Source organism: Paenibacillus sp. SYP-B3998, from assembly GCF_010820665.1.
GTDB lineage: Bacteria > Bacillota > Bacilli > Paenibacillales > NBRC-103111 > Paenibacillus_E.
Genome location: NZ_JAAIKC010000014.1, coordinates 1 through 57,671 on the forward strand (window position 1 = coordinate 1; position 57,671 = coordinate 57,671).

At 42.3% G+C, this 57,671-nt stretch carries 38 protein-coding genes (1 of these 38 running past the window's edge); 7 read left to right on the top strand and 31 right to left on the bottom strand.

The features are described from left to right. Positions 1-807: 807 nt before the first annotated feature. The 12 genes from GK047_RS24500 to GK047_RS24560 all read right to left on the bottom strand — a co-directional run bounded on the left by GK047_RS24500 (position 808) and on the right by GK047_RS24560 (position 25,977). Positions 808-966 (bottom strand): hypothetical protein, encoded by a 159-nt coding sequence (locus tag GK047_RS24500; RefSeq protein ID WP_163952720.1) that lies wholly within the window; start codon positions 964-966, stop codon positions 808-810. Continuing rightward, complete coding sequence (locus GK047_RS24505) at positions 947-5,629, bottom strand: golvesin C-terminal-like domain-containing protein (RefSeq protein ID WP_163952722.1); 4,683 nt, start codon at positions 5,627-5,629, stop codon at positions 947-949. Before GK047_RS24505 ends, GK047_RS24500 begins: the two co-directional genes overlap by 20 nt. A gap of 233 nt (positions 5,630-5,862) precedes the next feature. Continuing rightward, entirely contained in the window at positions 5,863-7,074 is a 1,212-nt protein-coding gene (locus tag GK047_RS24510) for an SGNH/GDSL hydrolase family protein (protein ID WP_163952724.1), read from the bottom strand. A 7-nt stretch (positions 7,075-7,081) separates the two neighbouring features. Continuing rightward, the gene (locus GK047_RS24515) at positions 7,082-9,307 is read right to left on the bottom strand and encodes an FAD-dependent oxidoreductase (RefSeq protein ID WP_163952725.1); all 2,226 of its coding nucleotides are present in this window, start codon (positions 9,305-9,307) and stop codon (positions 7,082-7,084) included. Between the two features lie 100 nt (positions 9,308-9,407). Then, the gene (locus GK047_RS24520; protein WP_240344186.1) at positions 9,408-11,033 is read right to left on the bottom strand and encodes a response regulator transcription factor; all 1,626 of its coding nucleotides are present in this window, start codon (positions 11,031-11,033) and stop codon (positions 9,408-9,410) included. After that, complete coding sequence (locus GK047_RS24525) at positions 11,030-12,769, bottom strand: sensor histidine kinase (RefSeq protein ID WP_163952727.1); 1,740 nt, start codon at positions 12,767-12,769, stop codon at positions 11,030-11,032. Before GK047_RS24525 ends, GK047_RS24520 begins: the two co-directional genes overlap by 4 nt. Positions 12,770-12,858: 89 nt before the next feature. After that, positions 12,859-14,445 carry an extracellular solute-binding protein gene (locus GK047_RS24530; RefSeq protein ID WP_163952730.1) on the bottom strand — a complete coding sequence of 529 codons (1,587 nt, stop codon included), beginning with the start codon at positions 14,443-14,445 and terminating at the stop codon, positions 12,859-12,861. A gap of 70 nt (positions 14,446-14,515) precedes the next feature. Continuing rightward, a complete protein-coding gene (locus GK047_RS24535) occupies positions 14,516-15,385 on the bottom strand; it encodes a carbohydrate ABC transporter permease (protein WP_163952732.1) in 870 nt (289 codons plus the stop codon). A gap of 12 nt (positions 15,386-15,397) precedes the next feature. Continuing rightward, on the bottom strand, positions 15,398-16,345 hold the full coding sequence (locus GK047_RS24540; protein ID WP_163952734.1) for an ABC transporter permease: 948 nt from the start codon (positions 16,343-16,345) through the stop codon (positions 15,398-15,400). Between the two features lie 700 nt (positions 16,346-17,045). Next, a complete protein-coding gene (locus GK047_RS29870) occupies positions 17,046-17,132 on the bottom strand; it encodes a DUF4177 domain-containing protein (protein WP_346010387.1) in 87 nt (28 codons plus the stop codon). Between the two features lie 543 nt (positions 17,133-17,675). Further along, complete coding sequence (locus tag GK047_RS24550) at positions 17,676-18,311, bottom strand: hypothetical protein (protein WP_240344189.1); 636 nt, start codon at positions 18,309-18,311, stop codon at positions 17,676-17,678. A 559-nt stretch (positions 18,312-18,870) separates the two neighbouring features. After that, entirely contained in the window at positions 18,871-25,977 is a 7,107-nt protein-coding gene (locus GK047_RS24560; protein WP_163952737.1) for an RCC1 domain-containing protein, read from the bottom strand. A gap of 365 nt (positions 25,978-26,342) precedes the next feature. Here GK047_RS24560 and GK047_RS24565 point away from each other — a divergent pair, with 365 nt between their 5' ends. The 6 genes from GK047_RS24565 to clpP all read left to right on the top strand — a co-directional run bounded on the left by GK047_RS24565 (position 26,343) and on the right by clpP (position 33,623). Beyond that, positions 26,343-31,295 carry a S8 family serine peptidase gene (locus GK047_RS24565; RefSeq protein ID WP_163952739.1) on the top strand — a complete coding sequence of 1,651 codons (4,953 nt, stop codon included), beginning with the start codon at positions 26,343-26,345 and terminating at the stop codon, positions 31,293-31,295. Positions 31,296-31,313: 18 nt separating this feature from the next. After that, positions 31,314-31,631 (top strand): hypothetical protein, encoded by a 318-nt coding sequence (locus GK047_RS24570; protein ID WP_163952741.1) that lies wholly within the window; start codon positions 31,314-31,316, stop codon positions 31,629-31,631. Positions 31,632-31,928: 297 nt separating this feature from the next. Continuing rightward, positions 31,929-32,111 carry a hypothetical protein gene (locus GK047_RS30720; RefSeq protein WP_481856054.1) on the top strand — a complete coding sequence of 61 codons (183 nt, stop codon included), beginning with the start codon at positions 31,929-31,931 and terminating at the stop codon, positions 32,109-32,111. Positions 32,112-32,135: 24 nt separating this feature from the next. Further along, on the top strand, positions 32,136-32,720 hold the full coding sequence (locus tag GK047_RS24580; protein WP_163952743.1) for an ArsR/SmtB family transcription factor: 585 nt from the start codon (positions 32,136-32,138) through the stop codon (positions 32,718-32,720). A gap of 12 nt (positions 32,721-32,732) precedes the next feature. Then, complete coding sequence (locus GK047_RS24585) at positions 32,733-33,014, top strand: hypothetical protein (RefSeq protein ID WP_163952745.1); 282 nt, start codon at positions 32,733-32,735, stop codon at positions 33,012-33,014. Between the two features lie 27 nt (positions 33,015-33,041). Then, complete coding sequence (gene clpP, locus GK047_RS24590; protein WP_163952747.1) at positions 33,042-33,623, top strand: ATP-dependent Clp endopeptidase proteolytic subunit ClpP; 582 nt, start codon at positions 33,042-33,044, stop codon at positions 33,621-33,623. Between the two features lie 97 nt (positions 33,624-33,720). Here the strand turns inward: clpP and GK047_RS24595 are convergent, their stop codons facing one another. The 17 genes from GK047_RS24595 to GK047_RS24665 form a co-directional block, all read right to left on the bottom strand. Continuing rightward, positions 33,721-34,380, bottom strand: coding sequence for a hypothetical protein (locus tag GK047_RS24595; RefSeq protein WP_163952750.1), 660 nt, complete (start codon positions 34,378-34,380; stop codon positions 33,721-33,723). 99 nt (positions 34,381-34,479) lie between these two features. Then, positions 34,480-35,670 carry a M24 family metallopeptidase gene (locus GK047_RS24600; RefSeq protein WP_163952752.1) on the bottom strand — a complete coding sequence of 397 codons (1,191 nt, stop codon included), beginning with the start codon at positions 35,668-35,670 and terminating at the stop codon, positions 34,480-34,482. A 96-nt stretch (positions 35,671-35,766) separates the two neighbouring features. Further along, positions 35,767-36,249, bottom strand: a complete 483-nt coding sequence (locus GK047_RS24605) for a hypothetical protein (RefSeq protein WP_163952755.1) — start codon at positions 36,247-36,249, stop codon at positions 35,767-35,769. A gap of 9 nt (positions 36,250-36,258) precedes the next feature. Then, the gene (locus tag GK047_RS24610) at positions 36,259-36,684 is read right to left on the bottom strand and encodes a hypothetical protein (RefSeq protein WP_163952757.1); all 426 of its coding nucleotides are present in this window, start codon (positions 36,682-36,684) and stop codon (positions 36,259-36,261) included. After that, positions 36,681-36,806, bottom strand: a complete 126-nt coding sequence (locus GK047_RS30225; protein WP_275901710.1) for a hypothetical protein — start codon at positions 36,804-36,806, stop codon at positions 36,681-36,683. The genes GK047_RS24610 and GK047_RS30225 overlap by 4 nt, the downstream gene beginning before the upstream one ends. Positions 36,807-36,843: 37 nt before the next feature. Further along, positions 36,844-36,993 (bottom strand): hypothetical protein, encoded by a 150-nt coding sequence (locus GK047_RS29325; protein ID WP_205516968.1) that lies wholly within the window; start codon positions 36,991-36,993, stop codon positions 36,844-36,846. Between the two features lie 15 nt (positions 36,994-37,008). Beyond that, the gene (locus tag GK047_RS24615) at positions 37,009-37,908 is read right to left on the bottom strand and encodes a hypothetical protein (RefSeq protein WP_163952759.1); all 900 of its coding nucleotides are present in this window, start codon (positions 37,906-37,908) and stop codon (positions 37,009-37,011) included. Positions 37,909-37,919: 11 nt separating this feature from the next. Next, complete coding sequence (locus tag GK047_RS24620; RefSeq protein WP_163952761.1) at positions 37,920-38,834, bottom strand: hypothetical protein; 915 nt, start codon at positions 38,832-38,834, stop codon at positions 37,920-37,922. 22 nt (positions 38,835-38,856) lie between these two features. After that, the gene (locus GK047_RS24625) at positions 38,857-40,371 is read right to left on the bottom strand and encodes an ATPase, T2SS/T4P/T4SS family (RefSeq protein ID WP_346010386.1); all 1,515 of its coding nucleotides are present in this window, start codon (positions 40,369-40,371) and stop codon (positions 38,857-38,859) included. 24 nt (positions 40,372-40,395) lie between these two features. Further along, positions 40,396-41,631: a CpaE/TadZ family protein gene (locus tag GK047_RS24630; RefSeq protein ID WP_163952763.1), complete on the bottom strand. Its 1,236-nt coding sequence runs from the start codon at positions 41,629-41,631 to the stop codon at positions 40,396-40,398. A 14-nt stretch (positions 41,632-41,645) separates the two neighbouring features. Next, positions 41,646-42,350, bottom strand: coding sequence for an SAF domain-containing protein (locus tag GK047_RS24635; protein WP_163952764.1), 705 nt, complete (start codon positions 42,348-42,350; stop codon positions 41,646-41,648). Positions 42,351-42,759: 409 nt separating this feature from the next. After that, on the bottom strand, positions 42,760-42,954 hold the full coding sequence (locus GK047_RS24640; protein ID WP_240344198.1) for a hypothetical protein: 195 nt from the start codon (positions 42,952-42,954) through the stop codon (positions 42,760-42,762). Between the two features lie 402 nt (positions 42,955-43,356). Then, the gene (locus tag GK047_RS24645) at positions 43,357-44,952 is read right to left on the bottom strand and encodes a basic secretory protein-like protein (protein WP_163952766.1); all 1,596 of its coding nucleotides are present in this window, start codon (positions 44,950-44,952) and stop codon (positions 43,357-43,359) included. 411 nt (positions 44,953-45,363) lie between these two features. After that, complete coding sequence (locus tag GK047_RS24650) at positions 45,364-46,338, bottom strand: PfkB family carbohydrate kinase (RefSeq protein ID WP_163952768.1); 975 nt, start codon at positions 46,336-46,338, stop codon at positions 45,364-45,366. 5 nt (positions 46,339-46,343) lie between these two features. Beyond that, positions 46,344-46,940: a TetR/AcrR family transcriptional regulator gene (locus GK047_RS24655; protein ID WP_163952770.1), complete on the bottom strand. Its 597-nt coding sequence runs from the start codon at positions 46,938-46,940 to the stop codon at positions 46,344-46,346. A gap of 24 nt (positions 46,941-46,964) precedes the next feature. After that, complete coding sequence (locus tag GK047_RS24660) at positions 46,965-48,128, bottom strand: YhgE/Pip domain-containing protein (protein WP_163952772.1); 1,164 nt, start codon at positions 48,126-48,128, stop codon at positions 46,965-46,967. Positions 48,129-48,282: 154 nt separating this feature from the next. Further along, entirely contained in the window at positions 48,283-54,636 is a 6,354-nt protein-coding gene (locus tag GK047_RS24665) for an S-layer homology domain-containing protein (protein WP_163952774.1), read from the bottom strand. 230 nt (positions 54,637-54,866) lie between these two features. Here GK047_RS24665 and GK047_RS24670 point away from each other — a divergent pair, with 230 nt between their 5' ends. Then, positions 54,867-55,868: a VanZ family protein gene (locus GK047_RS24670; RefSeq protein WP_163952775.1), complete on the top strand. Its 1,002-nt coding sequence runs from the start codon at positions 54,867-54,869 to the stop codon at positions 55,866-55,868. A 406-nt stretch (positions 55,869-56,274) separates the two neighbouring features. Here the strand turns inward: GK047_RS24670 and GK047_RS24675 are convergent, their stop codons facing one another. After that, complete coding sequence (locus GK047_RS24675; RefSeq protein WP_163952777.1) at positions 56,275-57,411, bottom strand: hypothetical protein; 1,137 nt, start codon at positions 57,409-57,411, stop codon at positions 56,275-56,277. Then, positions 57,408-57,671 carry the 3' portion of a 5-bromo-4-chloroindolyl phosphate hydrolysis family protein gene (locus GK047_RS24680; RefSeq protein WP_163952779.1) on the bottom strand. 333 nt of this gene lie beyond the right edge of the window, so 264 of the gene's 597 nt are visible here — the last part of the coding sequence; the start codon falls outside the window, past its right edge; it ends in the stop codon at positions 57,408-57,410. Before GK047_RS24680 ends, GK047_RS24675 begins: the two co-directional genes overlap by 4 nt.

Genomic DNA, 57,671 nt, shown 5'->3' on the forward strand with positions numbered 1-57,671 from the left:
CAACATTTCTTAGCCGGAAACTGGAGATGATGTTGTCAAAACCGAATAATCCCAGATTTGAAACTGCCACGCCTCGTCTAAATGATAGACTTCTTCCAGTAAAGTTAAAACCCGAGAAAAAAGTAACCCTAACATTTCGATTAAATATTAATCCCATTCCTATCACCCTCCTAATCACCAAGATAGTAATAGTGTATGAATTGGTTAATATATTGGCTTGGACTTATGCTATTAATCTGTCAAAATTCTCCCGGATATCTTATCCCGCCCAATCGCAACGCGGCTTTCAATCCATGTCGGCAGTGCATTACAATATCACCTAAAATATCAATTTCTATACTTCAGAACTTTATTTGTCACTTCAAAACTTTATCGTCTACTTCAAAACTTATTTGTCACCCATTACTACTTGTTGGATTACAAATATGTTTTGAAGTGCAAGAAACCAGCAAACTCAAGGGTTTGCTGGCTTTTTCTGAAAATAAAATCACAAATAAAGTTCTGAAGTGGTTTAATAGCCAAATTGACTGTATTTACAAATTTGTTTTGAAGTACTTCTGACAAATTAATCAAATCGCCTCCCTCTGAGTAATTCAGTAAAGCAATTCGTGCCGTAAAACACATTTTGACAAGCAGAAAAGGGGTTCTGGCGTTAATCATGTTTAAATCATACGAAGACAATTTGAGTATTTGATCATTCGTTCTGCACTGTGAAAAGCGGGTAATATTTCTGTTGTATTTTGAAAGCTTTTTCGGACAAGAAAAATGGTTGCTTTAATATTGCCCTTCTTCGTGCGATGTAACCGTTTAGCGTACGTTAATTTTTCCACACAGCATTCCTCGTATAATTTGCGTCATAGCCAACTGAATATTAACCGTTTTCAACGTTTCCACGTTGCCAGCTATGTCAGTAGAACGGTAGCCCAACGTATCTCGGCCGTCTTGATCAATGCATCGTAACCTCATAATTGCCTTCATGTAAGCCTGTCGCAACACCACGATTATTCGAAAGTGTCGGTTTACCTGGCACCCCGTTCGCAAGCAATGCCGGACTGACGGAATGCCGTTCGAATTTGACTGCATCAGCCCTCGTATAGATCATATCGGCAGGGAGGGTTGGCGGATCTACCGTTGTCTGAGTCTCTCTGGTTAAACGAACATACTCACTGCCGTCTCCTGTAAAGTCGAACGTTCCCAGATTAACCCAACCCGACGAGCCGACTGTCGCGTCGATATACGTGGTCTCGGTAACCGACTGATGCTTCACTTCCACTTTGACATGATTATCGTTTGCCGTTGTGTGGACGAGTTTGTAGATCGAGACCGTATATCTTCCCTCAGGAAACTGAGCCTTCCACGTCGCCGATGATCCTTGAACTGTAGAGTAGCGGGACTTAACACCAATTTTGTAGCCGGCTAAATTGCTTTGGCTCCAAGACCCTTCCGTAGTGTATAACCCGGTCGTATTCGTGCTGTCGACAATAACCGTCAGGTCCTTAATCGTTATAGCCAAAGGCGGTGTTGTTAAGGTCACTCCGTCCATCGTTACAGTGGCCCACACCGTGATATGGTCTGTGGCTCCATCAAGGCTTTGAAGGGTCAACAAACCGCTGCTGTCCACTACAGCCAGATCGGTTCTATCAACAAAATACTGCACATTGGCATGTGCCAGATCACCGATCAGACCGTTATCCAAATAACCGGTTACACTCAATTGAGCAGCTCGAGTCATCTGCAGCTCATCCTGATTCGACAGGATGGCCACCGACTCCAGCAGCGGCATCCGATTCGGATCCACCCACATCATCGCATCGGCAACTACCCGCGACTTATTGGCCTTGTTGGTTAATTCAACATATCCACTATCGCCTGCTGCAAAAGGATAAGCTCCCAGGAACACCCACGTCCCATTGGCCGTTGTCTCATCAACGGTAACCGTCTGTGAACCCCCGCTGTAATAAACGGTAAAGGCGGCATTGGTTGCCCAATTTTCACTCGTGGCGGTTATTTGCGGAAGCTTGTAATACACGCTATAAGTAACACTTTCCGGCAGCTCGGGCCGCCAGACAATCTTGCTAGTCGCTGTACCTGAAATTGATTTGGCATACACATAGTTATCGTAGTAATAGTCATTAGCCGTTGTATCCCGTATCCAGACGCCTTCTGTCTCCGCCTCCGTATTATCCACAATGATGGAGGACCCCTCCTGCCAATCCGGTTGGACCGGCGTAACCGTTACCTGATCAGGCAGATATAGCGTTCGCTTGCGGGTCTGTTTCCCGTTCGATTCCACATAATAAGTGAAGGTTTGGGATAAATCGTTTACCCGTATCGACCATTCCATCGGATAGATCGTATCTGGAACGGTTGTGTACGTGGCCCCGCCGTCCAATGAGTAATGGATCGTCGCTGGTTTCGTTGTTTTGGCCTCTACGTAAGCATCGTAGGACGTTTCGTCGGGCTTGACGATTAGCATGCCTTTAACAGCATCTATTGGACTGTGAACATCGAAAAAATAGCTTGCATCCGATGTATCAGCCGTTCTAACCTGATGCAGTGGTACATCAATGTTAAGTCCTTCCACAATGATTGCTGTCATTCCCTTGCTTGAAACCGTGGCCTGAATGATTCCGCCACTCATGACCGCTTGCTCTGGTGTGCCATTATCGCGAATGATGGTTACGGTATAATCTTGTGCTGGGTCGAACCCAATAAGTTGTGCATTCAATTCGATTGGAGTCTGTACTTCAGCAGTCGATTCGTTGCTTAATCCAATGTAGAACTTATTTCCACTTTCCCCCGTTATCCAGTTCAATTGAGGATTGTTGGTCTGGATAACCCCTTTGGGCATCCAGAGCCAAACGTTCGAATTACCGTAGAATTGACCTGGTTTATTCCCATAGAGGTGATATTTGAACCATAGAAAATTAGTTTCGAAAACAGAAGGGAATGTAATGTTCCCATTCGATTTCAGCGATTGTTCGCTGATCAGATAATCCATCGTTTGCCCGAGCTGCGCTGGCATGTGGTGATAATAGATGGATGTGGCCCCGCTGGGACCTTCCAAAGCAAAATCCGGTTCCAGCTGACTAACGGCGAAGCCCTTATAGTAATAACCTGGATAGCTGGAATAGCGTCCAATGACCGCATTATGAGCGATATCCTGCAGCAGTTTATCGCCTGTGTAGAGCGACAATCTCAGCATGAATGGAGCCTCCTGCGCATTCATCCGATAATAGTTGGTTGTACTTCCCGCTTCAAATGTCAACCCGTTGGGTGAAACAAGCCAACTGTCCGCTTGTACGCCCCCGGCTACATCTTCTGGGAGCTTGCTCCTAGGATAATTGTATTTACCGCTTGCCGGCCAATGGAATGACTCCGCGTAATTATACGTCTCCGGCTGCGGAATCGTAACGGTGCCTCCGGGAACCGGACGAGCAACGAACATGGTAGCGTACTGTTTGGCTTCCTTGTACGCGGCATTCAAGTATTTGGGATCCCTCGTTTCCTCGTAAAGCTCCAAGATTTCCATCCACAGCTTGCTATAATAATAAATAAACTCATTTTTACTCACATTCACGGATTCAGGAGTATCGATATTCTGAGTGATATAGCTGTCGGCTGCATCCTTGGCAGCCTGTAAATACTGCGCATCCCCCGTCATACGATACATCATCAGGGGCTGAATGACAGGTCCGCGATCTTTCTGATCCGGATTGCGCACAAGGTACTCTTGCTGCCCCAGCGCTCGAATTCCAGGCGATGTGCCCATCATCTGATTGACAGCGGCTACGCTTGAAACATCGAATGGCAAGGTTGCCATTTTCCATAACGACGGCACGCCATATACGGGCTTCTGTGTCGGTGACCAACCGATACCATTTCGCGATACACCGTACTGGATGGACGGCAGCGCTCTCGTATCGTAAAGCTGGTCGTCTCCGGTCAAATAGTAAGCTCCCAGAAGAACCGCATTTGATGTTGTTCGAACGCTATCCTCGTTCTCGATGTCAATGAAGCCCTTGGCTCGGTTCCACCACCCGCTGGGCGACGGAACATAATTAACAGAGTCGTCACCCTGAGGCTCAATCTTGAGCAGATCGATCATATTGAACATCGCATCCGTAAGCGACTGTTCAGCGACATTTTCCCGGTAAGCCGAATAACCATATTCACTGCGGAGAATATCCCCGTAGGCCTTATATAGACTGCTGCTTTGAGCGATTAGCCCCATATGAAATTGATACGTGCTTTCCGCAGTCATTTCCGAATAAGTTCCTAGTTGAGGAGCATACAGGATCGGCTGCACGCTGCCTTCGTTGTTGACAAGACTCATGCCCAGCCGTTGTTTGGTAACGCCTCCCGTCGGTTCAAATTCGACCGGAAGCTCTTCCGATGGTACAAATACGCCATACGTCAAAGCGTTCCCCGCGCCGTCATTCTTTTCAACCAGACTCATCGGAGCGCTCAGCTCTCTTAAGCTTGTTGATTCCACCGAACCTACCATTTTGGCATGCGATCTGAAACCATTTAACACTTCATTGATGCCAGAGATTTGCTCTGTGGTGAAAGACTGATAGCCGATCACATAATTGCCATCCCGGCGAGGTGTAAAGGCGAAGGAAACATCTGGTTTGTCCCCAGACAGGGACCAGTTCACTTGTAAATCGTAATCGCTTCCATGCGAAGAATCGGTTAATACCGCCGTGTGGCTATCAGGGAAATTGATCCCGTCGAATGTAATCCAGCGTTTGTTCATCGTATCATAGTAATTGGTACGACTTCCTGCGTTCCCGTCCAACAAGACCCATTGTTCTTCAAGTCTTTCCGCCACATTATTGATTGCTACCCAGTTCCCCGTATCCGTGTCCTTGTAGAACAGATCACGAACGATGGATTTGCCTCCATCCCAAGCAGCTTCATAGAAGGTCGCCTTATAGCTTCCGTTCTCGATGCTGCCTTTTTCCGTATAACTGAGATTCGCCAATGTGCGGCTACGCAGCGGAGGCAACGGTGGAGCCTGCTGACGAATATTCCCTTCGAACTTGACGCTATCTGCCCGCGTAATGATGGTGCCCGTCGTAGGTTGCGTTCGAGTCAGTCTGACAAATTCGGTATCATTACCACTGAAATAATACTCCCCCAAATCAACCCATCCAACAGATGGTCCCGACGAGGGCCTGAGATCCATAAACATGACATCCGTAATCCCATTATGCACAATTTCGATTTTTACATTACTATCTGCTTTATCCGCCCAATTAAGCTTGTTGAACGATATTCTCGCTGTTCCTGCTTCCAATCGCGGATTCCATGTGATGCTTCTTCCCACCGCATCTGTATAGTTGGAACTGGAATTATTATACCCCTTCACTCCTGTACTAGTGCTCCAATAAGGAGCCGAGTATCCGTTATTCTTGTTATCCACATCAGTGGTGACGACACCATCAATCGTGAGGCTCCCGTCATCGATGATAATGGTCTTGAACGGTACAGTCTCCGCACTAGCCGTCCTTATTCCGAATAGGCTTAATGGAACTATTATCGTCATGATGAAAACGATTAAGAAAAACAGCTTCATCTTTATCATACAGCTCACTTCCTTCCCTTGAATTGGTAGCGCTTTCAAATATTCGCAACCTCCTTTATTCACATGATCGCAAAGAAGCAATTATCCGCATCCTACTGGTTAATCTCCCCTTTGTCTTTGATATCATAGCATGTCGCTTAACCGTGAAATTTCTTTAATTTCTTTAATTTCTTATAAGATTTTAAGTAAAAAATAAACCTGCAACGTATTCGTCTGCTCAACAGCAGTCAGATACGTTGCAAGTTTTACATTAGGAATAAAACGACTTTAAACTACACTAATGGCGGCTGTACTAACAACAACTTGCCAAGCTGGATCACTGTTTGATCGTACCAATCCGGATGCTGCCGAACATGCTCAATGCTTCGTTCATTACCGCATACCTCAAACACGGCCGCTTTGTCTGTCTTCTCGGTATCGACTTCGAAGCGAACCGTATGCTTCCCATTCGGGAGCTCCGGCAAGAAAACATACTGATTCCGATTATGATCGTTATGCGGTGTGAATCGATCCACAAGGAAGGGATCCCCGCCGTCCACCGTCACCTTCAATCTGCCGGAATCTGGCCCCCCGATATCGAACAGTCCAATGTGTGTGCCTTCGAACTGCACCGTGATAGCCTCCCCCGGATCGACCGCTCGCCATAGGCCGGAGAACAACCAATCATACTCTCGGGCCAAAGCTGAATCATCGGGAGTCACGTAGGACCATCCAGCCGATAAATGGGCATGACCATCCAGCGGCAGCATAGTCGCGTACTCCCAAGGATTGGCCGGGACCAAATGGGCCTGAGGCAAGTTATGTTCGACTCTTCCCAAGTGACCTTGAAGTTCGCTCATTTTCTCAAACGACCGAGTGATCGTATCTGTGTAAATCTGGTGTCCTTCGGGAATTGTCGGATGGATCGAATCATGCGTAAAAACAATGGCTCCGGGAATGGACTTGTCTGCCCCTGAGGTAAAAATGAGCTTTCCCTCCGACACCAAATGACTGACCGCTACGCCCAGATGAATCGAAGGAATACCGTAATAATCGGCCACTTCCTCTTGCATAAGAGCCCCCTTTTGGTATTCCCCGGACTGAAATAAGGCCACATCCCGCTCCTTCAGCGTATAAATGAACAGGATATCAGTAAACCGGCTCCGCTTACGTATTTGACGGACGATCCCTTCGATCCGCGCCTTGGACTCGGGCACTCCGCCATCGTTGCCGACAAATTCAACAAACACTAGATCAGGCTGATGACGCAGCACATCTCTCTCCAAACGGGCGCAGCCCAAATCCGACCCTGTCCCAGAAATGCCTGCATTCACACAGCGGATATCCGCCTTGGGATATTGCCCACGAAGCCAATCCGCCGTCATGACTCTATATCCTTCAGAACGCGTATTACTGCCGCCAAAATAGACGATTGTCACGGTTTCCCTATTTTCCAACTTCTGAATTACATTAGGTAGCCCTCTTCGAGGGAATAATTCCTTCATCGCGACTTCACCTGACCTCACTTATCGTTGTAGGAGCAAACAATTTTACAGCAAACACTTCATGATAAGGCGAACCGTAAGTTGCGCAGAAATTAATCTGAATTCGGGTTACACCTTCCGCATCCACCTTATGTTTATTCAACGTGAGATAATTGCCACGGATTACGATTTCCCTCTCCGTTCCGTCTTCTAAGGTCAAGATCACATCATAATCTTGGATAAGGGACTCGATCGGATCGTCGAAATGCTCCAAATCCAACTGCGAATTGAAAACAAGATGGATTTCGTCCAGATTTTTGGGGCTTGCAAAAGAGAATTCCAACCATTCCTGTCCTTCTGTACGTTCGGAAATCCAGCCGTTTGGCAGGCCATAGGGCCTGGAGTAGCCGTTGACGAGATTCTCGGGATTATACATATTCTGGGATGGCAGCAGGTCCTTAAAGCAAATGCTTTTATTGAATTTCTTCAGCCTGGATGGCACTTCCGGCCTATAATGGAAGCTGACCGCTCCTGTCATTTTCTCTTCATTGCCGTAAACGGCAAGCTTTGCTGTACCTTCCAGTACGATGTAAATTTTGTCGTCCGCCGGCTTCTTGCAGCCCAAGTCCAGCGTAGTCCAGTCGTCATGACCAGCTGCAATAGCCAAGCGGTAGTCTTTCAACTCGCTGTCTGGAATGTAATTTTCCTTCCGTTCCCCGCCAAACAGCTTCACATGCAGAGTTTCCGAATGCTCGGAAATATTTTTAATTTTAATCCGTACGCTTTCCGCCACGGATGTCTGAATCGGCAAGACCAAACATAACCCTTGCTCCAAAGGAATCGCTTCGGTTGGATGAGGATTGGCATAGCTGCGCTGAGACGAGGCACGAATATTTAATCCGTCAGCGAAGTAAGGATCCAATTCCTCTTGAAGCCCTACAATCGTTTGTCCGTCTCGAAGCAGCAGCGCCTGCAGCTCCCCCATATGAGCCTCGACTATGGCTGCGGGGTCTACCTCATATTTCAAACATAACGAAGCAGCCGTTCCAACCGCCTGCCCCATACAACCGCAGGTAGCCATTACTCTTGTAGAACCGAAAGCAACATGGGTAGCACTTATATTGCGACCAGCGAACATGAGATTAGGAATATTGCGGGAAAATAAACTACGGAACGGAATATTGTACAAGCCAGGCACGAAATTCCATGCTGTAGCCGGCCCCTCATCGTAGATGCCCTTAGCAGCATGTAAATCCATATACCATCCCCCAACGGATACAGCATCTTCGAAATGCGGCTTTGCTGTAAGATCGTTCTGAGACAACATGTGATCCCCTATAAACCGCCTCGACTCCCGCTTTCCCGGAATCGGGCATACATAATCCAAGATGAGATTGTCCACATCATCAAATTCGCCGCTATTTTTGATATAATCCCAAATCCCGTAAACCAATTTCCGCAGCTCCAATGCGATGTCTTCATTGTTTGCGATAACATCCATATGTCCGCCGTATTCCAGCCACCACAATCCGCCGAGCCCGTTGATTTTTCTAGGGAAAGCCCGATGGTTCAAGCCTTTTCTGATACTATCGAAAAAGTCCAGCTTCGTAATATCATACGCAAAGCCAGGCCGCTTGTACGGAACGGAATATTCGACGTCACGGGCTTGAAACAGGATCGTGTCTCCCATGGTGTAATGATCCGCCACTTCGGGAGCCAAGTCTTCCTTGTATTCATGCCTCGCTTCTCTCCCCCATCGGAAGAGCGCACCTGCCTGATATCCGACAACCCCGTCTCCGGAGCAATCGATGTAGGTTCGGCTTTCAAAACGGAATTTCCTTTCGGAAGCCAATTGAAGTCCTTCCACCCATTTAATTCTTCCGTTCTCCATTCCCGTTTCATGCACGCAGGTATTCAAAAATAGAGAAATGTTAGGCTCATCATAGACCATATCCAACAGGACCGTATCCGAGAGCGAGAGCATAAGCTTCTTGTTATATAGCGGATTATAGTGGAAAATCCTCAGTTTGAGTTCTTCCACCAACCCGCCCTCACGCGCATAATAGGATGGACTATTTCCAAGATAGGCCGACCCGTTGATATGAACCCTGACCTCGCTGCTGGCATTCCCCCCAAGAACCGGTCGATCATTAATAAGTGAAACTTGCAGCCCTTGACGTGCGGCAGCAATGGCGGCGCATAGCCCAGCAATACCTCCGCCTACGACGGTTACATCCGCTTTAATAAGCTCCATTGTGATAACCTCCATGATTAGATACATCTATCATGGTAATTCTTTTGAACCCCGTTTTTTTACATGATTTCGCGAAAAATTCATACATTTTTTTGCAACCTTATTTGGATTCATACCGTGTCATTTTTATCCGATATTGCTTGGGTGTATCGCCTGTATATTCTTTAAATAATTTACAAAAATACCCTTCATTTACAATTCCAACTTCCTCACACAATTCCAATAAAGAATAATCCTGAACATTTAACAGCTCGAGAGCCAATTGAATTTTTTTACGGTTGATGTAGCTGATAACGCCTTCGTTCATTGTTTTTTTGAAAAGACTGCTAAAATACGATGGAGCTAAATTCACTTCCTCGGCAATAGCCTCCAACGTTAAACGCTGGTTCAGGTTTTTCTCTATAAACCGCATGGCACTCATGATTTCTGCCCGATGTAAAAGTTGGCCAGCGTGTACATATTCGTATGTGAAGTCGCCAATATACGCTAGCTGTTCCCGAAATGCCATGAACTCGATGGGAAACTCTGCCACATCTGTGGTCAACATGTTCCCCGATTTAAATTTCACAGCAATGTCTCTGTACAAGTCTCGAAGCATAGGTGCCATGATGGACTTATGGATTTTATGATCCGTAACAAATTGGTTTAAATCAGCAAATTCTTTCTCCAGCTCTTCCTTGGAAACCTTTCTTTGCACCCATGCAAGGAAATTAGCCAGTTTCTGCTGAAAATCCACCTTTCTGTCATTACGGTAATGGAACCGATGCGCGGGTGTTTTCACTACTTTCTCTGCATGATAATAGAAATCCTCACTCACATGATTAGCTTCCGAGTAAGCTTGTTTGATGGATTCCCAGCCTCGGTGCGGACCGCCAAAAGCGACGGATACCCTTTGATTCAAATATTGATGCAAATGAGAGACGATCTGACTCCCCAATGTCTGGCAAGCATATTCCGTATCCATCTCACTGCGATTATTTTCCCAGGAAAGAAAGCCAATAAAACGATTATCGGAGAAATCCGTAACTACACCCTTGCCACAATTCATCACCGTTTCTTCGATTACATTCGTAATCGCATATTTCAAGATGTTTTGGTCAACCGCTGAATATTCATGGCGAAAACTTTCATACAGATTCATTTCAACAATAAAGCAGCAATAGTTGGCTTGAAAGAAATGGAACTGCATACGATTGGCGAAATCGGATGCCCGATGAGAAGGGATTTCGCCTCTGATCAGCTCGTTAAAAAATTGCTTACGGACTCTATATTTATTTTCAAGAACGGATACGTTTAAAGATTGAAATTCCTCTTCTTTTTTCTTAACCTCATCCAAAATTCCGGCTGCCTTATCCAAAGCTCGATCCAAATCCGCTTCCCTGAGCGGAACCTTAACAATGTACTCCAATACGTTGGCATGAATAGCTCTCTGAGCGTACTCAAAAGACGAATAGGCAGTCAAAAGAATGTATTGGGTATGGGGCAGCTCCGGCTTTAACTGCTCAATCATAGAAATTCCATCCATTCGTGGCATGACGATATCGGTTATTACGATATCCGGCTTAAGCCGTAAGATCTCCTCGATCCCCTTCTGCCCATTATTCGCTTTGCCCACCAAATGGAATCGCCCTTCCTTATGGGAGAGCTCGCTAAAAAACAGTTCCAATCTTTGGATGATTAGATCTTCATCATCAACGATGAAGCAGGTGTAGTTTCTCACCATCATGCATCTCCTTTAAACATGCCTGCTGGGAATATTGCGCGGACACGGGTTATTTCATTCGGTATGCTAATGATTTGCAGCCCGAACTGTTCTCCGTAGTGAAGTCTTATTCGACCATGAATATTGTTTAACCCAATTCTTTTCCTTTTTAGCTCTAGATCACTCGGTTCTGAATCTAGAATATGCTTTATTCGATCCTTTGGAATACCTTCGCCTTGATCAACGACTTCTATCATGACGATGCCGCCCTGCTCGTATGCATGAATAGTAATCGAACCTTCGATTCCCCCTCCGTTATAGCCATGGAAGATACTATTCTCCACAATGGGCTGCAGCAGCATTCGAAATACGGGGAAATCCATTAATCCATCTTCGATATTCTCAATCAAGTGGAAGTGCCTGTTATAACGGATGTTCTGGATCGCGATATAGTCCGCTACATTTTGCAATTCCTGACGTAGTGAAACCTTCTCCGAAGCATCGGCTATCCCGTATTCCAATATTGAAATGAGAGACCCGATCACCACATCTACTTTCTCTATTTGTCCCAGACGTATAACATTGCTAATAGATCCAAGCGTGTTATACAAAAAATGAGGATTTATTTGCGATTGCAGTACTTGGATCTCCAGCTTCCGCTCAAGTTCATTATGAAGCTCTGCTCGCCGAATCAGTTCCACAATTTGTTGCAGCATACGGTCGAAGGCTCGGGAAAGGTCGCCGAATTCATCATTTCGGTTCATCGTCATTGTCGTTGTCAGACCGCCTTGCTCCACCCGTTTCATTTTTGTTTTGAGCGCATAGAGCGGATTCCTTATATATTTGGCAATAAAAAAGGAAATGAACAGACTTAATAGAAGACCGGCAACCAGAAGCCCAATATAATAGGTTTCCAATCTGGACAACGCAGCTTCCAAACGAGATTCATCGTTGATCGAGATGATGGACCAATTGAATTTCTCTATCGATTTCTTCAAAATGGAGACCGGCATGCCATCCTTGGTATGCAGTTGAAAGCTTGTTCCCGTAGTATCAAGAATTTGTTCCGCCGACATTTCCCCGATTGAAAACGTATGATCTTGAATATTCAGGGGACCTCTATTTTCTGAAAATCCGGCAATAATTTTGCCCGATGTGGTAATCAGGGCCAGATTCATTTGTTCTTTTTTATTAATCTTGAACAAGGTTTCTTCAATGGCATTTAGATCCAAATCTATCGCAATGGCCATAGGAAACGGAGAGCCATTCAGATATCGAACCATCGTAACTGTCCAGCCGGAATACTTGGATTTATAAGGATCACTGACAAAGGTAGTCCGTTTGTTCTTGTCGGCCGCATCAAACAACGGTTTTCTGTCAGATAAGGGTTCATCGAAAATTCGCGTCGGCGTACTTCCGCCTAGAATGGATAAATCACTATTGATCAAGTAAATGTTACTGACGTAATTACTATTGAGCTCATACAGCTCTCTTAATTGCTTTTTAATCACTTCCGTATTGTTAATGTTTGCTTTCACCGATGTTTCGACCGAGAACAAGATCGTTTGGAAAGAGGAAAAATTAACCGTTAAATACTGGTCAACTTTGTCCAATATTTGGTTTGTGTAATAAATACCATTGGTCCTTATTTCCTTTTGGACATAGCGATAGGACAGTTGGCTTATCAAGATGATGCAGCTTAATACAAATGCAAACACGATAAAAAATAGTTTTAAAGGCAAGCTGATTCTTCTTCGCATCGGTCATCTTCCTTTTAAATCTGTATTAAACTAAGAATAGCATAGGACAACAAAGAGAGGGGCTATTTATCGCCTCTCTCTTTGTTTATTTACTTGATTAGGCCATCTTCTTTAAATTGCTTGATTGCTGTATCCTTATATTTCTGCATGTCAAACTTGGTATCCAAGGTTTTGAGGAAATTATCCCAGTTGGTAAGAGGGTCTTTGCCCGTCATAAATTTGACTAAGCTTTCATTAATGAAACGTGTGCGGTCAGCTGCCAAGGTATCGCTCGGGTCTGCAGTCAATAAATTTCCGGGCAAAGTAAGTCCCACATATTTCTGATTGTTCGTGAAAGCTTCTGCCGTCTTCGGATTCTGGAAGTTGAAGTACTCGGCATCATCGCCACGGCGCGGCATTCTATAATGATCAACCCATAGATACTTTTCTTTCATTTCCTTCGATAACTCAGAGGTTTTATTTTTGACCTTGCCATCCACGATATCCCAATGAATCCCTTTGATACCGTATGCGAAATTCGGATAGGCTTCCTTGTCCGTAAAGAGATATTCCAGCATAGACAAGATCCGAATGATTTTGTCCTTGCCCGCTTTCTTGGAAATGGCCCATGAATTGCCTTGGAACGATTTTCTCTCCACGATTTGATCGCCGTAAGGCCCTTTCATTGGAGGAATGATGATCCATTCCGGTACTTCTCCGCCGATTTCTTTCATTTTCTGCTGATAATCCGGTTCCAGTCTGCGGGCATCTCTAATCATGAAACCAACTTTACCTTTAAATAACTTTTGGTCCAACAAATCGGGCGTATTCATCGTCATCCAGTCAGGGTCTACAACTTTGGCTTCCATCATTTTATTGATGTAAGCGAGCGCTTCCTTCATTTTGGGATCGATAAACAGGAACACCGGTTTATTGTCTTTCACTTCAATGGCTGAGGGAGGATTGACACCAAACATCCACATTAAGCTATCGAAGCCGTAGGTTTGCAAATTGCCTTCTTTATTCATACCGCCTATGAATCCGTACGTATCGTTTTTGCCGTTTCCGTCTGGGTCTTTCTCCGTAAAGGCTTTCATCACTTCGAACAGCTCGTCAGGGGTTGTCGGCACTTTCATATTCAGCTTTTTCAGCCAATCGTTGCGGATGAAGAAGCTTCGACTGATGCCGTTTACATTATCATAACCTGGAACTCCAATGGTTTTTCCCAGATATGACGTCGCATCCCAGGAGTCTTTACCGAAACGCTTCTGCAATTCGGGAAATTGATCCAGGTACGGAGTCAAATCTGCTAGAACGCCTTGGTCATAATATTGCGCGAGATCGGACCGACTCTTCAAGAAGAGCAAATCTGGAATATCCCCGCCTGCAATGAGCGTATTCAGTTTGGTTGTTGCTTGCCCAGCTTGAGGAATCATCATATCCAAGTCGATATTCATCGCCTTTTCCAAAATTTGGCGTTGAATATCTTCATCACGCGGAGGTATTGGAGCGGCAGCGTTGAAAGTACCTTGGTTAAACATCGAAATTTTCATTTTGTTCGCAAACTTGTTAGCCTCGGATTGAGGGCTGCTTGAAGCTGTCGGCTTCACTACTTCTTGGTCCCCACATCCTGACAATAGCGTTCCCAGCCCTACGATAGCAGCCAGGACAGTAAATGAAAGCTTTTTACGTTGCATATTGACCTCTCCTTTTGCTTGTATATATATTATCATGGTGTCCCCGTAACAACCTAGGTAGGAATTGCCTTTAACCTTTAATCGATCCCATGAGCACACCCTTCGTAAAATGCTTCTGCATAAAAGGATAAACGATCAAAATCGGAACCGTCGTCACGACGACAGCCGCCATTTGCACAGCGAACTTGCTGACCGTCCCGGAATTGGCAATCGAATCAGCGCTTTGTGTTGCGACGTTAAGCAGAATGTTGCGCAAGACTACTTGAAGCGGCATTAGGTTCGAATCATTCAAGTAGACAATCGCATCGAAATAACTGTTCCAATGCCCCACTGCATAAAATAAGGAAACGGTGGCAAGAACGGGCAAGGACAGAGGTAAAATGATCCGCCATAGCGACTGAAGTTCACTTGCGCCATCAACCCTCGCCGATTCCTCGATTTCAGCAGGCAATTGCTCGAAAAAGCCTTTAATGATCACTAGATTAAAAGCACTAATGAGATGCGGAATAATCAATACCCACGGGCTGTCCAGCAATCCCAGCGAGCGGACTAACAAATAAGTCGGAATCAGCCCTCCACCAAACATCATGGTAAACACAATGAAGATTAAAAATGAGCTGCGCCCTGGTAAATATTTTTTGGATAATGGATAAGCTGCTATGATCGTAAAAAACACATTAAGCGCAGTGCCTACAACCGTTCGAAACAACGTAATTTTATACGCCTGCCCTATACCATGAGAAATGAATACTTCTTTATAGGCTGCAAAAGTAAAGGATTCTGGTATAATAACAATTCCTCTTCTTAACACTTCCGATTCTGGCGTCACGGAAACAGCAACCACATATAGAAAGGGAAGCAAACAAAGTAGGGATAGCACAATAAGAATAATATAAACGGCTGCTTGCCATACTTTTTCCCCAATTGTCAGATTAATCATACGAAAACCACCTCACCAAATTTGACCATCAAATTTTTTGGCGAGCTTGTTTGCAGCCAAAACTAAAATAAATCCGATGGCAGCTTTAAACAATCCCACAGCAGTAGCCAAGCCAATCTTAAGACGCTCCAACCCTTCACGGTAAACCCATGTGTCGATAATGTCGATCTTCTCCTGGTTAAAGCTGTTGGCAAACATGAATATTTGGTCAAAGCCAGCGTCCAGAATATGGCTTAATTTAAGAATCAGCATCAGAATAATGACACCTCGAATGCCGGGTAATGTGACATGCCATAGCTGTCTCCATTTGGAAGCGCCATCAATTCGAGCCGCTTCATATAAGCTTGGATCGATACCTGCTAATGCGGCAAGGTACAATATCGCTCCCCATCCAATATCCTTCCATATTTCAGATAAGATTATCAGCAGTCTGCCCCAGGCAGGTTCCGTTAGAAAGGAGATCGGCCCAACACCATTTTCCTTCAAAATCATATTAAAAAGGCCATCTCCTGGGGCTAATAATGCCACCATCAGTCCATAAACAATGACCCATGACAGAAAATGGGGCAAATAAGTGATTGTTTGTACGATTTTCTTAAACCATTGGGTATACACTTCATTGAGCAGCAAAGCTAATACGATGGGAGCGGAGAAACCGAACAACAACTTATACAGCGATATGATAATCGTATTTCTCATGATGTCCCAGAAATAAACGCCATTAATAAAATCTTTAAAGTTTTTCAATCCCACCCATGGGCTATCCCATAGCCCCAAAGCCAGGTTATAATTTTTAAAAGCAATAATGATTCCCGCCATAGGAATGTATTTGAATACAGCAAAGTAAACTAATGCCGGGAATAAAAGAGCATACATCACTTTATGCTTTTGTATCGTTCTTATCCATGAATTCCGCTTATGGGGGAGGGGAATGGCGTCCGCTGCCAATTTCGCTTGCATATCATCACCTCGTCTTTATTTCTATTTGTATAATAGCATCCCCATATCGGATTAATTTCTGTAATTTCAAGAATTTCTTATAAGATATTAAGTAAGTGGAGCCTTGGAAAATTCCAATACAATAGGCATGAGAAACAAACGGACAGAGTGACCGTCACCGTTTCTAGGTCCTTTCACCTTGTCTGTAAAATAACTTCAAGACTTAATTGTCCCCGCTCTGCTGCTTCTCTCTTCTTTAAAAGACAAATAAAGTTCCGAAGTGGTTGCACGAATGACATTGTTATATTAACGAGAGTGGAGACGTTAAGCCTCATTGCAAAGGGGAAATGGAGCTGTACAAGAGGCTATAAAATACTCTTCGTGCGTTACCTTCATAAATCCGTTGTCACCGGAATAAATAAAGCCTCAATGAGTTGTTCCCAACAATGAGTGTTGGGTGACAAATAAGTTTTGAAGTGCAAGAAGCCAGCAAACATAAGGGTTTGCTGGCTTTTCTTATAAAATCGATTTACAAACTAAGTTTTGAAGTGATGTTTTCGAGTGGAAAACCTGATTTACAAATAAGTCTTGAAGTACTTCTTACAAACAATTTATAAAGAAATCCCCTTCAACAAAGGTTATCCAGATAGTTTAATTTCTGATGCGGCCACCACATTATTACTCATATTATTATTTTTGAATGGGTCGTTCAAAAATAATCTCAATATGCTGTAGGTTTACCATGGCCATTATAGTTTGTCGGTAAGACCTGTACTAATTTCCATCCTACTTTTGCATTTTCGTCAATTGTTTCTCGATGCGTTGCGAAAGAGAAAAACCTATCTAAAGTTGTTTCTACATTTTTGTATCCGTTCTTACCGTGTTTTTAATAATACACGGTTATAATTGTTGTATGTTCCAATTCTCCTCATCAATAGATCTATACAGTAGCCAACTTCTTCCATGCTCTATTGCCTGTTACCTCAACGAATCCAGGGAACAGCTGCCGCGAGGCGAACTGCTCCCTGATTATTACGCTATCGTTCCTCGTTTGCACTGTTCGTCAGTTTAGAAGTTTTTCTTATGAAAGTATTATTAAATTTATGATCCATTCAGCATCCCCATGAAACAATAAAGGCTAGCGCGTTCTAAGAGGGAATTGGTAAATTTGAGTTCTAATCCAACTGTTTAAAGTCAAGATTAAGAATTAAATTATTTATAGACCTATTCTGTTTTCGCAAAAATCAAGAATCTGCGAAATAATTTCGTTACCTGCAGAATCGTAATATCCTAATATATAGGCTATCTTGCTCTAGGCCCCGAATTCTTCAATTAGAGAGAATACCCAGGCTTATTTATCGCAACCATTACAAAAAGCTCCAATGCTACCTAATTCAAATAAGTAACCACATTCAGGACACAAAGAATATTTTGTTGCACATTTCGAACAAACAGGATCATGGTTTTCCTTTTGATGTTCAGCGTTAGTTCTACCGCAATCTACGCAATTTGTATCATCATCGTCAAATCCAAAATAATCACGATCTTTATTTAAAGCTTCATATTCGGCCACTTCAAAAGCACCGACTCTAACTTCAATCGAATCATCATTAATATCACCGGTGTCTGTTTCGAAATCAACTTCGAAAGACATTTCAATTGTTCCATAGAGAAGAATGCTCGCAGAATGCTTCTCGCTATAATGCTTAGAATAAGATTCACTTACAATAACCGATACACTTATAGCAAATCTTCCAAAAAACTCAACCACAGAACTCGATTCATCAAGCGACCTAATTGCCCATAATATTGAAAATATAAAATCTTCGGAAGTACCACGAGTAATGACTGAGAGCGCACTCGCACCAGAGAATTGGACTACAAAAGCCCTCTTGATTGATGAACTCAGAGGAGAAAGTGAGGATTTAGAAGAAATAAAATAGGTGAAGAAATAATTAGTGTCTTGTGGATTATACCAATTACTCATAAAGAAGCACGTATAATTTTACAAGAAGACATAGATGCTTTTGATGTTTACATAGAAAAGCTTCAGCATTCAATAATAGATCCCACTCGTCCTTATTAATAAGCAGTTCAATATCATTCGAACTACCAGCCATAGCCCACAGGTGGGTCTGCTGTTTTGGATGAACGATGTAGTCCGTGCTCCTTAAGAGCTCCTCTAAAGTCTTTCTACAATACTGAGTTCAAGGCACGATGAAAGAACCTGCGCGAGGACTTGGTTCGTCGCTCCATCTTTGACATATGACAGTTAAGCTCGTTGCCCCTTACCATATCAAATCGTTTTTAATTGCAAAACAGCATTACTGCTCTAGCTGACTCATCCAAGTTCAAAAGTTAAAAAACAAGCTTAGTCATCCGCTCCGACTAAGCTTGTTTTTATTGTTAAATCTTTGTATTGATTAGATTATTACCATCTAAGTCACTGCTAGTGTTATTGCTGTTGGGGTCAACAGTCCCCATATCATGACTATATTGAAACTGGTAGAATTCGAGGTCACACCGCGTCGTAAGCAATAATGAACTTACCTTACTTTTAACGGAGTCCTACTCCAACCGTTGGGCGTCACATATCCAAGTTGTCCATAATTGTTAGAACCCCATGCCCAAAGACTTCCATCTGTTTTTAACGCTAAACTATGAGACATTCCTGCTACGACATTCTCCACTCCACTGATCGTTGTTAGTTGTACTGGACTAAAGCGATCTATATTCGTTCCATCCCCCAGATTCCCCGAATAATTATATCCCCATGCCCATACAGCCCCATTATTATTGACGGCAAAGCTAACATTACCGCCTGCCGAAACATGACTAATTTGATTAAGTCCTGGGACTAGATTTCCGTCAGGATAACGATTATTGTTACCATTTCCCAGAGTACCAAAATTATTAGCTCCCCAAGCAGCTACTCTTCCATCCTTCAATAAAGCTAAACTATGAGATGCTCCTGCTGATACTTCGGTAACATTTGTTAATATTTTAACTGGAGTTGCTACAATATCTCTAGGCAAGTTACCGACCTGCTTAACTTGGTTATCTCCCCACCCCCATACAGATCCATCATTTTGTATGGCTAAGTTATGTGCATTTCCAGCATCTATGGCACTTATCCCGGCTAATCCGAGAACTGGTGCTGGTTTATATCGTGATATAACCGTGCTGCCATCTCCTAACTGTCCAAGTTCGTTCGCTCCCCATGCCCATACGGTTCCATCACTTTTTAATGCTATGCTGTAGTTTGATCCTGCCGCCACATTAATGATAGAACTTAGCCCTGGTACTTGTACTGGAGTGGGCTGCTTTGCTGCGTTACCGTTTCCTAATTGGCCTTTATCATTAGCTCCCCATGCCCATACAGTTCCATCATTTTTCAGGGCAATACTATGACTTGTACCTGCAGCAATTCGGCTGACCCCACTTAATCCAATTATATTAACTGCAGTACTCTTCGATACGAATGTTCCGTCACCAAGCTCACCTGAGTTGTTACTCCCCCACGACCAAACGGTTCCATCACTCTTTAGTTGTAGACTGTGGGTTGAACCTGCGGCAACCATTGGCACGTTACTAACAGACGTTCTAAGCATCATCCATCCTTCATCAGACCAAACAGACCAAGTCGTACCATCGCTTGCTTTGACTCTTACTCGAAGTTTTTGATTCACAGGCAATTCACTCATTGCAGTCCAGCTATTACTAGTACTATTTGTATTTTGTGTAGCAATACCAGAATCCAGTATCACTGTTGTCCCTGCTTCATCCAATACCTGAACCTGGTACGATGCAAAACTTGCTAATGCTTTGGCTATCTGATTCCATGATATTTCGGGTTTAGTGCCAATCAGAATTGAAGGGCTCTGTTGCGTTCCAAACGGTGAAGTCAACGTCACCACTGGTATTTTTTCGGACATCACTGCTCGAGGCAAATAGACATTTGTTGTTGTCCCTAACCCTAGCTGACGCCCATTATTATCTCCCCATGCCCAAACTGAACCATCGTTCCTCATTGCCAAAGTGTGATCACTACCGGCGGACATATTATTCACATCACTAATTGATGTCAGTTGCACAGGATTATTATTGTTTATATTTGTACTATTTCCTAATTGACCTGAAGCATTGTTTCCCCATGTCCATAGAGTCCCATCGCTTTTTAGAGCTACATAATGTGACGAGGCTGCTACCTGCTTTATATCAGTTAAACCATTAACCTGTTTTACTAAAGCATTTGACACCCCGCCCCAAGTCCACACGGTACCATCCTGCTTCACTGCAAGACTACCGAGTCCATCACGTGCAGATGCTGCTATTTGGACAATTCCATTTAATCCAACTACTTGTACGGGGTTCATCCGATTAGTTGTCGTTGTATCTCCTAATTGCATATAATTGTTAATTCCCCACGCCCATATCGTACCATCATTTTTTAAAACTAGACTAAATTGATTTCCAGCAGATATATCTTTCACGCCATTAATTTGTTTTTGTATAGGAGATAAACTATTAGTAGAAGAACCACTTCCATTTCCTATTCCCCATGCCCATAACGTGCCATCACTTTTTAAGGCTAAACTATGACCTACTCCGGCAGATATAGCAACAACGTTAGTTAGATTCGGAACTTGTACTGCTGTCAATCGATTCGTAGTAGTCCCATCTCCAAGCTGGCCACTATAGTTCGCTCCCCATGCCCATACAGTTCCATCATACTTCAACGCTAAAGAGTGATTTCCATATCCCAAAGTAGATATCGCCCTTACATTACTTAAATTAGCCACTTGAACAGGTGTTGATTTGGTCACTGTTGTCCCATCACCAATCTGCCCGTACATATTATTCCCCCAAGCCCATACTGTTCCATCATCTTTCAGCATTAGGCTGTGATTATCTCCTGCTTTAACCATAGAACCTTGTGGATATTGAGAGAGAACAAACCACTTAGGACTCGACCAATCAGACCAAACTGTTCCAACGCTAGCTTTAACTCGCACCTTTAACTTAATGTCTTTTACCAAGTTATTTAAAGCTAATTTCTTTATGTTGGAGTTACTATTTTCATTAACAATTCCAGTATCGAATAGTACAGTATTATTTTGATCTAAAACTTGAAGCTGGTAACCAGTAAAGTCCGAGTTACTCGAATCTGTTTGCACCCAAGTAACCGTTGGTGTCGAATTGTAATACCAGGGCTCTAACTCTGTTCCTATTAGAGACGTTATTTCTACAGCAGGCTTTAATTGTAATTGTGGAATAACGTAAAAGTTTATCTCTTTAGGCAATGTCTCATTAGTTGAAACATATCCTAAACCTAACTGCCCACTCTCATTTTTCCCCCATGAATAAATCTTTCCATCGTTTTTTATTACAAAATTAGTTTCTTTCCCAGCAAAAACAGCGTTAATTGAATCTAATCCTTGAATCTGTTGGGGAACATTTCCGATTCCATATCCCCACCCCCATACAGTTCCATCTTCTCGTAATGCTAAAGCATTGGATCTTCCTGCCGAAATTGCAATAAATCTTCCGTTTACTAATACCTTGGTTGGCGTAGATCTTTTTACAGGTGCAGTGTATTTATGGATTTGATAGGTCATTGGAAGGCCATTTCCTAGTTCCCCATTACCATTAATCCCCCAACTCCAAATACTCCCATCACTATCCAAAGCTAAACTATAACTACCGCCTGCCGATATCGCAACGATTGAATTTAAGTTTACAACTTGAATAGGTGTAGTAGAGCCTGTGGCATCAAGGTTCGACATATCTGAATAGTACATATGGTCATCAAAATCTGTAAATCCATATTCAGTATATTTACCATCTCCCAACTGCCATCCCCCATTACAACCCCAAGACCAAATTGTCCCGTTACTTTTAAGGGCTATACTATGACAATATCCCGCGGAAATAGAAATTACAGAATTAAGATCTTTGACCTTCGAAGGAGAATGTATTCTGTTATATGGAGTATCGTTGATTCCAATACCCAACTTACCACTTGCATTATTTCCCCATGACCAAACTTCTCCACTATCAGTTAATGCTAAATCATGGTCATATCCTGATGAGACATAAACCGCGTTGGTAACACTAGCAACTTTATTGGGGACTTTCCCATCCACGGGACCAATTACTCCCAGTCCTTCTGCAGTCACATTACCCATTTCCCATACTGAACCATCTTTTTTAATAAACAGGCTACGTTTTTCTCCAGCAGACATGCTTTTTAAATTTTCAATATTGTCACTAACAATGGGACTTGTCAAATTTCTTTTATTTACTTCACCAAGCTGTCCTGAACTGTTATTTCCCCAAGTCCAAAGAACTCCGTTACTTTGAGTTAGTAAGCCATGATCTCCGAATGATGATAACAATGGAGTAGTGAAAATAGTATAGTTATCGCTTATTTCTGAAAAATTACTTGCCCTATCTTTTGCTTTTAGTTGGATGTTATAAGTTGTTCCTGGTGTTAGGTTTCCTACTATGAATCTTGAATTTGCTGTAGAACCTACCTCTTTTGAATCCACGTAGACTATATATGTCTCAACACCACTTAAATTATCTGTTGAAGGAGTCCATGCTATCGAGATAGTATTTGTTGCCCTATTTGTAACATTTACTCCGTTTGGTGTAGATGGAACAGTCTTGTCAATTTTAATGACAGAATGTGATTCCTCGCTAATGTTACCTGCATTATCTAAACTACGAGCAAAAATATCTAAAATGCCTTCATTTGAAAAAGTCATAGGATTAATATAATCTTTCCACGACTCGTCAACTTTGAACCTATATTGTGTTTTTTGCACACCACTGAGCTTATCTATACCTGGAGTAATAGAGACATTCACATCTTTGTTTGTCCAATTACTTTCACTAAGGTTGATTACAGGTTTGCTAGGAGCAGTTTTATCAATCAAAATTAATGCGCGTGCCTCAGAGCTAATATTACCTGCGTTATCAATGGAATGTGCAAAGATTTCTGTCTTACCTTCAGTAGTTACAGTAACGGGTGAAGTGTAGTTAACCCAGATTCCATCATTACCCACTTTATACTGTGTATTTTTTATACCGCTTCCGTTGTCCATCCCTTCAATTATTGTAAAAGATACATCAGTATTGGACCAATCATTACTACTTAAATTAATCGTCGGCTGTGTTGGGCTTGTTTTATCAATATAAACAGTGACTTTTGCTTCAGTGCTTATATTACCGGCAATATCTATACTACGAGCATAAATTGTAGTTTCTCCCTCTGAGCTAACTAATATAGGTGAGGAGTAATCAGACCAATTTCCTGTCTCACTGATCCTAATTTGACTTTTAAGAACATGACTTTCTTGATCTGTCCCCGCAATGATTTGGACTGTTACATTGTTTTTTGTCCAATTGCTCTCACTCATTATTATCTGCGGAACTGTTGGTGGAGTTTTATCTATCTGTGGTTGCCTGCTAACTTCAATGCTTATATTACCGGCAACATCTATTGTCCTAGCATATACAAAACTTGTACTAGTTACTATAAAAGGTGCTATGTAATCAGTCCATGGATCCGTATTGTTTAACCTGTACTGACTTTTTTGAGCACCACTGCCATCATCAAATCCATTTTTTATGGTGACAACGACATCACCATTAGTCCAAGTTGAAGGGCTAAATTCTATAATAGACTGCAATGGAGATATTCTATCTATATAAATTTTTGTAATTTTATTTGATTCTATATTGTTATTTGTATCCACAGAATGATAAATTAGCGAAACTGTTTTATTATTATCTAATGTGACAGGACCATTGTAATTAATCCAATTTGCACCACCATCAATACTATATTCGGTTGCTCTAATACCCGAATCATCTGATGCAGTTAATTGAAAAACAACAGGACTTGTGTAGAATCCCCCCCCTCCCTTTACACCAGAGATAATACTTAAGACAGTCGTTGGGGGAGTTGTGTCCCCTTTAATGGTTATCTTCTGAGATTTTATAGTCTCGACATTATTACTGTTATCTGTTGACTTATATTTTAAAGAGTATACCTTAGGAACAGTTAAGGTAATGGGGCCTGAGTAAAGGTTCCAGCTTGCTCCACCATCAAGGCTGTATTCAGTCTTCTGTACTCCCGATAAATCATCTACAGCAGTAAACTGAATTTGAACCGTTCCATAGTAAATACCTGACCCCATTGAACTACCTGTAATATTAATGGATGTACTCGGCGGAGTTACATCACTTGTTATGCCTACAAATCCATTGGAATTTAGTGGTAATTGTACTCCGTACACGTCGAATTGCACTGTCTTGTTGTATTGTTCTTTGATTGCTGACGCAATATTCACAAGCCCAAATCCATTCACTTTATCTGATTGATTCGAATCGGCAGATTGGAGTAGTGCCAACCTGACTTGCTCGTTTGTCCAAGTAGGATGAGCTGACCATACTAAAGCTGCGGCTCCTGCTACAAAAGCTGATGATGCAGAAGTTCCCCAAACCTTGACATAACTATTCCCTACACTTGTAGTCAATATATCTGTACCGGGAGCTAGTAATTCCAATCGTTCACCATAATTTGTGAAGCTTGAAACAGATAAATCTTGATTAATAGAACCAACCGATAGGACAGTTTCCGAATTAGCAGGGTACCTCAAAGTATTAATTCCATCGTTACCTGCTGCAGAAATTAGCAATATACCGGCTTGCCAAGCTTGCTGCAAAGCTTCGGATAATGCCTGACTTTCTTCTAATCCACCAAAACTCATATTAATAATATTCATATGATTATCGATTGCCCAATCGATACCGGAGATAATTTGACTATAATACCCTTCACCTTTATCCCCCAACACTTTTACTGCATACAATTCAGATGAAGGTGCAATGCCTTTAATACCGATTTTATTTATTTGAGAAGCAATTATCCCAGCTACTTTAGTTCCATGTCCTTGAACATCTTCATACGACCCACTTGGAAAGGATACCCCTCCAGTAACATGAAGATCATTATTTAATGAATCTATTCCTGTATCTAGTACTGCAATTTTAATACCTTGACCGTAATTATTATTTTCATGAAGTTCATCAGCATGTAAGAAATCATATCCCCACGACTTCTCTTCATATGTATCCTCCACAACAGTGTTAACCGAATTTAACAAAACTGCCTTCTTATTCTTTTCTATGTATGAAATTTCCGAATTCTGCGAAAGCTGAACCATTTGGTCATCAGTAAGATCAGCTAATACAAATGGAAAATGTTCATATTCTTGTCGAATATGAACTTGATTTCTCTTGCTAATAAATTCATTCTTCATTCTTTTTTTTGCGTCTAAAGATTTAAACTTGACGATATAGGAGTGTGTCAAATCATTATAAACAGATCCATTTACCGTGCCATTTATTATATTCAGATCCACAGGCATATTGACTTGAGATTGTTTATAGGCTGGAGGAATATGCTGCACTGCACTCCCGTAGGTTGAATTCTCTACCGAACTCGGAGAGTAAGCATCACTATTAATATTTTGAGTATCTATCTCCCAATTCTCAGCAAATACATTACCCATAAGGCTAAACAACATTAAAATAATAAGCATTTGTGCAAGAACCCTTTTTATAGCCGCTTTATTCTGCAATCGCTTCTACTCCCCAATAATTGAAATTTTCATCTTAGAAATAATAGAAATAACCCTATGGTTATTTCATATTCAATTCACCTCCTAATTTAGATACATTTACCTACTCAATAAATTTAATTCTTAATTACCTTCAAAACTATGTATTCAAAGTTAAATTTTACTACGTTATTTCCATTTTTCAACTTAATTTTCAATTAATTTATAACACACAAATGAATTTTGTTGTATTATGAAAATTATTCCTGTTCAATTTTTACATAAAAATAGAGTAAGAGGAGGAGTAAGGTGTACAATTATTTGTTTTTCTAGCATCAAGATTCAAAATCAAAATTATCTATATTAATTTAATTCGGGAGGAAACAATGGTAAAAGAAAAATTTATAAAATACATAATGTCTTCATGCATGATCTTTATCTTACTCTTTCAAATGATCACGCCTGCAATCGCAAATTCCTCAGAAATTAGTAAAACTATTGATAATCTTACTAGTATTACAAACTCAGTTTACAGTTCGAATGGTGTAACTGATGCAGTATATGGACCTACAAAAAATTACATAGTGAAATTCAAAAAAGATATCGATACAAATAGCTTTATCTCTCGGAAGAAGCTGTCTTCAAAAAAAATCAATACATTCACACAAAAAAACATCCTTACAATGGATTTAAATGCCAAGGAATTAAGTGAAATTAGTAAAGATAAGGATATAGCTTATGTAGAAAAAAATGCCACCGCTTCCATTGCTTCTGTTGGAACAATTAAAAAAGATGACACCTTGCTAAAATCTAAAAAGCCTAATTCCAGTACAATTCCATGGGGAATTAAGGCAATTGGTGCCGATCTCACAATGAACACGAAGTCTGAAGGTAAAAACATTAAAGTTGCCGTCCTGGATACTGGTATTGCGATTCATCCGGACTTAAACATTAGTGGCGGAATTTCTTTTATAACTAATAATTCTAGTTATTCAGATGATAATGGTCATGGAACACACGTTGCAGGAACCATTGCAGCTTTAAACAATAAATTTGGGGTTGTGGGTACAGCACCTTTAGCTGATCTTTATGCGGTAAAGGTCTTAGATAATAGTGGATCAGGGAACTATGCGGAGATCATTCAGGGGATATACTGGGCTATTGATAACCGTATGGACATTATTTCCATGAGTTTCGGTGGATCTGAAAATAGCCAATTGTTACATGAAGCAATACAAGAAGCCAGCAACAATGGAATTCTGATTGTAGCCGCTGCTGGTAATCGTGGACGTGGTGCAGAAACTGAGCTATATCCTGCATTATTTCCTGAGGTCATATCTGTAGGCGCAACTGATAAGAAAAATCAAAGAGCTGTTTTCTCAAGTACAGGTTCAGAGCTAGATATCGTTGCTCCAGGAACTGATATCTTAAGTACAACGAAAGATGGTCAATATGCACTGTTATCAGGGACTTCCATGGCTGTTCCCCATGTTACTGGTGCAGCAGCAACACTTTGGGCAAAAAACAAAAAAATGAGCAGTCAACAAATTAAAAATAAGCTCTATGAAACAGCAACTGCTTTAGGAAATACGTCCGAATACGGTCATGGGTTAATCAATGTAGCTAAAGCTCTTGGCCTAGTCACGGGCCCAATTCCTCCAATAGAGCAACCAGATAATTCGGAGCCACCTACTACTACACCTGATGGGAATTTTGACATTAATAAAAAGGATGTATTAATCACTAATCTAAGTAAGCAATTAAAACACCTAAAAGAGCGTGCAATCGAAGCCAAAAATATACCATTATCTAAAGAAATAGATAGTGATTACAATCAATTGTTAATGAAAACTGCGCAACTCCATCAACTTCCAGATCAATTGAAGGGAACTTCTAAATCACAGCGAGTTCTTCAATCAGCTACTGTAAGTGACTACTTTACTACAAACGTTTCTGGTTCATTAACAAAAATAGAAAATATTTATAAGTCCTTGTTAACAAAATATGCAAACAGTTTAAATACTTCACTCTCTTCTCAGAGCAATGTTAATATTCTTAGCTTTGATAAAATTGGAGATGGACAGTCGATTGCCCAAGGCGGGTCAGCCACTGTTTCATTAACTCTAGATTATGTTACACCTCACCCTACTATTGAAGTTACCGTGCAAGAATCCGCTACTCATAACATTGTTGCTTCGGACATTTTATATCCGGGAAACAATATAAATCCAAGCTATACTTGGCACTCTTCTCTGTCAAACCGAGTTGGAGAATACGTCATTACTTTCCATTATCCTGATGCACTCGGTTGGGATGACCATTTTACTATCTATGTAACTTCTTCAGGTACTGGGCTTTATGCACCAACTGGACTACAAATAACCAATCAAACGCGAGATAGCCTCACCATTTCTTGGAATCCGGTCAATGGAGCCAACTCATATCTAATTCAAAAGAATGGAACTCCAATCACAAGCACCAATGGAAATTCCTATACATTCACAGGACTCACACCCAATACATCATATATGTTTGGTGTAGCTGCTTCTAATTCAACGGGAACTAGCAATTATTCAACCATACAGGGCTCTACACAAGGTAACTCAGCTCCTACTGGACTATATGCTGTTCCATCCTATAACAGCATTACTTTAAGTTGGACACCTGTAACCGATGCAACTCTATATACGGTAAAGCTTAATGGTGCTACGGTAGGTACTACGTCTAGTCCAACATATACATTTACGGGTCTTTCAGTACTAACTAGTTATTCACTAAGCGTCTCTGCATCCTATCCATCAGGAATCAGTCCCTTCTCAATGATTACTAGTAAGACCACGGCTCCACCTATCAATATCAACAATCCAATTGATGTTGATTTACCTTCCGAAGTTTCAGCAATTTATAGTTTTACACCGAATGTTTCTGGGACCTATAGAATATTCTCTAGCCCTTACGGTGGAATCGGCAGCCCTAATGATACTCTAATAGATCTTTATTCTGACCCTGAGCTCACGAAACTTGTCGTTCCAACAGCAGATGACTCAAATGATACTCCATTCTCGGAACTTACCGCTACATTACAATCAGGTGTCGTCTACTACGTAAAATTATATGGATTCGAGACTACTGCTGTACACGCTAGATTAACTGTTAATTTGTTGGCAGCTATTGCTACTATTCAAAGCAATACACCTATTGATATTGATACGGCTGTAAGAGAAAGTCGTGTATATGAGCTAAAAACCCTAGACTCGGGATGGTATACCATTAACACTAGTTACTATGGGGGAGTAAGCAATGGTATAAATAACGATACAGTTTTGAACGTATTCAGTGACGTTAACCTAACAAATCTAGTTCCAAATGGGCATAATGATGATACGGAGACCTCCACGTTTTCAGAGGTGAAGGTGTATTTAACAGGAAATACCAGCTACTTTATTAACGTTGACGGTTATGGAAATTCTGGAATCCATGCAAGGCTATTAGTAATTCCAGATCAAATCACACAATTCGTTGATTTAATAAATAAGGAGCCCGTCAATATCTCTAAAAATGGAAATGCGTTTTACAAATTCACGCCTTCTCAATCAGGACTATATAGATTCTTCACATCACCGTCTCAAATATCCGGTAACAATTCAGATACAATTCTATATTTGTATTCCGACGCAGGACTGAATCATCTAGTAACCACTCCTAACGATGATGTAGTAGGACCCCATCCATATGGAGAGCTTTATTCAAAGATTGAATATACATTAACTCAAGGTACTACATACTACATTGTTGTAGGGAGTATAAATAATACTAAACTGAATACTCGACTTATGGTAGAAGATAATTTTTATTCAACTAAAACGACTGCCAAGGAGGCTACATGGAATACCATATATACGAGCAACATCTCCTCGCTCTACGATACAGAATATTATAAAATTACGGTTACATCACCTGTCTATGTGAAAATAAATATTAGTGCCAATAACATCATACTTGAAGACAATTCAGGGCATGTATTGAAAACATCCAATTCAAGTGGCGTATATTCTGCATATTTATCGGACCCCGGATATTACTATGTTAAAGTAGTACATGATGGTTCTTCAAGTGGTGTAACTCAACCGGTCCAATATTCGTTTAGCGCCAATTCTCAAACAAAACCAGATTGGTATCGGTTTACAATGAATGATGGTGCTGGAGGAAGTGTAGAGGTATACCTGTCAGATATAGGAGGAAGCGCCAGAGAAAATTCAACACCAATATCCGCGATTGTAAAGCGAAATAATCAAACAGTGTATAAGCAATATTCCCTAAGTGCTAGTGGAATGTGGAGTGATACAGGACTCGTATATGCAGGTGCACCTGGTCAAAGTGGAGGAGTTACTCTTACATCGGTTGAGGTCATGGGTATACCAAGTGTACCAATTGTTATAGATATCCAGCAATCCATAGATGACAAAATTAACGAAATAAAGAACGCATTTTATAACTATCTCGAGATTGACCCATCTGAATTAACTGACGAAGATAAAATGATGTTGGTGCGTGGTATTGTTTTTGGAGTGGACGATAATGTCTACTTTGGAGCAGCACAGTGGGCAGCAAATGCTAAAGCACCAGAAAGCAACTACTATTATATGCGTGCAAAGGCATTAACAGATACAATATTTACAGCCGCCTATACAATGGCTGCAGCTGGAAGCGCCGCAGCAGCTGTGCAGGCTTTAATAGATTCCGGTTCCATGGGAGCAATGGCGTTAGCGGCCAGTCCGACAGGTGTTGGAGGTGCTGTTCTGGGCGCTGCATCACTCGAAGAATTAGCCAGAGCGGCTGCATTGTCTGGAGTTTCGTATTTATCTGGGAAGATGGCTATGCGTTCTCAAGGAATTGTAAAAGCTAGTGTAGATAAGCTAAAGGAAACGCTCGGATATAAGATTCGAAATGTTGGTGATGACATTCTTGATAGATTTGAAGGTTATCCGAATGCTAATGGAGGACACACACTTCGTGATCACGTGTCCATGACGAATGAGGAGCTAGTAAGGAGAGCTATTCAAGAGGAATTAGACGCAACTAGCTTTGAAAATAAAAGTACAGCAATTAAAGCAGTTCAACAAAATCTAAGAAAAAATGCTTCACAAATTGAAGAATGGCTTAAAAATTCTGGTGGTATAAAAGCATTTGAAGTTGATCATGGCTACTCGATTGGTTTTGGAGCAGCAGAAAAAACAGGAACTATGAGATATAACTTGACTAAATCAAGAGTTGTATTAGTTAGGGATTCAAGCATTAGTGAGGGATTCTATATTCTGACTTCTTTCCCAATCTTCTAGGAAGGTAGGTTTAATAAATTGACAAAAAAATACGAATCAACAGAGGAATATCTTAAAAGTAGTTATAAGGGTGAATTTCTTGTTTTCTTTAGGTACTTTATTGAAGGTTACTTAATACCGAGAGTCAAATTCGAAGAATTAATGGAAGTTGTTAAAGATTTTAGAAGTAGAGAAAATGAAGAATTTGTTAACGGGCTTCTACGAGAAGCGAATCTATTATTTGAAAAAAAAGACTGGGATTTTGTGAAAAGTTTTGTTAAAACCCATGGTAAGAGAGGCTTAAGTAACGATAGACCTAAAATAATGATTGAAGTTCTTATTGAAGGCTTGTCTTAACTCTAAGGCTCAGGTCGATTTCTGATTTTTTCGTTGTGGAGCTGTCCCAATAGGTCTAACTTGACCTAGAGGGCAGCTCTTTTCACTAATGGCTATATTGCATACTTAAAGAATCCAGGAGATTACTATGTCTATGTCGACGGTTCTTCAAGTGGAGTATCTTCACCGGGTCATTATTTGTTTAAGTTAAGTAAGATGAAAGTATGGTACAAAATGAATGCGGGGAACTAAGACCGTTTACATCAAACAGCCTGAGTCCCAAAATGTTTATGGTACCTGTTATATGGTGAGAAATCAATTGAAGACGTTCAGGTTGGCGACAAAGTATTATCAAAAAATACGGATACAGGCGAACAAGCTTATAAAGAAGTAGAACAATTGTTTCAAAAAGAAGTTAGTGAAACCTATACTAATGAGAAGAAGCCTGCCGACTTGACAAAGACACTCCAACGTAATAAAATATTTTTACGTAACATATAAATTTTATTGGAGGCAGCTCTCTCCATGCTAAAAGAGATCCAAGACAGCTATTACATCGAATTACCTGAGCAAGCGACCGTTTTGCTCAATCCCTTACGTGGGGAAATTATCGCTCAGCTCATGGAACCCGCCTCTGCGGCTGAAGTAGCCAGACAGCTTGGTGAAACAGCCCAGCGTGTTAATTATCACCTGAAAGCACTAGAAAAAGCCGGTTTAGTGCATAAGGTGGGAACACGCCAAGTACGTAATTTAGTTGAAGTTCTGTACAGAGCTATTGCCAAAACGTTCGTTCTTGCCGAATCCCTCAGCATGAAACCAGAAACGCTGCAGCGATTGAAGGATCAAAGCTCACTAGCCCATCTCATAACAACTGCTGAACGAATGAAGAGAGATGCGATGCTGCTCATGGAGCAGTCCGATGTGAACGAGATAATACCCAGCGCATCCATTCAGCTTCAAGTGCATTTGGGCGGCGAAGCGCACAGGCAAGCTTTCGTGGAGGAATACACCGCCATGGTACAGCAATTAGTAACTCGATACTCGATCAAAAGCAGTGAAGATTCACCGTACCAAGTCCTATTATCCGTGTACCCGAAACCGAAAGAATAAGGAGGCACTCTGATGAGTCAAGAACACCAAACCAACAAGCTACAAACTGGTGCATCACCTGTCATTGTCTGGGAGCAAAAAGTTGATCGAACGCAGGATATCAACAATAAAGTTGTATCAATTGATAATTATCGTCGTCATGGCTCCGCTCCTATGGATTCGGAAGCTACCATCACAAGTCAAATACTTCCCACATCAACCTCAGATGAGCCTATTCGACTTATCATGGTATCCTCAGGATTTGGGCAAAAGCCTTCTCACTCTAACCTTACTATACAAAGCTTGGCCGCATAAACAAAACGTACGGAGAGGATGATTCACATGAGTTTTATTCCTATGGTTGTTGAGCAAACTTCTCGGGGAGAACGTTCCTACGACATTTATTCTCGATTGCTCAAAGATCGTATCATATTTCTTGGTACCGAAGTTGACGATCACGTAGCGAATGCCATCGTCGCCCAACTATTATTTCTTTCCGCTGAAGATCCAGAGAAAGATATTTCGCTATACATCAATTCACCAGGGGGTTCCACCTCTGCAGGGCTAGCGATTTATGATACCATGCATTTCATCAAGCCTGATGTCTCTACGATCTGTGTCGGTATGGCCGCTTCTATGGGCGCCGTCCTTCTAACAGCTGGAGCTCCCGGCAAAAGATTTGCGCTGCCTAACGCCGAAGTCATGATCCACCAGCCATGGGGCGGTGCACAAGGGCAAGCCAGCGATATTCAAATCCGCACACAGCATATTTTGAAAACGCGACAAACCTTAAATCGCATCATTTCTGAGACAACGAAGCAATCCATGGAAAAAATTGAGCGAGATACAGACCGTGATTACTTCTTATCCGCCGAAGATGCTAAAACCTATGGTTTAATAGATAAAGTCGTTCAAAACCTTTAATCAACTTAACAAAAAGACTGCTCTAAGGACGCAACAGTGTCCCTAAGCAGTCTTCTTTCGTTTAAAATGCTGATTTTCTTGAATGAACTTGCAAGTTTCAATCCTTATCTGAGTTTATTCTCGATGACCAGACAAGAAGCGACAGTAAGATGAAGATAGACGTAATAGGAATAAATACGGCCCATTCCTTTGTTTGAAAAAATAAAAATTTAACACACAAGGCTAATGGAACTATTGCAGCAGCGCTATAGATCAGCAGCATAATAGTATTCTTATTCGGACTACTAAATACATTTTTCTGATACGTATGTGGAACAAAGGTAAATCCCCTGTTCGTTTTCTTTATGAGCCAGCCAACTCCAAAGGCAATACCAGCCGATAAAAACTGTAAAATATATGTTTCCATAGAAGTTGGATTTGGAATATCCGATATCCCGTCCCAAGCATTCATACCCATATATATGATGATTTGGATAGCTGAATAGGCTACATATCCCATGCTCACCATAACAATGGAATAAAAAACTTGAATCTTGAATAACTGCTTGCAAAACGCAATCATAAGCACGACTTGAACAATGAAATCAAGACTAGCTGAACCGTATTCTATACGGAGCGTATATGAAATGAACGTCGCTAGTACACTAGCAAAAAAAATCGTTGTCACATACAAGCCAAAATTAAACATGCGAAAAAATAAATAATATATCGCCGCAGTCTCGATCGTACCTAACGCCATGAACCAAAAAAAATCCATACGATAAACGCCACCCATTTTCCATTATATGTATCTACTATAGTGCAGTACACGAATGAAAAACCAGACAATTTATGGGAAATAAATGGGTTTTGCCCGCTAAATAATAATAACGCCTTCTCGAGATATCGTTAATTTCTCGAAGCCATCTTCCGTTATGAGATAGGTATCCTCAATACCCACTACCCCTACCCCCGGAAATGTGAACTTGGGTTCAACCGCGATGACCATCCCTGGAGCCAGCGGATATTTGAAGTTTTTTGCGAGAACGGGCAGCTCATCGATTTCGAGCCCAATACCGTGACCAAGGAATTTCACTTGGTCAGCGCCGTAGCCCATGAAGTGGGCGCTGAGCCCCGCTTCCTGCACTTGATCGAGCGCGAACAGGTACAGATGCTCGCTGATCGTACCTGGCTGCAGCCTAGACTCGGTGGCGCGGAGCACCTGCTCCGCCACCTCGTACGCGCGCTGCAGCTCAGGGTCCAAGCTGCCGATGACAAGCGTACGCGTCTGATCGATAAGATACCCGTCGATGCAGCAGCCCAGATCGACGAGAATTGGCTCGTCGCGCCTAATTGGCGCGCGGCCTGAGCTTTGCGGACTTGACGGATGAAGTCCCGTCCCTCCCGCTGGACCGTCAAAATAAGTCGGCACCGCTGCCGAAGCGCCAGCCGCTACCATTCCCGTGATTAACTCGGAATTGTAGGCGCGCATGCGCATAAGACCTTGGTGCCCGCGCATGCGGAGCTGATGCTCGATGAGCGCCATCAGCTCGAACTCCGCCATCCCCTCACGAATGTGGGGGATGACTGCTTCCAAGGCTGCGTCTACGACTGTCGCAGCCTTCCGAATCGCCGTGACTTCGTCCGGCGATTTGATCATTCGCTGCTCGCGCACAAGCAGCGAGCCGTCTTCCCAGGCCGCGCCAGGCAACGCGGCCTGCAAGCGCTGGAACTGCTGGACGGGTAACACGTCCAGTTCGGTTGCTAGCCGCAGCGTTCCCGCTGCGGCATTGTCTAGCAGCCCCGGATACCGGGCTGCTAGACGCTCTTTGAGCGTCTTCATAGAACCAAGCGGCTCGACGTTAGAAGAAGCTTCTTCTTCTGCTCGAGCTAAACTTCTACGAACGAGATATAGCGATTCCCCTTCTGCAGGAATGAATAAATAACCCGTCTGCATAGAGCCAGTGTAGTAATACATGTCAACATGTTGAGTGACCAAAAAACCGGACCATCCGCACTGGATCATTTCTGCTTGCAGCCGCTGCTGTCTTTTTTGGAAGATATTCATGGGAGCCTCTCCTTAGCGTTTTCCGTTAGGAAAACTAGCATCTTAAGCGTTACCTATGATAACGGAAGCCATACACGCTTTTCTTCACATTATACATCAATACACCATCTCCGCCGAAGATTTGATCGTCCATGAAATTGGCTGCAGCACGCTATACGTTCGAGGGAACTCCAAACGAATGAACATAACTACCCCAGGCTTGTTTAACGTGACTGAATACCCGTTCGTTATATTCGTATACGTATAAGGGAATACTTCCCGATCATTAATGATCTTAAACAGCTCGACCACAACTCGTGTGCGCAAAAACGTCTCGGGCAATGGATCATTATTACTATTTAGCCTCAAGTTACTTTGTAAATAACGCATTGCCTCTGTTTTAGCTTTACTTTCTTCAATCACATGGATGCCAATGGCAAGTTTTCCTTGGTCACTCTGCTGAGCTGCCGCGTGAACAGCACGATTCAAAGCATGCTTTCCTTGGAATAGTGTATGCATAGCCAACTCCTCATCCGTTTGCAAAGCATACAAAGCCATATATACAACACTCATCAAGATCAACAGAAGCAGCTTGTACATGATCTCTCCTCAAGGTACATATTCACTCATCTTCATGCCCACGGCCCCCATACGATCTGTTTGTGCCGGAACATTTATACCAATGAGCTGATCAATCACAAAAAGACGATGATACGGATATGTCAATTTAAGCGTTATCCCTATCCCCCTCCAAACAGGTTGGCTAGCATCCATTCCTCCTGCACCAGATGTTGTTGTAACCTCATAGACAAGGTCACTAGCCACGAAGCCTTGTTCCTTCATTCTTTCTTTGGAAGCAATAATCATCGTTTCATTAATATAACCATGCCTTCCGTTTGAACCGATTTCTAACATGTAATCAACTTCTTTTTGTAAAAGAGCTTGCCGAATAATGATAACGTGCTTGTACACAGGCGAAAACATAAACCAACAAAGCAGCGTCGCAAAAAGAATGAACACCAGAATCTGCTTCATGGATCAATCTTTTGAATCGTACCATTGATTCTTGCTCCGCTATCCTTAACTTGCTGCCTTGTTCCAGCATCCCCACCCACCACATTGCTATAAACGACAATCACCACCATTATCAGCATCACTGTAACTAGAATCGATCTCAACGCAATCTCTCTATCATTATGGCTTTAATGCCGTAATATCTGCATTTGCCTTCGTTCCATGGGTTTCAATATTTTTCTTCATTCCTGTAGACCCATCATTAATAATTGTTGTAAAAAGCACAGCGACTACAATCAGCATCATGACTGTTATTAATATATTTCTCATAACTTCCCTCTTTCATTAATTAATAGAGTTAAATAATCGCTGGCCTTCCGCAATCCATGGATACATAAATACACGAAATGTATTAAGAATGGGCAGTCCAGCCAAAACAAACAACACATAGGACACCGTTTCTTTACGGCTATCTCGAACCATCTCCATCTTCTCCTTATAATCTTGTATTCTTTGCTTTAACAACTCGTAATAAGTGTCATGCTCATTCATCCTCAGAGCATTTAAGGTTTCACCAAAGCTATGGGCTTCATCCGTCCCCAATCTCATTTTAAAAGTTTGAATAGCCGCTTCTGCATCCTGATACCACTCATTGAGCAGAACTTGGAAATGAGCCCTGACCGAACGTGTTTGTGAAACACAGAGCGTGAGTTTCCGATGCAAATTCATACGTGAATCATTATAGTAGAGAAGATGATGACTAATGATATAAATTTCTTTGACAATCCGATGCGCCCTCTGCTCCTTTAGTTGAAGCAGCGCCTTCTTATCGAAGATTAGAAAAACAAGCATACATCCCGCTCCAACCACGATATAGACAGGGTGCAAATGAAAGGTAAAAAAAGAAAACTTCAAAGCCAGGTAGCCTCCTCCAGCGATAAGTAGCGCTCCAATAATCGATAAGCGTCTGCTTCCTTCATAAAATGCCGCATCTATCCACATCCCGCAACCGTAAAGCAATTGCCTTTTCTCCTCGACACGTTTACCGCTCATTCCAAGCACTTTAAATAACCAACCAGGCAACTGCGCCTTTTGAAGCGCACGTTTCACATACAGAGATCTCCACCTTTTCGCTTTAACTGGAAACTGCACAAGACATTGATACAAGACCGTCATGATAAGCGTAAAAAGCAGCAGGTTCGACGCTATTTGTAAAACAAATAATTGTTTGCTTTCAATAACCAATATACACAACCTCACATTCTTCTTAATGATAAGTAAATGCCCATAAGAAACGACACGAAAATTAGCAAAAGAGCGTCCAATAGCATATTGCGGCCAACAGGATCCACAAAGTAGTACAAATACGCATTGTCTGTATTCACCTTGAAATTAATAAGCATAAATAAAGCTAGGAATAAAATCGGTGTAAAGTTGGCAATACGAATCTCCAAAAGTCGATTTCTGTCCAACTGATCCGATCGCTGCGCTTTACGCATATCGACAATTAACTCTTTTAAGCTATCCCCCACAAAGATACCTTCCGTCAAAGCCACACGAACAATACCGACGAAATAATCTGCCCATGTATGTCCTAAAGTAAACGAAAACATTTTCAAACTATCCTCTGTCTCCCTTTGTGTCATTAAGTTTCGATACAATTGCTCAAACACGGGCTTGATTGGATATAAGATGCGATTTTCCTCTAAACAAAGCTTCAGAGCTATTTTAATATTTTGATTCGGATCGATCATGTAATATTGATAAAATACTTCTACTGCCGGTAAAAACTCTAATCTCGTTTGCAAGCGAATGCTCACCAACTTCATTCGAAGCAGCATATAAGGGAGTGAGACGAAAATAAACGTCACGACCGCTGCACCTTTGACGGTTTGGAAAAATAAAGCCCCTCCTAGTAGGCCAACCAAAAGCAATACAATGGTCAGCACGATTAACATGTTTAAGCTCATTTGGGATTCGACGGATTCCATCATCTCCTTCACATGCTTATAGAAAAGGCTCCTCTTCCCCAAATATTCGCCGAACCTGCTCCCTAGCTTAGATTGTTTGACATAATGGAGCCTGTACCTTGCTTTACGCTGTCGGACAAGCGCTCGTAACATCGCGTAGAGAAACACATAGCATAAGACAAATAACAATAAAAGAATCAAGTATTTGGCGAAAACCAATCTGTCATTCGCCTTCTTTCTCAATAAAATCGAGCTTCATCAGCATATTAAACCCTCCTGGATCATGTTTAATTATTTTTTGCGATGCATGATGCGACAATTTCCCGGGAAATGTCCATTGATCTGTAAAAATGTCATAAAGTGCGAGATCCGTAACACGAACCTCCTCATTTTCGTAGTTGTACTCCCCGATTCGCACTATTTTTCTTTTCCCACGAACAATGGCCATTTCAATGCCGATTTGTGTAACATATTCGGTAATTCGCTTTGTTAAGCGTGCTGGATTCATCCCCCGACCATCGAGCATACACATGTCTGTGATAGCATCAGGCACATCTTCCAGCTCATTAACATGAACAGAAGTAATACTCCCCTCATGTCCGCGAGTGCATGCCCGTACATATAAATTGGCATCCTCATCTCGAATTTCGGCATGGCATATTCGTTTAGGGGATTGTCTCAAAGCTAATTTGAATGCCTGTAATCCAGAATGTCTCGGATCTGATTCATCAATTTCGTATTCAATGATATTTTTCAGGGGGAAATTCCGCTTCAAATTCAATTCGAATCTTGACTCGATCGTAATGATTCTTTCGTTATCATCCATTTCAGCAATGATAGCTTTAATTAAATTCGTTTTACCTGAGTTCGTCGGACCAATCACGACCATATTAAAGTAAGATCTGATAAGGCTAAGGATTAAATCCTTCATTTGAGTATCCAAGGTCGCAAGCTCTGAACTGGCAAGAGAAGCTAAATCGAAGCGCTTTACTGTATAAAAACGAATCGTTAAGGTCGGCTCCGCCGTAAAGCCAAATCCAGTCATCGTAACACGCGAGCCATCACGCAAAACGACTTCCGCCCACCGCTTCCTAGGATTTAACGTGTCATTATTAAACAGCACTAAATTTTGTTGAATTCGCTCCAAATCCTTCAACGTTGGCAACAGATAAGGGGACGGCACTGGTGTCCCGCTGCGCACCTCAAAAATTCGCCGCCCCACAACCTGAATTTCCTCAAGCCCCTCCTTATGTTTCAATACAAGCTCCAGAACATTCAATCCAATAATCTCTGCAAATATGGCTTCAGGCAAAGTTGCGTAGCTATTCGCACCTGGGGGCAAATCGGACAATCTGCGTTTTGTTACAAGATCGTGGATCATCGCAAGAATCTTGCCTCGATCTTCTTCATAGCCCAAAATCGCCCGATTTAACGTCTCATTATAATGCTGCTTCTCTTCTTCCGTCCTGCCCTTCACCAGAACAAGCTCACTGCGAATGTCTTGAACCCATTGATAGAATACAGCATCAGCTGGCTTCTTCTCCTCTGTCCGATCTATTAAGGTTGATACGTCAGTTCGGTCTGATCGCAGTTTCTGCCGTGTTCTTGGCCCAGCGCCTGGTCTTATACCTGTTCCCGCCCACTTAACTTCACCTAACCACGCACTGCTGCTGACCTTGCTTTCCTCACCTTTCCGCTCATGCATATAAGTAATAATTGAGAATTTCTCTTCATTCACTCCCCTTCACCTCATCCTTATGTATTAGGTCGCCGCCCTTCGTCCTGCTAGCATTCTTCGTAGCCAAGTAACACGACGCACATTCGCTTTCCTTGGCAGCTTGTAGTAGTCGATTAGCTTGCTTGAAACTGCTAGAACCTCCTCCCCCATCATGTGTCCTGGTGCGAACATTTCCATTAGTTTTCCTTGATTGCAGCGAGATAGCGCATCGGCGTGTCGCGTAATTTGGCCGATCAGATGGAGCTGCGTTTCTTTACGGATATCTTTAATCGTGAACTCATCCTGCTTAGCGTTTCGGTCCACCTGTACAGCGATCAGCTCAAAAGCATCGGACTGAAGACCAAATACAGAACCAACCTGCCTAACCCATCTCGAAAAATCCTCTTGAAATTGGGATAGATCGGAAGTCGTAACAACAATTCTAGTGTCTGCCTCTAGGAGTCCGCATATCGTTGCCGCATTATCCCAATACGCATTCACTTCCACTACACACACATCAAAAGCAGCTCGCGCTACACGCATTAAATGAACAATTTCCGATGGCGTAAAAAACTCAGCCTGCTCTCGAAGCATATTGCCGTATAAAATGTGTAAACCAGGCGTCTCTCTTGGCTGATCACAAACTTGCTGCAGTCTCTCAGCTGTTAGGCTCTGCGCTTTCAGCTCCGCTCTCAAGCCATCGAGAGTAAATACATTTTCGTCACGCCCCAAATATCGATGCAACTTGGAGCTTTTCAAATTCAGACATACATACCCGATCCTCGCGGAGGTTTCCAAGGCTAAAGAGTAAGCCGTCCCGAAAGAGGTCAGTGTCGTGCCGATGTTCGGGGTAGATCCGACAAAGGTGATCAACTTACCAGTCGCTTGTTGATAAGCATATTCGCCAGCTAAACCGTCCACCCAAGCACGAATATCATCAGCAATAACAGCCGTGCTCCGTCCTGGTTGGATGTAATCGAGGTTCATAAGTCTACACATTTTCACATACTTTTCATTAATAGCCGCATCATGATAATTAGATAACAGCACGATAATTTTCACATCCTTGTGCGTCTGTTGAATGCCATCAATACATTCCTCAAGAGCCCCAAACTCCAAATATCGATCGGATAAAATGACATGCGAGAAGGGTCGCTCCGCCAATTCCTGTACCAAATCCATAACTGTCGAACAAACCGCCCAGCTTAAAGTCTGGTCATATACCACATTAGTTATTTCGTCTATTAACCTTTCATCTGCTGAAAGTAACCCTATGTTCACTTTCACTCCTCCTTTCAATTAGGCGCCAGAATGGATGATGAACTAAATGCAATAACCAGCTTCGCTTTTTTGGAGCTACAAAGCTGATCGATCTTGAGCCACTCTTCCTCGGCTAAATTTAGATTGATTTGATCGATAGCGCCGTTCGCTTCCAACCTTGATGCGTACATTTTTTCCTTATCCCCCTCCACTTTCGACATCAGGTTTGAGCTTTTGGGATTATCTACTTCTACATTCGCTGAAGACTTCACGGAAGCGACCATGATTTCATTTTCAAAAAGTTTGCGCGAACTCCCATCTGCTGCGGATACGTAAATACGAACGCGATCTCCAGCACGTATACCATTGGATACTGACAATACATACTCTTTGGGTATCTGAAAAGTAGCCTGATGTTCATTCGGCAATAGATGGTAACGATTCACTTTCCACTTCAAAATCGGTTCGTGCTTGCCTAGCGGAATTAACGTTTCCTGTCCCACAATCTCATCTAATTCCGTAATCATGCTGCTAGCAAAGCTGCCCTTTTGCATAGCTCTTAACTCAACCATATCGCTGCCAACCATCGTTCCGGCGCGTATAAAGTCTTTGGGTACAACCACCTGTACCGTCTGCTGCAATTCCACCTGATTGACTTGTAGTACATAAACCCCATACACAAGTCCACCAGCGAGCAGCGCAGCAATGAAACTAATAAGCAGGCTTCTCCTGCGATTCAACCCCTCGACCTCCTTTTTCTTCAAAAAGCAAAAAAGAACGCAAACCTCGGAAGTTCATCCGAAAATTTGCGTTCTTCGCAAAACAATAATATCATCTCAGTTCAATCACTATCAGTTCAATCACTACGAACTAAAGTATCACATAATATCCCAATTTACAACTTATTTTTACAAATACAATATACCTACGGATACAGGAGCCTTTTTCGTTCCCTATGCGCACTATCCCCACAGCTCAGAGTTACAGATACTTTTTTAAACGAGCAGCTTTATTAATTAGGAAGTGTCGCTTGATATTGAGTCCATAGCGTATTCACGTCTGTTCCGGTAATCACTTGAAATTGACGTTCTTTCCATAATTGAATTTCATTTGCACCCCCGACGTTGTATGGGATCGGAGTCGTCGCATTTAGCTATAAGGTTCGTCCTCTGCGGAAGTAATCGTGTATGAGATAACGGCTTTCACAGTAGGAAACTCATATTGCAGCCATGCTGGGCTGTTGAATGTCAACCATTTTGAAAAAACATCCTGGTCGAACGCTTTATCCTTCCCTTGGTGTGGCGCAAACTCTCCACTGGCTGTTACCTTCCCACCTAAAGCCAAATTTGTTGGTATAGTAATCGAAGTCGATTGTGCTGCTACCGCAGCTGGAATATGTACGTTGCTACTGAAGCCTACACCTATGGCGGCGTATAATTTTTGTTAATAAATCCCTACGAAGAACCTGCTGATCGCAGATAACATCCTTCCTGAAATCTCTACTCTCTTTATTTTCTCTATCATCTGATATTCCCCAGCATCTACAAGGTTTGATATTCATATAAATAGGAGTATCAAAGAAATAAGCAGGATTCTCCTGCGATTCAACCCCTCGACCTCCTTTTTCATCAAAAAACAAAAAGAACGCAAACCTCGGAAGTTCATCCGAAAATTTGCGTTCTTCGCAAAACAATAATTTCATCTCAGCTCAGAATTACAGATGCTCTTTTAAATGAGCAACTTTTATTAATTAGGAAGTATCGCTTGATATTGCGTCCAGAGCGTATTCACGTCTGTTCCGGTAATCAATTGAAATTGACTTTCTTTCCACAATTGAAGTTCTCTTTCACCACCGATGTTGTAAGGGATCTGAGTGGCATTTAGTTCACGAATGAAACCTCGTTTTTTCGTATCCTCAATCCAACGAATGAAGTTCGCTGTTCCATTAGTCTGCCAAGTCCCTCCCTTGCTGGCGCTATAGCGGTCATGGTAGCCCGTTTCATAGCGTAGGCTATCAGCTACTGCTTCCACATCGAAATGGCTATATTGATAAACATGGCCTATTTCATGATAAAGAATTCCAATTATTTCTTCGCGTAACGATTTGGAAGGACTAGGTACGAAGTTTCTTAGAAACTGTGAACTGAAGCCAACTGTCTTCTGCGCACTGTCTCCCGATGTCCAAGCCACCCCAGGAACATCTTCAATGGTCACCAGGATTTTCTTCACATCAGTAGGCACATCTGCGGGATTACTGTATAACATTTCGTTTACTTTACGTGCGATCTCCAAGATGTCTTTCTCGGCATTGGGAAGAGCTTGAGTGAATAAGCTCCCGCTGCCCGTTGAATCAAGGTTCTGTACTTCGATGACTGGGTTAACGGCATGCGCAATATCATTTGTGCGCGAAAATTCAACTTCGCCCAATTGCGTAATGTAGCCGCTATGATTTGTCAAATTGTTGAGCCTATAATATTGATAAGCCGTGGTACTGTTATTCAGAATGTAATGATTGCGCTGATGCCGAACTTTGAAGGTCTCATCGCTTTTCGTGTCTATCATCGTCCAGTTCGTATTGTCGTTGGATCCTTGAAGGACCCAACTTTTCGGATCACCTTCGGGTTTATTGTTAGCCGCCGTAAGCGCGTAACCATCAATCGTCACCTGTTCGCCGAAGTCGAACTTAAGCCATGAGTTGTTCTCATAAGTTAACCATTTCGTAACGCTTGTCCCATCCACCAAGTTCGCTTTGATATCGGTAGGCGCGTTTTCTCCGCTAGCCGTAACCGTGGGCTTAATTGTGTTCCATGTCTTTGCGCTGCCATCGAATAGTTTGATTTCAGACAACTGCAGAATGCCGCTTCCAATTTGATTATTAAAGTCATCAAATTTCACATATTTATAAGCAGTCGTATTCGTAAATGAATAGGTTTTCGCTTGATGCCGGGAGGTAAAACTTTGATTTTGTCGTGTGTCCAGCTGCGTCCAGCTAGACCCGTCATTGGAGCCTTTTAATACCCAACTTTTTGGGTCTCTAAAAGGTTCGTCCTCCGCGGAAGTAATCGTGTATGAAGTAACGACCTTCGCAGTAGGAAACTCATATTGCAGCCATGCTGGGCTGTTGAATGTCAACCATTTTGAAAAAACGTCCTGGTCGAACGCTCTATCCTTCCCTTGGTGTGGCCCATACTCTCCACTGGCTGTTACCGTCCCACCTATAGCCAAATTTGTTGGTATAGTGATTGAAGTCGATTGTGCTGCTGCCGCAGCGGGAATGTATACGTTGCCACTGAAACCTACTCCTATGGTGGCCGCTAAAATAAGTACTCCTAATTTTCTCATGTTTTGTCATCTTCCTCTTTTCATTAATTTTGTATTAATCAATAAATAGATACATTTTATGCCTTATTATACATCAATTCTCGTGATTTGGTAAAATATACAACAAAAAAAACATATTATTCATAGTAAATTTATTGTAAATGATTCATAAGAAGCATTTATCCCTTGCAAATAACATGCTTCCTGAAATCTCTACTCTCTTTATTTTCTCTATCCTCTGATATTCCCCAGCATCTGTAAGATTTCATATTCAAATAAATACGAATATCAAAGGAAAGAGCCCGGCATTAAATACCGGACTCTTTTCTCACAGAAATCTATACATACAGTTTTTTCGCTTTCATTCGTAAGGGCATGAGGCGATAATCTTTTTCGTATACGCTTGTAAATTTCACCAATACAACTAACCGCTTATATAGCGTTGTTGTCCTGTACTTCCGCAAGCGTCGGGAGCGCGGGAATCGCACCCCTGCGGGTTGTCGTGATCGCGCCTACACGATTGGCGAACGCGAACACCCGCTCCGCAGCTCCAGCTTCGCCGAGCGCGCCCGCGATGTTAGCTGGCGTAGCGCCAAGCGCCACCAGCTGAAAAAGCATCCCGCCGACGAAGCTGTCGCCGGCGCCAGTCGTATCCACGGCCGCCGCAGGCTGGCCAGGGACGACCACATCCTGCCGTGCGGTCACGACACGGCAGCCTTGAGCCCCCAAGGTGATGACAATCACCTTGGGACCCTGCCGCAGCAGCAGTTGCGCACCTGTGGTCGCGTCTACGCCGAAGAGGAATTCAATTTCCTCCTCGCTCACTTTGACCACATCAGCCAGCGGTAGCTGCGCAAGAATCTCGGCCCGCGCAGCGTCAGCGCTCGGCCACAGGGCTAGACGAACATTGGGGTCATACGACACCAATGCGCCGAACTCGCGTGCTCGACGCGCAGCGTCGAGCGTCGCAGTGCGGCAGGGCTCGGCGATCAAGGACACCGAGCCGAAATGATAGACCGCTGCGTCTTCCAGCCACTGTGCCTCGACTTCGTCGGCGCGCAGCAGCATGTCCGCCGCCGGATCGCGAAAAAACAAGAAATCGCGCTCTCCATCCGCGCGCAGGGAAACAAAAGCCAGACCTGTCTTCGCCTCAGCAGTCTGGATCACAGCCGCATGCACGCCTACTTCTTCGAGCGTCCGCTTCAAATAATCGCCGAAGGGATCCTCGCCGATTTTCCCAATAAACCGCGCGTTCCCGCCCAGCTTGGCCACAGCCGCAGCCACATTGGCAGGCGCTCCCCCCGCCGCCCGCTGAAAACTCGTAACATCAGCTAACGCTTGTCCGTTCACATCCGGCACGAAATCAATCAATAACTCACCTAAACATACAATATACTGTTTGTCCATTTTCTTTAGTCCCCTCTTTGTTGATAACCTAAAGCGTTCAAGACGTATTTCGTCGTCTGATTAATTAAGGTTTCCGTATCTGGCCGCTCATCCGTAAACAAAAGCTCAAAAAATTCCCGTTGTTTATAGAAAAATATCGATCCTAGTACAAACATGAGCGTACTATCCAAGGATTCAAAATGGTAGAGACCCTGCTTTCTGCCGATCTCCAAAAATTCCCTTACCTTTTTCCATATTGGATATATTAAATCTCTCATTTTTTCAACTCGCGGCGTTATCGTAATAATCTCCATCTGCATCATCGTAATCATCTCAGGGTCCGCATTTCGAATGAATACAACTTCCCGAATAATCGTTTGGATACCTACAATCGGATCTTGAAGAGCAAAAAAATCCGCAAGCTTATAGCTTGGGAAAAATTGTTTGAATATTTCGTGGAAAACGTTCTCTTTGCCCCCAAAATGATAGGAAACCAGAGCCACGTTGGCTCCGGCCTCCTCACATATTTGACGAACGCTAGTTCCGTCATAACCATTTTTGGCAAACAGCTTCTTTGCTGCAAGCAATATGCGCATTTTCACATCTAGTTCTTTATCTGTCATCAACCAGCGGCCTCCTTGGTTTTGTTATGCCTCTTGTGGACGAAGTTCCACGATTGGTGTCGGCTTTGCCTTCTTTAAACTAACCACCAGGACATCAATGACCAGCGCAACACCAGCAATGAGGAATAGGAATTCAACTTCCTTGCTAACGTCTGGTCCGCCAAATAGTATATTCATTAAACCATTAACGGCATAAGTCCCTGGGAAAACATCGCTAAGACTATGATAAAAATTCGATAAAAGCTCACGTGGGACAATCGCTCCTGAAGTCACCAATTGCAAAGACAACATTGCGATGTTAAATAGCATACCTGCGTTACCAAACAATGTCAAAAACATTTGAGCTACGAGAGCGAATGTGAGCAAAAATAACGATTGGAAGGCCCATAGCATGAAGTATCCTTTCTCTACGTGTCCTCCCAAAAGAACCACCATCGACGCGCCAATTAAACCAATAATAGCGGAAGCAATCAAGGTAATCATGAAACGCGCAGCCGTTTTGTGCCCTTTGGAAAGCGAGGAGCCAAGTAGGTTAGAAGATACGTTGAAATTCATTCCCATAATCATAGTGCCTACCATGGAAGCGAGGACGAGCATCATCGGCAACATTTGATTCGGCATATCCTTCACTTTATTCGTGCTGTGAATTTCTGAGGTGACTTTACTAGTCAGTCCCTGAGCGATTTGACCAGCCTGCTCAGCTGGCAGCTTCGGGTTCATTTGCGTAAGAACAGCGGCTGCGCCTACTGCAACAGCCTCTTTATTCACGGCCGCCGTAACGTTGCTAGCAACTGCTTGCATCACCGACTTCGTCATTGACGGATTGGACTCATTAATCGTGTAAGAGATTGGGACTGTTGCCCCCTGTGTTTGAAGCTGTTTAGAAAAATCCGCCGAAATGCGCATCACCATCTGCACCTCACGCGCATTCAATCTCCGCTGCGCTTCCTCATTCGAGGATATAACTTCGGTGCGGAAAGGTAGATTTCCTTTCAAATTCTCAACAATTTTGCTGCCTAAACCTTGATCCTCGTTCACAATGGCAATTTTAAAATTCTTCGTATTATCGGATACGCCCGCATAACCTGTCATCCATATGATACTGAATAAGAGTTGAAACATAACAGCTGTAATAATACCCACCTTCGTAGTTGTCGGTTTGAGAAAAGCACCTAAAACGGATAGCATATTAACCACTCCTTTTATTAAACAATCGTTTTAATTAAACGTTTGTTTAAATTATATGTGGAGATGCTTTATCTGTCAATAGCCTCTTTCTTATTGGTAACCACACAAAACCGCTCATGTGAACGATCTAATTCACATGAGCGGCGATATACTTTTATTTTTGTAACAAATTGCGAATGACCTGGGCTGCTTCTGCTCGAGTCGTCATTCCGTCAGGAATAAATTGGCCCGATGCGCGTCCTTGGATTAAACCAAGTTTCGCCGCCGTTCTGACAAATTCCAGTGCCCAAGGAGCTACTGTAGATTCGTCATTAAATGAAGAGCTTGTATTCCCTACTGGTTTCGTTCCATTGATGCTTGTATAAGCACGCATCATCATTGCTACCATCTCTTGACGTGTGATACGGGCGTTCGGTTCGAAAATCGTGTCGCTCTTTCCTGCGACAATCCCCGATTTTACAGCCATAGCAACCGAATCTGCATACCATGCATTGGACGCAACATCTGAAAACTTTTGCTCACCCTTCGTTTTAAGGTTAAGGGATCTGACAAGCATCGCTACGAATTCAGCACGAGTAACGGACCGTTCAGGCTCGAAATTCATTTCGCTAATCCCCTCAACAATGTGCTGGGACGTTAATATTTGAATCGTGTCCGCAGCCCAATGAGTTGATAGAACGTCGGTAAACGTTCTTTTGACTTCGAGAATTGCATATTTACTGAAGTGATATACCTCTGCAACCATGTCCCCATTGCTATTTTCCCCACCGATAAATTCAAGCTTCCCGTCATCGGCAATATAGTAAATTGCGGACAATGACTGGTTCATAGAAGGATCGGATTTCAAACGAATCGTAATGCCTTTGTCAAACTTCGACAATTTAAAAATTTTCCCTTCCTTTGTAACAATATGCAAACTAAGTTCGTACACTTCACCTGATATTCTAATCTGATCTTGATTGGGAGCCAAACCTTTTGCGATAATTTCGCGCCCTTCTAATTTGGATAACGCCTCTTTCTTCAGTACAATTTTACTTTCCTTCAATTCATCAGCAGATACCTTATTTGCCAACTGCTGAAATAAATCAGACGGTATATTTAATGTAACTTTGCCCATCTCAAGCTTAAGCTGATTTTGTGCAAGCAGTTCCGCTGTGTTAGAAGGAAGCTCAATTTCCTTGACATCACCGCTAGCAGTGATTGTGGCGACCCCATTCCCGATATGTCCCGAAATATCGCTAGCTTTTACGACTAGTACTCCAGGTTTTTCACTTATTGGGTTGACTTCTTTTTTGATGTTGTCACTTGGAGTCGTGCCTGGGTCACTACTATTCACAGTTACCGTACAAATTGCCGTAAAGCCGCCTTCCGCTGTCGTCACGGTAATTATGGCTCTTCCGACACCAACTGCAGTTACCACCCCATGGCTGTCCACTTTCGCTACAGCTGGATTACTCGAACTCCATATTATCGTTTGGTTTGTCGCATTCATAGGGTTAATGGTTGCTACTAGACCATACACGGAACCCGAGACATTCATCGTCAGTTGATTAACATTTAGCTTAACGTCGGTTACTGCAATATTCGTTGCAAGCACATTCACTTTGCTTATTGCCGTAAAACCACCTTCCGCTGTCTTCACGGTAATCATGGCCGTTCCGGCACCTACTGCGGTTACAACGCCATGGCTGTCCACTATTGCTACCGCTGTATCGCTCGAACGCCATGTTACCGTTTTGTTCGTCGCATCAGTAGGATTAACAGTTGCTACTAGACCATACACGGAACCCGAGACACTCATCGTCAGTTCATTGACATTCAGCTTAACGCCGGTTACTGCAACATTCAATGTATTCACTGTCACTTCGCATGTTGCCTTAAAGCCGCCTTCCGCTGTAATCACGGTAATCATGGCTGTTCCTGCTCCTACAGGCGTCACTACACCATGGCTGTCCACTGTCGCTACCGCTGGATTACTCGAATTCCATGTTACTGCCTTATTCGTAGCATTGTCCGGGTTCACGGTTGCAACTAGACCGTACACGGAACCTGAGACACTCATTGTCACTTTATTCTGATCGAGCGTAACGCCCGTGACCTTAACATCCTTCGCTACATTTACAAATATCGGATTCGAATACATCCATAAATCTTTATAATTCCGCGCACTCTTAGATTCATATGAATTATCTGCAAGAGCAACGTCAAAGAGTGGATTTCCGTATTGATCTGTTTCATTCTCCACGCTCGGAGCAAGATTAGTCGCCCGCAGCCTGAAATATTGGTTTTTACTTACCTGACCAAGATCATAGGTCATGACGTTCCATCCGTCTTCGACCTTCCAGTCATTACTATTGAAGGTGTGGATTACTTTTGTTGTACCATTCGTGTCTTTATTATAATCTGCTGTTCCAGATTCAATCTTACCGGTCACTTCTCCGGAGATAAGATCAATATGATGAACCTTTACAACATCTCCATTATTATTCTTTTCAGGGCTTTTGAAGCGGATTGTGATTTTAGCATTGTCCCCTTGTGTAACCTGAAGCTCTTCACCCATTTCTTTCTTGTTATCCCCATTTGTTATATGAAAGTCGAGCTCATTCATTAAATCTCCAAATGCGGAAAACGATTTACCTGACCGCATGCCATCCACGACGGCTTTCATATCGGTACCCTTTACCCATGTATAGTTCTTTAAGTATTCGCCTGGCCAGTAATCAGGAGCATGAAAATCGGAGTTTCCGAAGACCCAAAATTTCCTGCCCTCTCCTAACAAAGCATCCCAAAATCCGCCAACCTGCGCAAGCTTATAATCTACACCGCCATAGGATCTAGCTTGAGGATCCGCTGTAGAACTATAACCACCTCTGCCACCCTCCATCTGGTTACCCAGCATGCCTTCAAATCCAAAGCTTATATTCGGCGCCGCATTGTTAAAATCGCGGAAATCTGATATGGAATACTTCAGCTTCCTTGAAGGGTGATTGATCAGAAAATAACTTGTATCCGCATAATTAGTCTTAAGCCATTCGATCCCCTTTATTGCATCCTCATGTGTTTTATTTAATTTGGGCAGACCTGCTTGAGTCCACTTTTCTATGTCTTGGTTGGTAAACATGTGTTCGAATTTGCTTACGGCTTCTTTATCGTCTGTAATAATTCCCACCGATGCATGCTCGTGTGCTGGGACATCCCACTCGAATCCCGGGAACATGATTTTATCTTTATACTGTGAGCTTAATTTATTTAATTTAGGTATGGCGTAATCGTTGATTGACTGGGAACGCGGGATCGTTTTCTTTAAATCATTCCCATCATCATCTCGATAAGATAGTCTCATATGATCAGCAGTTGCAACCCAATCAAGGTTATACTTATCAAACGCATTATGTATTAAATCTGTGAGCGAATTATTTGCATCATCCGATAATGACGAATGGTTGTGGAACTCTCCTACCATCCATCTAGGTACATCCTTCGTAACACTTACAAAGATCGGATTCGAGTACATCCATAAATCTTTATAATTCCGCGCACTTTTTGCAGCAGGCGTATCTTCTGCAAGAGCAATATCAAATAGCGGATTTCCATCTTTATCTGTTTCATTCTCCACGTTCGGGGCAAGATTCGTCGCCCGCAACCTGAAATATTGATTTGCATTTACCTGACCAAGATCATAGGTCATTACGTTCCATCCGTCTTCGACCTTCCAGTCTTTGTTCGTGAACGTATGAATCACTTTTGTTGTATCATTGGTATCTTTATTTTCGTAGTCCGCTGTCCCCGATACAAGCTTGCCGGTGACACCGCCCGCTATAAGGTCAATATGATCAACCCTTACAGGATCTCCATTGTTGTTCTTCTCAGGGCTTTTGAAACGAATGGTGAGCTTAGGGCTATCCCCCTTTTTCACAAGAAGTTCTCCACCCATTTCTTCCTTACTAGCACCGTTTGTAATATTAAAGTCGAGCTCGTTCATCAAGTCTCCGAACACAGAAAATGATTTTCCTGAACGCATGCCATTCACGATGTCCTTCATATCGCGACCTTTTACCCATGTGTAGTTCTTAGCATATTCGCCAGGCCAGTATCCACTACCATTAGGGAAATGGAAATCAGAATTCCCAAAAACCCAGAATTTCCTGCCTTCTCCTAACATAGCATCCCAAAATCCGCCGACCTTCGCTAGCTTGTAGTCTACGCCGCCATAGGATCTACCTTGAACATTTCCATTATGATCATAACCACCTCGGGTGCCCTCCATCTGGTTCCCCAACATGCCTTCAAACCCAAAGCTAACTTCTGGAGCCGCATTGTTAAAATCGCGGAAATCCTTTATGGTATATTTCAGCTTTCTTGACGGGTGATTAACGAGAAAATAACTGGTGTCAGGATAGTTATTTTTAAGCCATTTGATCCCGTTTATTGCATCCTCGTGCGTTTGGTTTGTTTTGGCCAACTCTTTATATTTCTCAACGACCTGATCACCAAACATTTGCTCAAATTTACCCGCTGCATCTTTGTCTTCTGTTACAATCCCCACAGATCCGTGCTCGTGGTTGGGAATATCCCATTCAAATCCTGGAAACATGATCTTATCCTTATACAACTCTTTCGATTGATTCATCTTTGGAATTGCATAATCAGTGATGGACTGTGAACGCGGGATCGTTTTCCCTAACTCATGTCCCTCATCATCTCGATGAGATGATCTCATGTGATCGGCAGTTGCTAGCCAATCTAGATCGTAGATATCAAAAGCATTTTCCAATACACTTGCGACACTTTCCTGTGCATCATCCGATAAGTAGGTGTGTGCATGAAATTCTCCACTCACCCATCTTGCATCATCCGTTTGCGGTTTGCCGCTAACAGCCTCGTTGCCAAAAACCTCCAATTCTGCCAGCCCCACGTTGCTCCCTGTACCACTACTAATTTCAAACTTTAGGGAGGTTATCGTTTTCGCAGGAAAGGTAACCGTCGTTGGCTTGCCTCCTGGATCGATATTAGACACTTCCATAGTACTGCCGTCGCTGAACGTAATTAAGCCGCCATTCGCATTATCATCTAGGTTAGGTCTATCATACATATTAATTTTAGTGATCTTAACCGCTTCTGGCCATTCTAATTTTATCCATGGTTTCGCTTCGCCTTTGGAGGCCCATTCATATTGATCCATTACAATGGACTTGCCATCTTTCACGTTTTTAACTGGATAATCCGAGTTGTATTCAGAAGATGCGGTCACGATTGCCTTCTTAGCCACATTCACTTTCCTCGGAGTAGAATAGTCTAATACAGTAACCGTAAATTGTTTTGTATTCTTTTTACCATCCTTTGTAATGGTGGCTGTCAACGTAACTACTGCATTCCCTAAGCCAGCCGCAGGGCGATGCACGGTACCGTTCGTTACAATAACTGCAGGGTTGCTAGATTCCCAGCTGATCGTAGTCCCATTTGCTCCTGTAACTGGAAGTACCAGATTTCCTGTTACTTCGTTCATCTCTATATTACCAAGATTAAGCAAGCTTTTATCTTTCAATACCGTTGATTCCGCAACTATATCCTGTACGGCCTGGTTCACAACGGGATGATCCGCCTTAAAACCAAATGGGAAAACCACACTGTCCGTATCTATTGCGATTTGATTATAATCAAAAGAAAGCTTATTATCTGATGACAAAGAAATTTTCATATGTACGAAATCTTCGCCACGTGCTCTGCCGATAATCAATGGAATACCGTTAACTACCGTTTTTAGATCTCTGTGACCATGAGCCCCCAATACAGCATCTACACCTTCCAGCAGCTTGGTAATGTCAAATATCGGGCCTTTTGTGTCATCATCATTCTCTTCGTGAATATTTGCCACAACAATTTGAGCGCCCTGAGCTCTCGCTGCAAGTGCCGCTTTGTTTACTTCATCTGCAATATCCTTAAAATTGTAAGCATCAACGGTCCCAGGCAGGGCGTATTGTGTATCCGTTGTTACAGCCCCAATGACAGCTATTTTGACACCGTCTTTTTCAAATATTTTATAAGCATCAAGCACACGTTGATTGTTATTTTTATAGAATAGGTTAGCAGCAAGTAAAGGGAAATTGTTGCTACTGCTAACATCTTTGGTGACCGCATCAAGCCCCCAGTCAAACTCATGATTGCCCACCGTCGATGCTTCCATGCCCATGGCATTGAAAACCTTCATGACAGTCAATCCATGTATCAAATCGTAGAGATTCTTATCCTGATAATTATCTCCACCCCCAAGAACTAGCGTACGCCCCGGGTTCTGACTTCTGATTTCTTCAATATTACGAGCCAATACCGCTGCAACAGGCCGATTCTCTCCGTTAACCAACGTTCCATGAAAGTCTGGAATCTGAACAATGTCAAAAACCTTGTCGCCCTCGGCTGCAAAAGCAGTGGGGAGAGGAATGCTCTGACTGAGTAATACAATAACTAGTGAAACAATAGTGAATAACTTGCTAGTTTTTTTAATAAACAATGTTTCGACAACTCCTATTGACGTTCAAATTTGTGTCCGTTGCAACAGAGTTATTGTATCAAATCGTATATAAATTCATTGTTAAAATATTGTTAAGCCAATTTATTTGGATGAAAGCAATCTTTAAAGAAAATTAAGAAATGCTAAACAAACCTTTTATTTTTATTTTCTAAAATAGTGTCATAAGCATTTGTGCATGCAGCGCTTTGTAAAAAAGAAAGGAAGTAATTATGTATCAAGGAAAGTTACGAAAAATCACTATTATACTGTTAGCTTTATATACCGCTTTGATCCTTTATTTCTTGTATATAGGTTTCAACAGAGCTTTTATTCAAGACACTAGTTTGAGATATAGTCTAATACCTGAAGGAATTCCTTTACACTATCCAATGGGGAGAGACTTTAAAAATTGGTTTTTTGAGTTGGGGAACTTTGTAGCATTTATACCTTTTGGGGTTGTCATCCCACTTCTGTTTCGTTCTAGTTTTATTCGATTTATAATCCTATTTATTCTGTCTATTACGTTTCTTGAGACCTTACAAATGCTTTCCCATTTAGGATCTTTTGATATTGAGGATGTCATAATTAATACATTAGGGGCTGCGTTAGGATTTTGTGCACAACGTTTAGTACCCCGTGATCGAGATAAATTAAAAGGGATCTGTAGAATCATCTTGACAGCGGTTATACTTTCGATTGGAGTCACTACCATTGTCGGTGGCATCAATAATTATTTAGAAAAAGGGGGCGGCGAAGTCGTAGCCCTAAATGAACTTACATTAAAGGATGGGTCTGTACTGTGGGATGAAAGCATCTCCAGTTTTACAGCCGTCGAAAAAAAGGTTGAGCCTCAAATTAATATGTACAGCAGAAAAAATACAAGAACTAACGAGTTTACGTATCTTTTAAATAGCAAATATGCAGAAATATCAGGCTATGTCGCTATACCCGATGATTTAATCAACAGTGCAAGCAAAGGGAATAGCAACATAATTTTTAGCGCAGATGGAACAGAAATTTATTCACTGGGTTTATCAGCTAAAAGTAGTGAGAATGCGCTTCTGTCTTTTCAAACCCCTTTAAATGGAGCAAAGGAACTTACCATAAAAATTATTAACGATGATCCAAATCTGCTTACAAATGCCGTAATGTGGGACATTACTCTTACAGAAGTTAACACAGGACAAAAGATTAAAAATAGTATTAAAGAAAAATTAAGCCGGCTATTCTAAATGTAACATCGAAGTGAAGCCATGACATTCTCTGCGCTTGGTTGTGGAGACGGAAAAGTACCCGTCTGCATCGCAAAAATAAGCGGCGATCCCTCGCGTATAGCCAGGTCGGATCAGATTAATGAAAGAACTAAAATGATCCCCAAAATAGTTAAGGGACAGTTCCTTAAATGAGATGTGCGCTGATTTCCAAAAAAGTGGTTGGACAGGGTGTGCTATTCCTGTCCAACCACTTTTCGCTTTTGATCGACTACCGACTTCTTCAACAAATTATGGACAATCGAAAGACACTATGGGCTAGATGGAAATATCTATATCTTGCTTTTGTTTGGTCGTTAACACACTAGACTCGCAACTGCTCAGAAAGAAAAGGACACCGCAGATAAGGTGTCCTTTTCTTTCTGTTTCATTGATCGTTTGTTTCAAATGCCGCTAGAATGTGGTCCATTGTAATGGAATCCGGAAATTGCATGACGTTATCTATCGATTTGCTAAGTCCATCAATTTCGTGAGCTGCAGGAGCGTTAATAATACCAATAACCCCTGTACGGAATCCGTACCGCTCCCAAGCGAGCTTCTGAATTTCAGGATCTTTAAGAAACGCATTCATAATTTTTCCATTCGGTGTAAGCGCAATAATCGTATGAGTTGACCAGAGTGTCGGAGAAGGATAGAGAATTCTCGGGGTGACAGAATCTTTCAGTGAATTCCACGCTGTAGCATTTTGGTGAGTGAAGTATAGTAGATCACTTTCGTAACCAACAATAATCTTATGACTCCCCATACCAGTCGTCAAGTACTCATTAAACAAATCGGACGTAGATGCTTTTTTGAATCCAGATTTCAGAAAAACCTTCTGCAACTGTGGAATAACTCCAGGTAACGTCGCTTCTGTAATCAGGTTCCCTTGGTTTAAGGATGTAGCAACCAACGCAGCGTAGGAATTTCCCGAATTGGATTTCTTGGGATCGGATGTATCGATTACGATCGAACCGTAAATATCGAGGCCAATATCATTCCACTTTTTATCGTTTACGATGAGATCGATCATTTTTGAGTTATCAACCGCAAATGAGCCATCCTGTAGTTTGGAAACGATCCCTTTCGTTTGAAGAGACTTCGTTACCTTATCCCAGCTATAATATACTAGGGGGGTACGGAAGATGTCATCCGTTCCACTTGTCTTAGTCAACGACTTTATTTTCTCCACGACTGTCTGGCTTGCTGGGAACAGAAAGTCATTGTCGTTAAAGTTCTTTTGATTGCTCATTTCGAGAGAACCTGCTTTAAATGTATCGATAGTAATATGAAACCTTGTCTTTGCGATGTTTTGAATTTCAGGATCGTTAAACAAAGCTTCTTTTTCACTGCCAATCATGCCTTTGAGTTTAATGACCTTCTCGGGAATTGCGGACTCATTTGTATTACTTGCAGAAGCCGGCGCCACAGTGTCTTGTGAAAGACCTGAGGTTACTTTAAATATACTAGAAACGACAATTACTATTGTGATGAAAACAATTCCTAAAAGTCGATATCTTTTCATTGTCCTTCCTCCATCTGAAGTATTTCTTTCAGGACATCCATCTTGATCGAAATCTCAGAAAGGTCATTTTTCAGTAATTTATTCAATTGCGATTCGAAGTTTATCCGTATACTCGTGATAAGATCCTCGATCTTTTTGATGATTGCCATCGTCGATGGGTCTATATACTTTTGATTCTGCAGCGAAGCATATTTCTCAACAATCTCAAGCGTATTATCCAAATAGAACGTAAGCATTCTTCTTACTAGAGGCATGCTTGT

What these genes read in the sequence shown, in the direction of transcription:
- GK047_RS24565 (WP_163952739.1), top strand. Translation starts at nt 26,343, where the DNA reads ATGGTAAAAGAAAAATTTATAAAATACATAATGTCTTCATGCATGATC.
- GK047_RS24520 (WP_240344186.1), bottom strand. Translation starts at nt 11,033, where the DNA reads ATGATGGTGAGAAACTACACCTGCTTCATCGTTGATGATGAAGATCTA.
- GK047_RS24670 (WP_163952775.1), top strand. Translation starts at nt 54,867, where the DNA reads ATGTATCAAGGAAAGTTACGAAAAATCACTATTATACTGTTAGCTTTA.
- GK047_RS24660 (WP_163952772.1), bottom strand. Translation starts at nt 48,128, where the DNA reads ATGCTATCCGTTTTAGGTGCTTTTCTCAAACCGACAACTACGAAGGTG.
- GK047_RS24675 (WP_163952777.1), bottom strand. Translation starts at nt 57,411, where the DNA reads ATGAAAAGATATCGACTTTTAGGAATTGTTTTCATCACAATAGTAATT.
- GK047_RS24650 (WP_163952768.1), bottom strand. Translation starts at nt 46,338, where the DNA reads ATGGACAAACAGTATATTGTATGTTTAGGTGAGTTATTGATTGATTTC.
- GK047_RS24645 (WP_163952766.1), bottom strand. Translation starts at nt 44,952, where the DNA reads ATGAGAAAATTAGGAGTACTTATTTTAGCGGCCACCATAGGAGTAGGT.
- clpP (WP_163952747.1), top strand. Translation starts at nt 33,042, where the DNA reads ATGAGTTTTATTCCTATGGTTGTTGAGCAAACTTCTCGGGGAGAACGT.
- GK047_RS24530 (WP_163952730.1), bottom strand. Translation starts at nt 14,445, where the DNA reads ATGCAACGTAAAAAGCTTTCATTTACTGTCCTGGCTGCTATCGTAGGG.
- GK047_RS24610 (WP_163952757.1), bottom strand. Translation starts at nt 36,684, where the DNA reads ATGAAGCAGATTCTGGTGTTCATTCTTTTTGCGACGCTGCTTTGTTGG.
- GK047_RS24595 (WP_163952750.1), bottom strand. Translation starts at nt 34,380, where the DNA reads ATGGATTTTTTTTGGTTCATGGCGTTAGGTACGATCGAGACTGCGGCG.
- GK047_RS24525 (WP_163952727.1), bottom strand. Translation starts at nt 12,769, where the DNA reads ATGCGAAGAAGAATCAGCTTGCCTTTAAAACTATTTTTTATCGTGTTT.
- GK047_RS24600 (WP_163952752.1), bottom strand. Translation starts at nt 35,670, where the DNA reads ATGAATATCTTCCAAAAAAGACAGCAGCGGCTGCAAGCAGAAATGATC.
- GK047_RS24550 (WP_240344189.1), bottom strand. Translation starts at nt 18,311, where the DNA reads ATGAGTAATTGGTATAATCCACAAGACACTAATTATTTCTTCACCTAT.
- GK047_RS24500 (WP_163952720.1), bottom strand. Translation starts at nt 966, where the DNA reads ATGAGGTTACGATGCATTGATCAAGACGGCCGAGATACGTTGGGCTAC.
- GK047_RS24515 (WP_163952725.1), bottom strand. Translation starts at nt 9,307, where the DNA reads ATGGAGCTTATTAAAGCGGATGTAACCGTCGTAGGCGGAGGTATTGCT.
- GK047_RS24655 (WP_163952770.1), bottom strand. Translation starts at nt 46,940, where the DNA reads ATGACAGATAAAGAACTAGATGTGAAAATGCGCATATTGCTTGCAGCA.
- GK047_RS24580 (WP_163952743.1), top strand. Translation starts at nt 32,136, where the DNA reads ATGCTAAAAGAGATCCAAGACAGCTATTACATCGAATTACCTGAGCAA.
- GK047_RS24540 (WP_163952734.1), bottom strand. Translation starts at nt 16,345, where the DNA reads ATGCAAGCGAAATTGGCAGCGGACGCCATTCCCCTCCCCCATAAGCGG.
- GK047_RS24510 (WP_163952724.1), bottom strand. Translation starts at nt 7,074, where the DNA reads ATGAAGGAATTATTCCCTCGAAGAGGGCTACCTAATGTAATTCAGAAG.
- GK047_RS24535 (WP_163952732.1), bottom strand. Translation starts at nt 15,385, where the DNA reads ATGATTAATCTGACAATTGGGGAAAAAGTATGGCAAGCAGCCGTTTAT.
- GK047_RS29325 (WP_205516968.1), bottom strand. Translation starts at nt 36,993, where the DNA reads ATGAGAAATATATTAATAACAGTCATGATGCTGATTGTAGTCGCTGTG.
- GK047_RS24585 (WP_163952745.1), top strand. Translation starts at nt 32,733, where the DNA reads ATGAGTCAAGAACACCAAACCAACAAGCTACAAACTGGTGCATCACCT.
- GK047_RS24605 (WP_163952755.1), bottom strand. Translation starts at nt 36,249, where the DNA reads ATGTACAAGCTGCTTCTGTTGATCTTGATGAGTGTTGTATATATGGCT.